The organism is Lacipirellulaceae bacterium (genome assembly GCA_040218535.1).
Classification (GTDB): Bacteria; Planctomycetota; Planctomycetia; order Pirellulales; family Lacipirellulaceae; genus Adhaeretor.
In genome coordinates, this window is sequence record JAVJRG010000005.1 from 1,903,156 (window position 1) to 1,960,826 (window position 57,671).

The window sequence follows — 57,671 nt, forward strand, 5'->3', positions numbered from 1 at the left end:
CTAATAAAACGATATTGGTTTGTTGTAGGACATCGTGTGCTCGATCGCGATCCAAGAGGAGTGATAATATGTAGGCGTATAGTCTTCCTTGGGCGGCGATGATTTCCAGGACAAATCGATCGTGCTCAGCAGGAGGAACATTCTCAGAGTCGCCCGGGGAAGCTTTATCGTCGGGCATCTGTTCGGACATCTGGTTCTTGACCGAAGCTGCACGGCCCTTTGTGGTTACACTTTGGTAATGACACTTCTCCGGACACCGTTTTACTCCTCGCTGAACGCGAATCTTACTATAAAAGTGCGCTGTTCTTGAAACTATCGCGGGTGCGTTAAAGGGCAGCCGATAATTAGCTGTCTTTCTAGTGTGAAATCGGTGTATTAAGAATAGGGATGGAAATTTACGTAAGAACCCGAAACTGAGTGGCGTATTTCTATTGAGCGGAAATAGTTCGTTTCCGCATCTCATCACTATTACACTTGCTTTTCCAGTGTTTACTCGACAACGACCATGTGTCCGCAGGAGCTTACTCTTGGCTAGACCATACGCAAAATCCGCATGGACGAAACCTGCAAGTAGCCTTCAATCGCGTATCGGCTTTACTCTCGTGGAGCTATTGGTAGTGATCGCGATTATCGGTGTGCTCGTCGGTTTACTGCTGCCAGCGGTGCAGGCGGCTAGAGAGGCTGCTCGGCGGGCTCAGTGTCTCAACAACTTGAAGAATGTTGCTCTTGCTCATTTGAATTATGAGTCGGCGCGTGGTGAGCTTCCGCCAGGAAGCCTGGGTTGGAATCCTGATACCAGTAATCATGGGCTGATAGGTCCTTCCCAACCGAGGACGCCCAACATCGTTTTCTTGCTTCCTTATCTCGAGCAATCGTCACTGGCTGATCTCTACGACATGAAAACACCATGGTGGCAGCAACAGGCGCAAGTTCGCCAGGCCATGGAGATTCCAATGCCGATGTATCAGTGCCCTAGTGACGAAAGTCTCCGGATGGAGGGTGCGACAGGCGCTACCATTCGAGACGCGAAAGGCAATTACGGTCTTAATTGGGGCTCCTTTTTCTATTACGACCAAGAAAACGAAGAGCTCTTCGACTTGCCGCTCGAGAATCAGCTAATTGAGGATGGTCGGAAGGCTCCTTTCTGGCTGGGGTTTGGTGCGAAAATGGGTCAGATCACCGATGGGACATCCAACACACTTCTCTTGCTAGAAATGATTCAAGCTCCTTCAGGCACGACCGCCGCTGACAGAGATCGACGAGCTCGCATCTGGAATGAGGCAGCGAGTTGCCACCTGATTACTACCTATCTATCTCCCAACAGTGGCGAAGCCGACTTCGGCGAGTGTAAGAACCAACCCGAAATTGGACTGCCTTGTATCGACTTGAATGATGCCAACTATGGCAGCCACACGCTCGGTTCGCGAAGCCGCCACGCCGGTGGTGTGAATGCCGCGTTGTGTGATGGAGCGGTTCGCTTCATATCGAATGAAGTCGACATAAGGACCTGGGGACTGCTGTCTCTTATTGATGATGGGCAAGTCGCGACACTGGAATAACTTTAGCTTCTGTTGTTTGTTGCCCGGTAACGAAATTTTGAACCACTACTGAATCGAAATGCAAAAACGCAAGATCAGAACATCTAGAAGCATGTCGTGTCATCTCGCACGAGCACTCGATTTTTTCGTTCGACTATCAGCCGTCGTCGTATTGATAACTATAGTTGGGTGTGGTGATTCTACTGGCAGACGAGAAGTAAGCGGCACCGTCACCTATGCTGGGCAGCCTCTCGAAGAAGGGCGGCTATCGCTACGTCCCTTAGGTCAGGGACCTTCATCAGGTTGCGAGATTCGAGACGGGGAGTTTTACATTCCCAGCCAGAAAGGGCCGAAGCCTGGAGAATACAAAGTCTCGATTCAGGCTTATCAAGAAACGGGACGGATGATTGCCTCTGCTACCAACCCACGTGAAAAAGTCGCGGAGGTTGCTAACAAATTACCCAATAAATACGCGTTCAACTCGGAGCTACGAATGAACGTGGCCAGCGATGGCGAGAATGTGTTCGAATTCAAACTCGATTAGTTGTCGTGCGTCAAAAAAACGACGTCGATTCAATGGCCAGTGAGCCACTTAAGAGGGGAAAACCATGAGACTTATCAGTTTAGGCCGCTTAACCATCGCTTTGGCGGCGATTCACGTAGTTGGACTCTGTGCATCGGCTGATGCCCAGGTCCTCTTCTCCGATAGCTTTGGGCGTACCACCGGTGCGTTTGGCGACCTTGGCCCGCCGCCGATTCCTGCGGTCTCAGACTTTGGTTCTTTCGATAACGCCCTTGGCGGAACGGTTTTGCCGACGGCTTATCTGACAACCGACCCGGCCGGGAATAACAACATCCAATCGGTCGGGTTGGACAATCGTGCAGACTATAACAACTCAGGCACGATCGGCGGTCTCGACCTTCTGCAATGGCAGCGCGAAAACGGAACCATGCCCGCTGAGCCGGGCGATGGAGCTGACGGCACGGGCAACGGCCGCGTAGGGCAGGCTGACTTGGTCTTGTGGCAAGAAAATTACAGCGGCCCCCTCGGGCAGGGTGAATTGCGGAATGGTCGTGTGATTGCTAACGTCAACCTGGCATCACTTCCAGCCGTCCAATCGGCTGGTGGCTTCGTTGTGCAGGCGGACTATTATCCCTCGAACTCTGGAGGCCAAGGTGCCAACGGTCGCGATTGGCCGGCAATCATGCTGACCGACTCGTCCGACACCACGATCATTGGCGGGCCACAGGCGATTGCCAACTTGGGGAACGACAATATCCGCGCAGGTTTCGCGCCTCGGAACTCCGGAAGTTTGCTACGTCGCTTAAACAACGAGGCTCCCGGTGGAAGTAATGCGAACGATAATCTCAACGCCGCCGGCAACCCGTTCAACGCGGGGATCAATGAGCCGGTCATCGACCAGGGCACGTTTACGAACTACAGCATCAACTACTTGGGTAGTAGCAGCCCCAGCCCCCCCGACGCTTTCGTTAATCCCACTTCCTATTCGGTCCGCGTCGATGTCGATGCTCCGAACGGTTTTGGAAGCGGGGCTCAAGCCTTCGCAACGGTCACCGTGGGCGGCAACACCGTTTTCACAAACGAGGCGTTCACTTGGGGAAGCGATCCTGAGGATAACAACAATGTCTACCTCGGGTTCGTAGGCTTCGGTCCGGAGAATGGCTCAGTTGGCTCGGTCGCAGGCCACGAGTTCGACAATCTGGTGCTTTCCTCCAACGGAACGACCATCCTTTCCGACAATTTCAACGGAAGGACAACTGGCAACGCTACCGAGCCGGGAGGAATCTCTGACTGGGGTTCACCCAACAACGGCTTGGGGGGAAGCGTTTCGACAAGCTATCTCACAACGACTTCAGGCAATGCCCAACAACAAACGGTCGAAGGTGGTGTCGGCGTGCTTCGCACGGGTCGGACGATTGTCGACTACAACCTGGCAACGGACTCAACCATCACAAGCAATGGTGAGTTTACCATCGAGTTCGAGGTCGATCCCACTGATGACGGTGCCGGCGGTAGCCTAGGACGCTCTTGGGGTGGCTTTGCACTCGGCAACACGAATGATCTGATCAATTGGGGCGGCGCCCTGTTTCTGCCCAATAATCCCAACGCACGTTTGGGCTTCGCGCCGCGCAACAGCGGTTCAATGCTCAGCGTTGCCCGCGGTGGCTTCGGAACCTTGACCGACGGCAATCCGAGCAACACCTTCAATGAGTTGGTCTTCGATCAGGCTGTCTTTGATGATTACGCGGCCAACTATAACAACGGTTCTGGCGACGATTTTCTCAACGCCAAAGGTTACACGATGCGAATCGAAGTTGCCTCGGACTTCTCTGCCAATTCCGCCTCGACGGCGACCGTCTTCATTGGCGAGGTTGGCGGAATGTTGACGAACATCGGCACTTTCGATTTCCAATGGGGTGACAACGCCGGAGAGGCTTACATCGCTCTCGCTGGAAACACGGACTTACACAAGATTGATAACTTGATTGTCGAAGTCTTGCCCGCGAGCTCACTAGCGGGCGTACCTGAACCAGCCGCTTTCATGCTGGGGCTTATCAGTTTCGGGGCGTTCCTCGCACGTCGGGGGCGCAGCCGAGTTTAGTTTCTTTGTTGGCGACCTGTCGGAGGGGCAGTCGATGGGTCGCCTAATTCTTATTCTGGAGGGAGAGACTCATGAGACGTAACATCCTAGTTTTCGCTTCCGTGGTGGCCACGCTCTGCTTGGCTTGCACGGGTGCAAACGCAGCAATTGTCACGGATACTTTCAGCCGTACGCTTGATCCGGGCTGGGGTTCGGTTGACAACGGTGTCGTTAATGGCGATACGGGAACCGTGGCGGCATCTTACACGCTTGATGGCGGGGTGACCGTCGATGGTGCCAACGGCATCGTGAACAACAACCGTGTGGTGCTTGATTACAACTTGGCTGCTGATGCTAGTGTGATCGCCGCAGGTGGTTTCGTCGTGGAGTGGCGGGTCAACCCCACCGATGGCGACGTTAATGGTACGGGTCGCGAATTCGCTGGCATTGGCATCGGCGATAGCAACATGAACCCTCCTTTTGGCGGTGCTGGTGCAATCACCAACACAAACAACAGCACGCTCCGCTACGCATTGTTCCCACGAAATAGCGGTAGCGTTGGTTTCTTAAGCCGTGACCCCGGGCCGAGCCCAGGCGTCTACAATCTGCAAGCAGGTGGTAATCCAAACTCGGGTTTCAACGAAACCGTGTTCGATCAACCCGTCTTCGATGATTATGTCAACCAAGGCACGCCCGATCCTTTCGTGAACGACAAGTTCTACGATGTCAAAATCGTTGTCGAGGGCGACTTCTCCACCGATAGCTTGGTGACAGTCACCTCGACCGTCAACGGCCTGACTCTGCCTGCAAAGACGATTCAGTGGGGTACAGGTGGGCAAGCTTACTTGTCAGCCGTCTCCTTCAATGGGCCGCATCAGTACGACAATCTGCGTATCAGTGCGATCCCTGAGCCTGCAAGCCTTGCCTTGTTCGGGCTCGGAATGTTCGGTTTCGTCACCTGCACTCGACGACGCTAAACGCGTCCTTTTGTTCGACATGACAGAGCGCACTGACCGACTGCTGAGTCGGTCAGTGCAGCTTTGTTCTTTCTATATTTCTCTCATTGCTCTTAGAAGCAAAGTAGGTTCGCTATGCGCCGTCACCTTCGTTTATTACCGATCAGCTCGCTGCTGGTTCTTCCGCTGCTATTGATATCAACGTCGTCGACGAGTGCTGTCGAGGTCGATCTCCTGATTCTTGCTGGTCAATCCAACATGGTCGGCCAAGCGAACACGACCGCCACTCAGCCAGGTACCGATCCGGTCGATGCTCAAATCGAGTTCTACTATGACGTAACGAATACTGCGGGGAGCTTTAATGATGACAGCGGTCAGACGTTCGGGCCTTTGCAACCGTGGCAATTCAATCCGAGTGTCACCCGACTTGGTCCAGAAATGAGCCTTGGACGAGATCTCGTTAACGACGCGGGCTTAGACTTAGCAATGATTAAGGTGGCTATTGGTGGTTCGAATATCGCTCGCTGGCAACCGCCGGCGGGCATCGACTACCTCTCGCTCGTGGCTGCCGTCAACGATGGCATTCTCGAAATCCAAGCACGAGGTGACACCGTCAATCTGTTAGGGATGGCTTGGCTCCAAGGTGAGAGCGACTCCATTAGTACTGCCCGAGCGGACGCATATGCTTCGAATCTCGACAACTTTATGAACGGTTTCCGCCAACAAATGGACCTGGCCAACCCGGGACTCGGATTCGCAGATTTGAATCTCTTCCTGGTGGAACCGGCCGATTGGAAGAACGGGTCAAATCCAGGCATTGCCACCACGGCGAATATCGCGAAGGTCGATCAAGCACTCATCGACTTTGCGGATAACGATCCGAATGCGTGGCATATTCCGACCGACGATTTCACCCAGTTTGGCGACAACCTGATTCATTTTAGTGCGACTGACCAACTGACTTTGGGCTCACGGATCGCCGATGCCGTCCTGGCTACCATTCCTGAACCCTCCGCGCTCTGCTTACTAGGGGTTGGCCTTTTGCTGTCATGCCAACGGCGCTGTCGCGAGTCTCGTTCGTCCGCATGATAGCTCCTACGGCCTCTTGCAATCCTTGCAGTTGAAGAATGGCGGAGGTTAGGATAACGCTGTGCGCGAACTACTTGTTCACTTCTGGTGTCGACGCTTTCTAGTCGCTCTGATTGTTGCGTCTTCTAGCCTGAGAGTTGCTGGCGCGGAAGATACGCCGAACTTTAACCGCGACGTGAGACCGATTCTCTCAGCGCACTGCTTCTTTTGTCACGGACCCGACGAAGCCCATCGGCAGGCAGATCTGCGTTTGGATGTGGCGGAGAATGCTCTGGAAGATCGTGGGGGATACGCGGCCCTCGTGCCAGGAGACCCCGAGGCGAGCGAGCTGTTCCAGCGCATCACGACGGACGATGCCGACCTGAAGATGCCTCCCGAGGACATTCACAAACCCCTTAACAACGATCAAATTGAAACTCTACGTCGCTGGATCGAAGCAGGAGGCGAGTATCAAACACACTGGGCGTTTATCCCTCCTGCTAAACCCAAACCTCCCGCGGACCCTACCGGATGGTCGCACAATCCCATCGATAATTTCGTGAGGTCAGAACTAGCCCAACGGAAAGTATCGCCGACTCAAGAGGCGGAACGACGTGTCTTGGCGAGACGCGTTGCACTCGATCTAACGGGTCTGCTACCAACGGCTGAAGACCTCAGCCAGTTTCTTGCAGATTCAGAGGAGTCGTCTTACGAAAAATTCGTTGACCGTTTGCTTGCAAGCCCGCATTTCGGTGAGCGGATGGCGCTTGATTGGCTCGACGCGGCACGCTATGCCGATACAAACGGATACTCGATTGATGGTGGACGTCACATGTGGTTGTGGCGCGATTGGGTGATTGACGCTTTCAATCGAAACCTGCCCTACAACGATTTTCTTCGACACCAAATTGCCGGTGATTTGCTACCCGATGCCAATGATGCCACATTGATCGCTTCGGGATTTCAACGCAACAATATGGTAACTCACGAAGGGGGGACGATCCCTGAGGAGAATCTGGTCAACTACAACGCTGATCGAGTGAAAACGCTCGGCGAGGCGGTCCTGGGGCTGACGCTGGCATGTGCACAGTGCCACGATCACAAGTACGATCCAATTTCGCAGCGCGAGTACTACCAGCTGTTTGCTTACTTCAACACGATCGAAGACAAAGGGCTGGATGGGAACTGGGGAGTGAATCCGGCTCCTTACCGTCAATTGCGTACCGTGTTGCGAACCGCTGAAGAAGCTGAGTTAGAGCAGCAGATCGAAGCGTTGAAGAAGAAGCTTAGCCAGCCGGAGGAATCGGCGGTCACTCGGTGGGCGAAACAACAAGCTGAGAAGCTTCAAGAGCGTGGCAAGGACCTGCAGCTCCATCCCGTTCGACTGACGCGCATCAGCACGCCTAACGCCGGAGCCGGGTTTGCCATTGAGAAAGAGAAGTTTGTGACGGTCACCAAGCCGGCCGGTTTTCTCGCCTACGATGTGGTCGCTGAGTTGAAAAGGCTGGAGAAGCCAATCACCGGGCTGCGTGTTGTTGTCCATCCGCATGCCTCAACATCGGCTGTTGGTTGGGGGCATGGTCCCCCGTCAAGCCGCGACGGACAGGCAGCAAGCGAGGATAAGAAGGAAAGAGTAGCCGAGAAAAACACGTTTGTGCTGACGGCACTGTCCGTGAGTGCCAGCGCTTCTCCAGCAGAGCAAGTCAACTTGCATGGCCTAAAACGTTTTGCTGCTGTATCCGCCAGTAGTTGGGCTGAAGGATTTCGCCCCGAGTTGGTCCGTGACCCCCGCCGCCTCAATGGTTGGTCGCCAGCAGACGAACAAACCGGCCCGGCTGAGTTGACCGTCACTTTTGATGAGCCAATTGACTCAGCAATCACGCCGCACCTGACACTCCAGTTCAATTTTGGTTTCGGGCATCGCCTCATCGCACGCCGTTTCGAGGTGCAAGCTCTCACTGGTTGTGACGACGGTTCCGACCTCCCTGAGGATATCATCACTGCTGTGCTAACTGACCCGTCAGAACGCTCGTCAGTGCAGCGGAAGCAGTTATTCGAGCATTACAGTACGTTCGCCAAAGATACGGCACCGCTCCGCATAGAATTGGAGAATCTGGAAGATCGACTTCGCAGTCTGACCGAGCTTCATTCAACGATGGTGATGCGTGAAGCGTCCGATCCACGGCCCACATTTGTGCTGACGCGCGGCGACTACCAACAGCCTGCGGAACAAGTAAAACCTGCGACCCCAGCAATTCTTCCGCCGGTCCCCAAGGGTGCGGCGGCTAATCGGCTTGGTTTAGCCCAATGGCTGACCTTGCCAGAGCATCCGCTCACAGCAAGAGTGGCGGTTAATCGGATTTGGAAGTTGTTTTTCGGTCGCGGGCTCGTCACCACGGAGGCCGACTTCGGTGCGCAGGGCGCGTACCCTAGCCATCCGGAACTGCTTGACTGGCTGACGGTTGACTTCATTGAGTCGGGATGGGACGTCAAGCGGTTAGTCAGACAAATGGTCCTCTCGGCGACCTACCGCCAGTCTTCGATTCCTACACCCGCGCTGTTAGAGGAAGATCCGGAGAATCGGTGGTTAGGGCGAGGACCGCGATTCCGTCTGCAGGCGGAGTTCATTCGCGATTCAGCTTTGCAGGCCAGTGGTCTACTCGTGCGGCGGATTGGCGGGCCGAGCGTGAACCCCTATGCACCGGGCGACTTGTGGAGGGAAGTCAGCCACTACGCCAGTACCCCCGCCACGGCGCAGGCGTTTGTCCAAGATCACGGTGAGAAGCTTTACAGGCGTTCGTTGTATACCTACTGGAAACGCACTTCGCCCCCTCCGAATCTCGCTACGTTCGATGCACCGAATCGAGAAACATGCGTGATCGCCCGCCAGAAAACAAACACCCCGCTCCAGGCGTTGGTGCTTCTCAACGATGTCCAATTTGTCGAAGCGGCTCTTAAACTGGCCGAGCGGATGTTGCATCATTCAAAGGACGAGGCCGTTCGGATTGAGTGGGCCTTTGAAGAAGTCCTCTCGCGTCCCCCTTCGCCCAATGAGATTGCCATTTTGATGAACTTAGTGCAACGGGAGACGAGCCGATTCCGAAAGGATCCACGCGCAGCCAAAAAGCTCTTGGCTAGGGGCGAAGCATCGCTTGATGAAGAACTCAAGCCAGTCGAGTTGGCTGCCTGGACTCAGGTAGCGGCAGTCATGCTTAACCTAAGCGAAACGATCACTCGTAATTGAATCAGAAGGTTTGCCATGCTGAGCAATCGCCAGTGCAACTATATCTTGTCGCGAAGGGCCTTCCTTGGCACCTCTGCCGGAGGAGTTGGACAACTCGCCTTCGGCTCGTTACTCGCAGGCGCCTCGGGTTCTCCCTCGCACGCTAGTGAGACGACGGGCGGGCTGTCTTCCTTACCCCACTTTCCACCAAGAGCGAAACGCGTTGTCTGCCTCTTTCAATCGGGCGGCTTTTCGCACGTTGACTTGTTCGATCATAAGCCAACACTCCGGTCACAGCATGGTCAAGAAATCCCAGCGTCGGTCAAAGGCGACCAACGGCTTACTGGCATGACCTCTGGCCAAACAGCCTATCCCGTCGTTGCCCCGCTCGCACCGGGAAAACGGTGTGGTGAGTCTGGAACTTGGATTAGCGATCTTCTGCCTCATACGCAGTCCATCGCGGATGAGATTTGTCTTGTGAAGTCGATGCACACCGAGGCGATCAATCATGACCCGGCAATTACTTTCTTGAATACAGGCAACCAGCAGCCGGGTTATGCCAGTCTGGGTGCTTGGGTCAATTACGGGCTGGGCAGCATCAACAAAAACCTCCCGACCTACGTTGCGATGTTGTCGCAGGGTTCAGGTAAAAACCCGGGGCAGCCGATTTTCTCGCGACTGTGGGGCAGTGGCTTCTTGCCCTCGTCCTTCCAGGGCGTGGGATTGCGGCCAGGAGCCAATCCGATTCTGTATTTGGAAAACCCTCAAGGCGTCACGCGCAAAGGTCGACGCGAACAACTTGATGCGTTGGCGAAGCTCAACCAGTTGAGCGCCGCCGAATTGCACGATCCGGAGATCGTCGCTCGCATCAACGCCTACGAGATGGCGTTTCGAATGCAAAGCTCCGTCCCTGAGCTAACCGATTTTCGCGACGAAACTGCTGAGGCGATGCAGCGTTATGGCCCGGACGTGCAGAATCCTGGTAGTTATGCGGCCAACTGTTTACTTGCACGGCGACTGCTTGAACGCGATGTGCGGTTCGTCCAATTGTTCCATCGTGGTTGGGACCAACATATCGACATCGCAGGTCAGTTGCCTCGTCAATGCCGTGATGTTGACCAACCGACCGCTGCCTTGGTGAAAGACCTGAAAGAGCGGGGAATGCTTGAAGATACGCTCGTCGTGTTTGCTACGGAGTTCGGCCGGACGGTTTTCAGCCAAGGGAAACTTGGGAGCCCCGGCATGGGACGCGATCATCATGGACGATGCTTTTCCGTATGGCTTGCCGGGGGCGGAATTCGCCCGGGGATCGAATACGGTCAGACGGACGACTACTGTTACAACATCGTCGACAAGCCTGTCCATTTGCGTGACTTGCACGCTACTATTTTGCATTGTCTGGGAATCGACCATCATCGATTGACGTATCGATTCCGCGGACTCGACGTAAGGATGACAGGCGTCGAACCAGCAGCAGTTCAGCAGGAACTCTTGCTATAAGGGCAGCAATCGCTACTAGTGGAATGGAGTAGTTAGGCTTACCTGACCAAACGCAAATTTTCGAAAATCGGCTGTTCGACTTATTAACACTCGGTGAGGTAGCTCTAGCCTCTCAATGGAGAAAGCCTTCGATGCTTGGCAGAAGGGTACTCTCCCAAAGTCAGTCGGAGTATCTGGATGTCCGTTGATGGATTTCTTTAAGAGAAAAGGTAAGCCTAGTTGTGCTCGTGAGCTAGGATCACATTGAGCAGCAACTAGTTCAATAACTTCCATGAAAAGTCCCCAGAAGTCTTTGCGGGGTTATCGAATCAAACTAAATGTTGTTTTGGACTGAGAAGCGACCTCCACCTCTTGAATCGATAGCAATCCTTATAGTGTGCGTCATGCTCAGCTTTCTCTCGTCGACGACTTTTCTGATCCCCTGCGACGTTTGAGAAAGATATTCTACTTCGCGGACATCAATTGCTGCAGCCTTGGTTCAAGTTTCTCGGCTAGAAGTTGGTATCCTTTGGATGAGAGATGCAAGAAGTCGGGCATGATCTCTTTGGAGATCATCCCTTCGGACTGAAGAAAGTGTTGTCCTAGGTCGAGGAAACGCACGGTTTCGCCGAAACTTTTTTGGCTTAACGACAAATTGACCGCGGCTGTATCTTGGCGTTGTTGTGAAGTAGGTGACTCGCCGCAGGGGAGGATGCCGAGGAGTAGGATTCGGGTCTTGGGTAGCTGTTTCGCAAGAACCTCAACGACCTTCTCGATTCCCTCCACAGTTTCGGGGGGAGTGTTCCGTTGCTCTTTGATGTTGTTTGTTCCAATCAGAACAACAACGACTTCCGGTTGATTCTCCAGGAAGTAGCCATCCTGGATACGATAGAGCAGGTGCTGAGTACGGTCGCCAGCGATGCCGAAGTTGGCGGCTGCAAGCGGATTATAGTAGTGGTTCCAGGTTTTCAGACCCTCTTTCGTCCAGCCTTGAGTAATGGAATCACCGAGAAAGATCAGTCGCGGACGCTCGGTACTAGATTGTTGCTTGAAGCGTCGATGCAGTTTCGTCCATTCGGACCAGTCCTTGCTCGCCGGTACGACTGCGGAGTGGCACGATGTAGGCAATTTAATGTTCTGACCTAGCGTATCGACAGTCGAGAGCGCGGCTGTCAGGACGATGAGAATGCGTAAACCTATCATCAGTCAGCGGTACAGTTCCCTTAAATGTACGCCAGAACTTAGTTTGGCGGGCATCGATCATTGCCAACTGCACATCAGCGACAAGAAGATTTTCTATGGCGGCCACAGAGACCACGGCGCACCTTGCCGCAGCAACATTGAGCGCAAGGTCGCGTGGCGTGCTTTACTCTTCGGCAGCGGTTAAAGCAGAGCAAAGTCGCTCCGCTGCAGTAAACGATGCCGAGGGTTGCTGGTTCGGGAATCGCGATGAAGCGAAGCCGATCGCCGTCAGCAAAGCCCTGGTAGACGTAAGGATTTGTCAAATCGACCTGATCGACAATCGTGCCGTTGAGTTCAACGGCGGCCAGCGGGCTCGATAAACGATTCTCGTAGATCGTTAGATCTCCGGTAATTGACTTGTTCAAACTCGCGATATTGAGTTCGAAAGTCATTTCCGAGTCGCTGAGGGAGTAATTCAAATCGCCAGCGGCGTTTTGGCCGTCTCCCAGCCAAACTTGAAAAGGTTTCGTACGCACATAGCCGGCAACGAACAGCTCGTCCTGGTCATTCAGCACTGGTTGCGGCAAGTTGCCAGCGAGAAGGTCGTCAAGAAACCAACGCTCGCCGCGGTCCTGGACGGCGATGGCACTGCTGTGCGGATAGTCTTGAAGTTCAATCGACTGCTGCATGCCGTCGTTATTCCAATCGACCCAATCCGTGGGATTTCCTGGCCCCTCGTACTCGACGCCCGACTGGCCGTTGATGAAAGTAATATTGTCGAATTCTCCAGGAAAGGATTCCGCAGCGACGGCGTTATCACGATAGGTGATGTCGTTGACGATCGGCGAGATCGTTTCAGCCTGATTCGAAAACAAATAGATCGTCGCGTAGGGATTGTTCTTTGAAGCCAGATTGGAAGCTCGCGCGTGGTATCGATCAATCACGTCAGGATCGTTGCTGGTGCGAACGCCGATGTCCTGATCAAGAATGCTGGTGCGTCCTCCCGCTCCGTTATAGTACCAGCCATCGGGGTTATCGTATCCGTAGTCCGACATGCCAACGAACGAGGCCCCAGCATTCCAGTAGTCGGGGAACTTGGTGAGAGCTGACATCGTATTGCCGCCGCCGCCGGAATAGCCTGTGACATACTTTATGTTGTCGTTGAAGCGGCCAGCATATTGCGGCATGGCTTTAATCGCTTCGACCGCGTCAAAAATGTCGTAAATCTCAAGGCCGCCGGAATCTCTTTTGCCATCGGAGCCGTCTCGTTCGCGCATTGCGACAAGTATCGAGAAGAACCCCTGATCACGGAGCCGATCTGCGTTCGGAAAGGTATTGCCAAAAGTCGTGAGCGACGAGAAGGGGTGCATCACTACGGCGATCGGCGCATTGTTGAGCGTATCGTCCCAAATAACCCCAGCTTGCAAATCAAGCGGACCATCATTGTCGGTGCTGATAGTCGACTGATATTCGACAACGTCGTTGATTTCAGCAGCTTGGACTGTAATTGCAGCACAGCCAACGAGAGCAGCAGTGAGGAATCGGATCATGAATGACTCACGAATCTTGAAGAGTTGATTACTACGCCGCATTCGACATTAAAAGTCGTAGCAAATGGTGTGAGAAGTTTCCCGCTCCTAGCAAACTCTTGTTTACTATATTCTTAGAGAAGCTCCCCTCATTCATTATGAAACTGCCTTTCGTCGCTCGTTCATCACAACGAAATCCAGAAATTGATACTTCCGGGGAAAATCTGCCCTAATTCCCCTCTATTCTCGTCCATGAATTCGTGATGGCGTCGTAAGGCGAAGCATTAAAGCAAGATAAACGTTTTTCAAGTTCTTTGAAGAAAGCTGTGATGAATCGCGTCTGCCAGGCAGTCTTATAGTAGGTGCAGAGGAATGAAGGCTTGTGCCGTCTATTTGATGGCAGAGAACGGGAAACACTTTCAGTTGCTGTGGCTTTTCCGTTAGGCAGAGACTCTTTTCAAAACCTTTTACTTTTCTCTTATGGGAGGTGCTCATGCATTGCAGAACCTTTGCCTGCCAGGCGTTAGGGGCCTTGGCTATCTGTTTGTTTGTCGGTCTTGCTGCCGATGCCCAGACGCTTATCTCGCACTACGAATTTGAAGGAAACACCGATAACTCCGTGGCGGGGCAGCCGACAGGAACGATTGTCGACTTCAATCCCGGCAATCCGGCCTCCGGGCTAGGCGCTGGTGCCGTCGGTTCTGGCGGGCTGAATCTGAATTTCGGCGACTACATGGGAATCACGACAGCAGGCGAGCCCAACGAGGCCGTCTTGCACGACATGACCATTGCCATGTGGATTAAGACGGCCCCCGGATTGACTGACGGAGAACTCGGCAATATCCAGATCTTGGGGACTTTGAACGACGTCGATTCAACAGCGCTGCTCTTGGGGACCAACGGTGTTGGCAATTTACAGTTGTTCCCGCGTGTCTCTACCGGCGGATTCAATCGACCTCGGCTCGAACCGGGTGGAGATGTCTTCGCGCTAGAGAGAAGCTGGGCAGACGGCGAGTGGCATCACATTGCCATCTCCATGACCAACGGGGCGACCAATGGCGATGCCGTGGGCCAGTGGTATATCAACGGGCAGCCGATTGATACCGGACTAAGCGGTGGAGGTGGAGGTATCGATACCAGCCTCACGTTTAGTCCTTGGGAATTCGAACTGATCATTGGCGGAAGAAACAACCGAGGCGCTCCCGACTCCTTCCTACCCGGCGGCATGATGCTCGATGATATCCGTGTTTACAGCGGGGCTCTTTCTGCCTCGCAAGTCGCGGCGTTGGTTCCCGAGCCCACAAGCCTCTTCATGCTGTTGACGAGCAGCGTTGGCTTACTTGGAGTTTATCGTCGCAAGAATTAGAGACCGGTCGCACTACGAGAGCGTCCGGTTCCAACTCGAACCGGACGCTCATCCTACCGCTCGGCAGTTGAGGGATTATTGAAATCGCTTCCAGACGTGCTAAGGCCAAATGATTGATGAGCCAACCCATGGACAATTCGACTTGTGACAGCGGAGTGAATGACGAATTCATTCGCAACCTCACGAGTTGCCAAAACAGACTGTATGTCTACATCCTGTCGCTCATGCCCGATCCCGAAGGAGCTCGTGACCTACTTCAAGAGACTAATCTCGTCTTGTGGCGTAAGGCGAAAGACTTTCAGCCGGGCACGAGCTTCGAAGCTTGGGCTTGCAAAATTGCCTACTACGAGGTTCTCACGGAGCGTCGTAAGCGAGGACGTGATCGACACATGTTCAGTGAGGCAGTGGTTTCGCTATTGGCCTCCGAGGCAGAGCCAAAATTAGCTCAGCTTGATGAACGATCGTTAGCCTTGGATGAATGCTTGGGGCAGCTTCATCCCAGGCAGCGACAGCAGTTGCTAGAGCGTTATAGCCCAGGCGGTTCTGTCAAAGCATTGGCAGAGGCGACGGGTACCACACAAGGAGCTGTAGCAACGACGCTTTATCGTATCCGTAATTTGTTGTCCGACTGTATCAAGTCGAAGCTTTCGAGAGGAACCGTCTGAGATGAGTGCTGGCAGCCCTGATCATAGAAGAATCCGTCGGATGATCGCCGATTTGCATGACGGATTGCTATCTGATGAGCAAGTTGCCGAACTCGAAAGCGTTCTGAGGCAGGATGCCTCGTTGCGATCAGAGTATTTCGATTTCGTAATGCTGCATGCACTCTTAGAAGTGAAGCACGAACCGGCACTCCGCGCGGCGACTGCCGCGGAAGTCGATGTGGAGATGTCTTATCTGGCGAACGCGACCTCAACGTCTGCTACAGCCGGAGGACACGCGGAATGCGAACTTGCCAGTCCACTGGCTTCAGTGAAAACTGCGGAAAGCGTATCATCACACACGCGGAGCAAGCGTCGTGTGCTGGGGTTTTTTGCAACTATCTGCTCGATGCTTCTTATCGGCATTGCTTACCTACTATGGTCGAACAACCAGTTCAGCGACCAGCGTGACGCGAATGAATACATCGCTGTGCTTTCCAAGACAACGCGCGCTCGTTGGCTCGCCAATCCGCCAGGAGCAGCACCGGCAAGACTGCGGTCGGGCCGTTCTCTACAACTCATGGAAGGACTGGCCGAAGTCACCTTGAGTAGTGGTGCCGTTGTTGTGGTGCGAGGACCTGCTGATTTGCAGCTTGTTTCACCGATGCGTGTTAAAGCCAATCGGGGTACGGTCCGCGCACGAGTCGGCGAAGAGGCGACGGGCTTTGTCATCGAAACCCCCAACGCCGATGTCGTCGATCTCGGGACCGAGTTCGGCGTCAATGTGAGTGAAGCAGGAACCACCGATGTCGTGGTGTTTGAAGGTGCCGTCGATCTGGCCTATCACGCTACCGATCGCTCTACCAACGAAATAAAAGGTAGTTCACCGACGCAAGCGGCAACGAAAGCTTCGCATCGTAAACGACTGAGTTCTGGCGAAGCACTGCACGTCAATACCGAGGGGACGCTGCAGCGGATCGTTTCGATTGACAGCAAGCTCTATCCGACGTCTGCGGTCATCGGCTCATTAGCCCAGCCCCGCCCGGCAATTATCACACGCGTCTCTGACAACATTCGCGATCCCGAGAACGCCCAGTACTACCAGGTGGTCCACGAAGGCTTATGGGAAGATTCACGAGCCTTCGTCGATCGGCATCACGAGTGGAACGGGGTCGACGAACAAGGCATTCCGCACTTCCTGCTTGGTGCCGACTACGTGATGACTTTTAACTCTGATAAGTGGCAATCGGATCTGGCAATCAACGTTGAACTGAGCCGCCCAGCAACGCTGTACGTGTTCTACGACAATCGTCGGACTGTGCCGGACTGGCTTTCTCGCGGATTCAAGGATACGGGCATCGATATCGGCGTGGACGAGGGCTTCCCCGATAATCCTCGACTACCTGAACTTAACGCCATTGGGCCGGGCAAGAGCGTGAATGTTCGCCATTCGATTTGGAAACTTGTGGTTGATCGTCCTGGTGTGGTCACGCTTGGCTCGCTCGCGACCCAAGAGATCGCCGTAAATATGTACGGAATCGCTGCAGTTCCGCTCCCAGACGTCGAATTGAAACGGGCGGAGTTTCCTCGAGAAGATTCGTCGTTTCGCATACCCGCTCAGGACAACGACACCCCGAATACTTTTCCCGAGCCTATAGCTCATTCAGACGAACTTTCAAACGCTAAGAGCGGCTTGAATCTCATCAAAGAAAGTTTTGCTTATCCGGGAGGTGGAGTACTATGAAAGTCTTCAATTTTCAGACGAACGCTGCTGTAGTAGCATTACTAGTTGTCAGCGTTGCTGGACCTGTTTTTGGTCAGACCTTGCTCTCGCAGTACAAGTTTGATGGGGATCTGACGAATAGCTCCACCTTCATGGACACCAATGGCACGTTGGCTCCTGATGGAACCTATCGCACGGGTACCGATTCGGCGACCGCCGCTGCGGGCACTCCTACCTTTACGACCGGAGTTGACGGCACGCCGAACGGAGCAATCGTGTTCGATGGAAATTCTGGAGAAGGCGGATCGAACGGTTGGGTCGATATCACGACAGCGGGCCATCCGGGTGCCCCGATCGGTCTGCAAGGGACGCCTACCGATGACGATCCGTTCGCCAGCAACGGCCCAGGTCTAGTCTCGGGGACGGCTATGGCCTGGGTCAAATCGACCAACACAGCCGGAGCACGTTGGATCATGGGTAACCTCAATGCAAATCCCTCACCCCCCTTCGTATTCGACACGCAGGCTTGGCTGATGGGTTGGAGTGGTTCCGCGCTACAGGTCTTTCCTCGCGCCTCAGGTCCCGGCTCCACGGGCGTTCAGCGATTCATCGTTTCCGATCCCACCGGGACGACTGACTGGGCGGACGACGAGTGGCACCATGTCGCCTTCCGTTGGAATGGTGGGGCAGAACAGGGCAATGGCACTCCCGAATATGCCTCTGTCTTTCTGGATGGTGTCAATCTTGGGGCCGCGGCTACCAACTTCTTTCTAGACCCGACGGACACACAGAATGCTTGGCAATTCCCCATGGCCATCGGGGCACGAAATAACCGCGGTACACTCGATGGTTTTTTTGATGGTGCGATTGATGATCTGCGAATCTACAGCGATTTTCTCTCGGACCAAGAGATCCTCGACATCTTCAACGAAGTTTCAGTCGGTAGTGACAATGCCGACTTCGACGGCGACACGGATATTGACGGTACGGATTTTCTCACCTGGCAAGAAGGATTCGGCGTAGGAGTGACTCTCGCTGAGGGTGACGCTAATGGCAGTGGCGGAGTTGACGGAGACGATCTGGCTATTTGGAACACTCAGTACGGAACCACTTCGAGTGCGATTGCAGCACAGTCCGTCCCGGAACCGGCAGCCCTGATGCTGGCTCTTTCGGGGGTGCTCTCTATGGTGCGTCGATATCGCTAGAGAGAAGCGACTCGCTCTTCCAGCGGCTTCTAGCGGAAAGGGACTATTCAAATGCAAGTTACAGGCCGAACTGTTAAACGCGGATTCACGCTCGTCGAGCTTCTCGTGGTGATTGCCATTATTGGAGTCCTCGTCGGCCTACTACTCCCCGCCGTGCAGTCGGCGCGTGAAGCAGCACGTCGTGCCCAGTGTCAGAACAACATGCGGCAGTCGGGCTTAGGGGTGCAGAACTACGTTTCCTCATCGGGCGGAGAACTTCCTACCGGCGGTATCACCAATGGTCCCTGTTGTAATTCCAAGAGTGAGGAAAGCTGGACGATCCTGCTACTTCCTCACATCGAGCAGCAACAACTATACGATCTCTATGACTTTACGGTCGAGAATGCGCACCCCAATAACGCACAAGTTCGCACCGCTCAAGTACCTGCTTACATTTGCCCTTCCGACTTAGGAACCGACGAGTTAGTCATGCCGGGCAGTGGTCCGGGGGCGAATGTCGATCCCGGTTGGGCACGCGGCTCTTATCGTGCGGTCACGGGACGCGGGGGAGAGGACCCGATCTCCGGGACGAGAATCTACTGGGACAGTCACGCGGGCACCAGCGCTCGCCCCGACTGGATGGGCCCCATGCCAACGACGGTGAATCTCCAATTCTTTCAATCGGTCACTGCTGGCGCCCCGCCCGACGCGCTCAAAGACTTTGTACTCCGGCCTGTAGAGTTGCGGCAGATCACTGATGGTACTTCGAACACGTTGCTCATTGGCGAGCGTCACAGTGTTGATACAAGTGGCTCAGAATGTTCGGCAATCCTCGATTCGACTCGGCGGCAAGGGCTTTGGGCATATACCTATACGTCCTATAACAAATCACAGGTGACTGCCCTTTCGGGCACTATTCTGCCGGATACATGTCGTTGTTTCATGACAACTGGAGCTGGCGAGGCATGCAAACGTGGATGGGGAGCTCTGCATCCTGGAGGGCTTCACTTTACCTTTTGCGACGGTAGCGTTCAGTTCATCTCTGAAAACGTGGATATGTTTTTGCTAGCTGAACTGGCAACGATTGCTGGTGACGAACTTGCTTCCTATCAGGAATAATCGTGTGGCACGCGTGTTGGTTGATTGACCCAAGTTTCGTCCGGTCTCTCGAGAATCTCATCAATACCAAACAATCTGGGCATTACGCATGGCAAGTCCGATAAACGGACCGTTCTGCAGCACAAAACGAACGAACTTCCACCGTGGAATGTTCTTCTTGTTGGCGGTTGACATGCTCACATGCTTGGGCTGTAAGGATCGACCCTATGAAGTTGCGCCTGTCTCAGGAGTCGTCACGCTCGACAACGAACCCTTAAGAGAGGCAATTGTTAATACTCAGCCCCTGGGATCATCCGAATCGAGTAACCCAGGGCCCGGGTCGTTTGCCAAGACGAATGAGAAAGGAGAATTCACTCTTGAGCTTGTCTCGCCGGCAGAGCCAGGAGCCGTCGTCGGTCAACATCGCGTCGTCATTCGGATCCCCGAGGAACTTTCGGCAAGCGACGACCTAAATCCTCGTGCACGCCCAAAAGTGCAACTCCCTGTAACCGCGCTCGATGGAACATTGCGGCTGGAAGTTCCTCCCGAAGGCCGCAAGGATGCCAACTTCGAACTGCAGTCGAGAAAGAGAAAACGACGTTAGAGCCACTCAAGTCCAGCTACTGTGAAGATGAGAGAACAAGAGCCTCGGAGTCAGTTCGTCACAATGAACTTTTATCAGCTCAAGCTATTTTGGTATCCGCAATGAGTCTTCCGATGAGAATTCCTTTAATAGCTCTTCTCGCGGCGACGCTTTGCCTGTATTCGGATGCGGTTGTTGCAAAGATAACGATGGAGAAGACCGGAGACACGGTGCGTGTTCTAAACGACGGCGAGCTATTTTGCGAGTATCGTACTTCCTCTCAGGGTCAGCCGGTGGTTTGGCCCATCGTTGGTCCCACCGGCGCTGAATATACTCGGTCCTACCCCATGGGAGTCCGGTTGGAAGCTGAGCAACCGGATCATCCCCATCATCAGTCCCTCTGGTTCGCTCACGGTGATGTTAACGGCCATGACTTTTGGCACGGCACGCTTTCGGATTCCAGAACAGTGATCAAGCATTGTGGATTCTCTCAGATTTCTGCCATCGGAAACCTCGGGACAATCATCGCTAACAATCTGTGGAGAGCCAAAGGCAAAACGCTGATAAGCGACTGCCGACTCATTCACTTTGGGGTTGAGGGCCAGCTTCGCTGGATTGATTTCACGATCAAGCTGACCGCCGTTGGCGGCGAGGTAAGATTCGGAGACACAAAAGAGGGAACTTTCGCCATGCGTGTGGCAGGCACGATGAAGGTCGACTCACCTGGCAAGGGCCACATCGTCAACAGCCTGGGACAACGCGACGACAAGGCTTGGGGAACTCCTGCCAACTGGGTTGACTACTGCGGTCCTGTGCAAGGGCAGACGGTGGGAGTCGCTATCATGTGTCACCCCGAAAACTTCCGCCACCCGACGCGTTGGCATGTCCGTCCCTACGGTCTGTTCGCTGCCAATCCGTTTGGAGAGGCAGATTTCCTCCCAACCGGCACGCAACAAGGCGATTTCACCCTAAGTGCAGGTGAAAGTCTACGGTTGCGTTACCGCGTCCTCTTGCATGAGGGCGATGCCAGCGAAGCCTGTGTTCAGGACGAATACGCTCGTTTCTCATCTCAACTTTTCGACGCCTGCTCGCATCCGCAATAAGCTTTTCGTTGCAATGGCAACTTCGAAATTACCAAATACAGTGGTTCGGCAAGCAAGCTGAACTGCTCTTTGTGCAACCTATGCGATACGATCAGGATCTGTGAGAGGCTTTCATCGTTAGATAAGGGCCAAGCTGGAGCCGAACACTCTTGAATTCTTGCCCAAAAAGAAGCGACGCCGACGGGACTCGAACCCGCAACCACTGGATCGACAGTCCAGTACTCTAACCAATTGAGCTACGGCGCCTTGGATGACTATATTCTACTGGCCACAGGTGGAATCTAGAAGGCTCTCAAGCCTCGAATTCCATGTTCTCCGGCGGGGCAAACGAAGGCGATATCAATTACGTATCGGCCCTCGTGAAGAAGAAATATAGCTAGAAGTCCGCTTCGCGAAAAGGGCCTCGCCTTACGAGGGCACAACTACTTATCCCCTCCTTTTCCTTCAGCAATTCGCTTGATGAGCTGCTGATAGTCCTCGCGGCCCTGTAAGGCCTTAAACGCTTGTCCCTCTTCAATATCCTCCAACGCGGGTTTGCTGGAGATTAGGGCACCAAAACGGCTTTTCTTACTCTTGATATAGCCCTGCTCCCAAAGCTCGCTCAGCCAAGTAACGGCTTGGGTTGCATGCTGTTCGACGAGCTGCGTCTGCTTGTCAGGAGCGAGTTTGTCGTCTGCCTTTAGCTTGGCGATGCCATTTGCCAAGACAGTCGCCAGTCGGTATTTGTTCGCTTCTCGCTTGTCGTAACCCGCATACTTGGTGAGCTGATCGAAAAACTCTTCGTAGCGATGCTTGAGAAGTAAGTTGTCGAAGGTCGTCCAAATCGCTCGGCTGGCCACTAAGCGGAGAGCCTTGGCGGCATTGGAAACGATTTGGTAGCCGTCGGACATCTCCTTGGAATCTGGCACCTTGCTGATCTCGACAGCATGTGCTGCAACGACATCTAGCTCGATCATCGCGTCTGCGTAGTGCAGTTGGTCAAGGTAACATTGGGCTCGTTCAATTCGGATTTGCCCAAGCTGGTGATACGCTACTCCCAGACCGGGAGCGCGCTGCAAAAGGTTTTCGAAGACTTCTTGCGATTGATCAAGCAATGCAAGGGCTTCTTCCGTTCGATGGATTTCCGTGTAGGCTTCGGCTACGGCATACAGCGCGTCTCCTTTGGCATAGAGCGAATCAATCGAGGGTTGCACTGACTGCTCGACGGACTGCTTCTCGTCGAACCGAGCAAGCGACTCCATCGCGCTGGTGTAGGATTGTTCTGCCTGCTCATGTTGCTCAAGAGCTGTGTGGAGTTGGCCTGCAGTCTTTTGCAACATCGCCATGCGTAGTAAGTCATCTGGCTGCGAGTCCATCTCATCGAGCAACGTTTGTGTGAGGTCGACGCCTTCCTCGATGGCTTCCAGTCCAAGATCGCGAGCCGCTCTCCTTGGGACTCCGATCTTCAGTTCGCCAAACTGGATTTGCAAATCGATATAGAGTCGGTAGTAATCAGGCACGTCCGGATAGTAACTGTCGACGTCCAGTATGATGTCGCGTCCCTCGATAATGCGATCAACGGCGTCGTTGCCCCGGCCTTGGTGGTAAAGGACTTCACCCTGTTGCAATTTGACCGTTGCTAGGTGATAACCGCCGCTGGCAAAGTAATCGTCAGATTCGTAGAGCGGCCTGAGTAATTGTTCCGCTTCGGCATACTTATCGAGTGAGGCATCGAATTTCCACTGTCCATTGCTTTGAATTGCCGCGTGCTGGAGCAAAACGCGTCCCAATCGGAGCTGGTTTTCTTGTGTCTCCTCCTCGGGTGCGACTTCTCGATAGCGGCGCAACACCTGCGTCGCTTGGGTGAGTTTCTCCGAGGCTTCCGCGAGCTTCCCAACCGTTCGCAATCGTTCTGATTCGCTTGCTAAGGCGTAGGCGTATCCGCGTTGATACTCACCATTTTTGGGTTGCTTCTCCGCTAAGGCAGAAACGCGTTTCAGGCCGTTCTTCAGCAACTGCTCAGCTTCTGGCCCCCGCTGACTGAAGACGAGCATGTCAGCGTAGTCAATCTCAGTAGCTGCATGATTGTATTGATAGTCGAGATTCTCCGGAAATTCTTCAGCCAACTCGCGATAACGCTTCCTCGCCGTGTCGTAAGCCTCTGCCGCTTTCTCGATATCCCCCATCTCGTAGTACGTTGCCGCCAACTGGAAGTAGGCTTCAGCTCGGTCGGCTCGCTCCGATTCACTCTCTGCCGCAACTTGGGAGAGCGCCTGGTAGTAGTTGATGGCAGACTCTTGCAACTCGCCACGAAAATCGCGCATGGGAAAACTTAGTAGCTCATCCGCTTGGCTAAGTTCCTGATAGTTTTTCAGCGAGTCCTTCGAGAGCGTCAACAGCTTTTCGACCCGCTTGCTTTGGCGATCCACTTCTTCCTTGGCGGCTACGGCGGATTCCTTGGCAGCACGTTCACGCTGATTAGCTTGGGAGAGAAAGTAAACGCCGCCAGCCGAAACCCCGAGCGCAACGACCAAAGTCGCCACCGCAGTGCTAACGAGTGTGCGATGTTTTTTTACCCAACGGCGTCCCCTGGAGAAAACAGACTCAGGTAGTGCAACCAGAGGTTCGTCTGCGAGCCAGGCTTCGATGTCTTCTCCCATTTGACGAGCTGCCGCATACCGATCCTCGGGACTCAGCTGCATGGCCTTCAAGCAAATGGCCTCGAGCCCGCGCGGGATTGCCGAATTCAACGCACGCGGTTTGGAGAACAATCCTCGCTGCACCCGCATCAGCACCTCTCCCACGTCTTTTCCGTCCTGCGGCGGTCTTCCGGTAAGCAACATGAAAAGAGTCGCCCCCAGACTGAATACGTCGCTCGCAGGGCCGAGCTCGTCGAGGCGGCCCGCAGCTTGTTCGGGGCTCATAAAGGCGGGCGTACCAATCGCCGAGCCCATCTGTGTGGGCGCAGAACCAGAACCTGACTGAGGTTGGATCACGGTTTCTGGCAAAGCTGGACCGATAAGATCGTCAGCCGTCGAATCCGTCGCAGAGGCACCAATCGCTTTGGCCAATCCCCAGTCGACCACCAGGGTTTCACCATACTGCCCCAGCATGATGTTGCTCGGTTTGATGTCACGATGCAAAACACCCCGGCTGTGGGCGTATTCGATGGCATTGCAGACGTCGATCAAGCGGGTTAGCAAGCGGCGTAATTGCAGATCGTCGGTGTCGCGAGTCCACACTTTGTCGGGGCTTTCGTGGAAACGCTCAATCCACTGACGCAAGCTATCGCCGCGGATGAATCGCATTGCGTAATACGGCCTACCGTCGGCATACTGCCCGAGCCCATAGATCGGCACGACGCCCGGGTGTTCGAGCCCACCCGTGATCTCTGCTTCTTGGAGAAAACGCGATCGACTATTCTTGTCGTCGGCATGGCGATCGAGCAACTCCTTGAGGGCGACTTCACGATTCAGCTCCGCATCACGTGCGACGGACACCTGCCCCAAACCGCCGGCGGCGTGTGGACGAAGCACGGCGTAACGAAGATCTTCACCCTCAGCTTGCTTTTTCGGAGCCGCCACCGTGGCGTGCGTGTCAGCCTTCTGAGGTGCTGGTGCCAAGTGGCCAAGACTGGCGTGGATGTCCCGGTCGTCGAGCGCGGCCAGATCGTACTGCAAGGAGGCAGTCGCGCGCATGGCGGCAAGGCTTTTGGCCGTGTCACCGGAATGCTGCTCGACGTGCTTGCTGACCAAAGCATCGATGACGGAGTGAGTCGCCGGGTCGAGGGCTCCGCTCTCAACAAGGTGCTCGTCCAACGGACGCTGCTTATCGAGCATCCATGAGTTCATTGCCGCGATGAGGTCGCTTTCAGAAATGAAATCCGTCTGAACGGCGAGAATGCCGAAGAGCAAGTTGCGGTCAGTGGAAACAGTGGCGGACATAAGTTAACCACAATACCTATTTGCCGGGCAACGTCCAGATACTGGTATTGCCATGCTGCCCAGGCCGGGCGGCTTCTCCAACGCGGCGTGCTAGAGACGCCACGGCACGATCCTCGGGATAGTCGAGCGCCAGGACGTTGACTCTCGCCATGGCTTCATCGATGTTCTCTTCTTCCAAAGCGGTGAGCGCCTGCTCGTGGCTATCGCAGCGCTTTTTCCAATCTTCCGGAGGATGAGAAACGAGCTGGTACAGGTCGATGGGCTCCTGGATGTTCACCACGCTCACTCGACCTAAGCGACGTGCCGAGAGGCTCTCAGGGAGTGATTCGAGCGTTGAAGCGGTCACTAAACAGTCAGCGCCGAGGTATTTCGTCGCCCCCTGAACTCGACTGGCGATATTCACCACGCCACCGAGCGGACCGTACTTCAATCTATGACGTGAGCCCGTATTGCCGACCCGGGCAATACCAGAGTTTAGCCCAATCCCAATCTCAACATCTTCTCCGAGGATTGTGCGCCACCTTTCACTCACCTCGCCTAGAGACTCTCCCATCTGACGCGCAGCTCGACAGGCAAGCGTGGCGTGATTGGGCTGTGAGACGGGAGCGCCCCACATGGCCATCAGTTCGTCGCCTATGTAGTCGACGAGTACGCCGTCGTGAGCTTTGACACATTCGCTAAGTGAACCCATAGCGTCCTGAATCAATGCCATTGTTTTTTCGGGACCTAGTCGCTCGCTGATACGACTGAAGCCGCGAATGTCCGCAAAGAGTACCGTCACATCAGCATCACGACCTTCAAGCAAATTAGGGTCTCGCTCGAGTTGTTCAGCCAGTTGCGGCGTGAAGAACTGCTCGAATTGCACGCGGGCGGCTAGAGCGGCTTGTTCCTCTTTTAGCCGAGCGAGTCCTGCTGCAATGCCTGTCGCCAGCAGTTCGACGAGCTTCGCTTCGAACGGATTGATATCAGGAACCCCGCCGCTCGATGAGGTGCCGCGACGGTCTCCGTACAGAGCGCCAATGACGTTACCATCTCCGTCGAGGATAGGAGCTGCGACCAACGCCGTTACGTCCTGCAAGCTGCGCGGAGTATCCGAACCCATGTTGGGGACATGACGAAATGTTCGTTTTTCCGTCCTCACCTTCGACAACAAGGTTTGACTTGGTGCCCAAGTGGAATCGGAAGCTTCGGAATCGGTCGAGTGCATCGCCTCAATGAACCAACGGTCCTCCGTGAAGCGAATCATCGCGGCTGTATCGAGCTGTACGATGCGGACAACTGCCTGTGCCGCTTGCTCAGGAAAGTCTCGCGAGTTGGCGGCACTCTGGAAGACGCCGAGGACAGTCTCCAACCAGCGAAGCAGCGACTCTTCATTGAGGGTCGCCCCTTCGGTGAGCAACGTGACTTCCGCAGTCGAAGCACGCTTACCGGGGGCGACGGTGCGTTCCGGCAAGCCTTCCAGGTCGAGTGCGTCCTCGTCCTCGGGCGGATCGACGCGCACCGCATACTCGCCAAATTGCACAAGCACCGGAATCGCAGCGGCGGCGGTTTCCCCCGGCTGCAGTGTCGTGTGGGGAGAGATACGAACAGGCAGGGAACCGCTGAGATTCTTCACGGTGACGGAGGTTTCGCCATCAGGGATGAGAGCGACGTGCGAGCGCGAGACCTCGACGTCGTCGATCGGGGTGACGATAACCCGTGCTCCGTCGGTATGGTCGACTCGAACAGCGGCGTCGGGTTCACCCTCGCGCTGGCGTCCGATATCCAGCGTGGTGTTAAGGACAGTGGCAAGGATGCGCTGTCGATGATGATAAACAAATACCGGCGGAGCAAGTTGCGATGCTGCGTCAGGCGGTTCAGAGTGTATCGACGACATGCGTTGTCAAGAAAAGAAATCGATCAAAGTAACAACTTACTCATACAACTATTGTAAACCACAAAGCACACGAAGGGCACAAAGGATCGACCGGATAACGGGATGAGCAGGATCAACAGGAATAGAAACTATGCATACACAGCTTTTCGCATTCATGAAAGCCATTATTTCTTGCCGAGAAAAATCCTGTGAATCCAGCCTATCCAGTTATCCTGTCCCGAAGTCTCTTTGTGTTCTTAGTGCTCTTTGTGGTGATCTTTCAAAGATGCTGATACTCGCTGTCGATAAGCCCCGCGTCCTTGGCTTCCGACCAGAAATCATTCGGAACCAAAGTTTCAACGAGCGCGATGTTGTCCGCGATTCTTGATGGGCTTGATGTGCTAACGGCCAGCGACGCGACGCCCGGTGGTGACATCGCGAACTGAACACAGGCAAGTGCCGGCTTGATACCGTGCTTGTCGCAGAGGGCGTTCAATCGCTTGCGGTAGTCCAACAGTTTGCGGTCACCCTCGGTTTCTTCAGTGACAAGACGATAGTCGAAATGCGTTCCGCCGACCAAGAAACCGCCATGGAAAACGGCCGAATTGATGATCCCCACGCCTTTCGCGGCAAGCGAATCGAGAAACGCAAGCAACTCTGGCGGGTGGCGCATGATCGTGAGACTGTTAGCGATCATGACCCAGTCGAGCTTCACAGCGGCGTCGATTTCTTGGATCACCCGCCAGTCCTTCGCCCCGATTCCCACGGCGGCGGCTTTGCCTTGATCCTTCAATTCGTTGAGGGCACGGTAGGCATCGACAACATCTTGAAATCGCTTTTCGCGGTCTTCAGCGGAAGTCGCGGCAGCGAAATACTCGTCCGGGTCGTGCACCGAGACCAACTGCGAAGTGTAGGGCTCGCCAAGCAGTTGGTTGCCTTGCTCCCAGCAATCAAGAATGCCTTGGTAGCTAATGTGCTGCTCGGCATCATGTTCCAAATCCACCCAAGCTCCAGGCTCGAAAGTCGGTTCGGGCGTGGTCAACGGCACACGCTTCCAAGCGAGCTTGTTGCTGATGACAACATCGTTCGGATCGACCTTTAATTCGCGAAGCGCGTTGCCGATGGATTCGAGCGCGAGGCCAGCACCGTATTTGCCAGCGGAATCAAGGACTGCAGGTGATTCGATTTGCTTGAGCAACTCACCAACGATGGCCGTCTTCTGCTCAACGGTCATCGCGGTGTAGAGGTTGCCCAGACCGCTGGTTCCGAAAACGAGCGCGGGGACTTCGAGGCCGGTGTTTCCGAGGGGTCGTTTTGCCATTGAGTACTACCTGCTGAGATTTGGAGTTTTTTTTAGAAGTGACGAGCAGCTAGTCGTCTACTTTGTGTAGGATCGCTAACCAATCTTCGCCAGGATCGGAAGGAGGCATACTAAGCCTGACCTTCTTGCCCCCAGTAAGTTCTCGTACTTCACCCCTTAGTTGCTTACCATTGCGTGGATCGAACCAATCCAATGTAAACTGGCCTTCATGCTTTGCCAGATCAAGTTCTGTCTCACCCCCATTAGGCAAATAAATGAGATAGAGTTTGCCAGGCTTCGCTAGGCAGTAGCGGCTGTTGTCGTGCTTAGTGTTAGCGACCAAATCATCGTGACAACGCATTTCTTCAATGATCACATCTCGGCTAAAGCTTTTGAAGAAATCGACAGCGATCTTCCCGTACTTCCACGACTGCTCACGGCTACGGAAGTCCTGGCAACCGAGATCGTTCTCAGGCAGCTTGTAGCCGAAGTAATACTCGACCCCCGCTCCACCCGCCATCAAAGTTCCCCAAAGGGTGTGCTTGCGGATGTCGTGCAGATCGTACTCGCGCTGCTTCTCTTTAGCTTTTCCCGAAAAGCCCTTATAGCCGGGATCAGGCGGCACGCCGCCATCGGCAGGACCTTGCTCATCGTTGCACACGACCCACATCTTACCCGCTTTCTTTGACGCTTCGATCCACTGAACGGTGCGGCGATGAGCTTGGTCCCAATGGTTTTGCAGCGAAGCGCCGGTTAACTCTGACTGATCGCCCAATAGCGGGGGATAAACCTTATCCTGTTGATCAGGGTAACTGTGAATGACTACGTGGTGATCGTACGGATCGAGTTCTTTGATGAACGCCGCCATTTCACGTTGCACTCTCGGAGTTTGAGTATTCTCCTCTCCGAGATTCCAATTCAAGGCGAGTTGATAGCCGAATCGAGCGATCAATTCCCGATAGTAGAGCTTTCGCTCGACGCCGAGTTCCCCGCCGTCAAGGGCTGCGGGCGCATGCCCTGGATTACCTGGGTGGCCAACTTTGTGGTCATCGTTCTCAGTCTCTTGCGTCTTGAAGTGCAAGAACAAGCCCTTCGCCTGGGCATGGTCGAAGACGATCTGCCACTGATCGAGCTTCGAACAGTCGTAGTGCAACTTCTCGTCGGGCGAGATCATCGGCCAGACGTTGTCGCCATCGCCGCCGGCGTTGTAAGGAATGAACGAGATGGAATTCACGCCTTGCTCAGCCAGATAATTCAGCGCCCCGATTAGTCCTTTCCCTTTGCCATTTTGCCAGGCTGGGTCGCCGGATTTCCAATCCTGGAGATGAGGCCCCCAGGTTTTTAGTGGCACTTTTTTCTTGCGTGCGATAGTACCGTCGAAATCCTTGTAGGCGAGTAACGTCTCCGGCGAGTCGGCTCCTACTTTGAAGAAATACTGCTTACTTCCCGTGAACTGGAGGCAGCGTTTGCCGACGTATTGAAGGCGGCCTTCTGTCAGAAAGCCTGTTGGGCTCTGCTTGGCTTGGGCAACCATGAAACTACCTCGCTTCCCATCAAAGGGGGAAACCGGGGTTCCGGCGAGCTGAAGCTCGACGGCCACTTGTTTTTCTTTGACGAAGGAAACTATGTAGTTCCATTTGCCTGGTTTGTCGGAGCGGAAGTCGGCTCGCCACTTGGTGCCGGACTCGGATGAAGTCTCCGCTGCGTTTCCATCTGCTGCGAAGTAGCCGGGCACTTCGTAGCTGGGGCTGCCGGATTCGTGGGTGAAGCGTACCGTCATTCGATAGTCGAGGAAGGGATTCGGTTGATGATCTTTTTCGTGGGCATATGGTCCGTCTAGCGTTAGCGAGAGTCGGTGCCATGGAAGGTGGGCGCCCTCAGTTAGTGTGATCTCACCCGTTCCGTCGGCCTTTCTTGGCAGCACGAGTGGCGGCTTGGGTTTGGCGGCTTGCTTTGCTTTCCAGGCGGCGTTGGCCTTCTTGTAGACTTCGTCATAACCCTTTGGCTTGAAGTCGCGGTCGGTGGTCATCAGCCACTTATCGAATTCGAAGCCGTCCTCGCGCATCGAGAAAGACACGGTGTGTTCGCCAGGTTTCTCGATGTTCAGAAAAATCTGGTGAGGCACTCCACAGTGCTGTTTGGCCGTCCGCTGACGGCTTTCCCAGAACCACTGATTCTTGCCGACACACCATTGCATCCGTCGCCCGCTCTCGGGCCACTTTCCATCTAGCCCGACGTGGATGCCGTTGTCTTCGCTCCCGGTCGAGTACGCCCGCACCCAGACGTAATACTTCCCGGGAGTTTTGATGCGGACTTTGTAGTTGAGAACACCTACCTTGCCGGGCTCATTAGAGAAGTTTTCCCCGGGGATCAGTTTCTCACCGTGATTGCGTCGGGTGTCGGGCAAGAGTTCCAGATAGGCTCCGCCGCTGGCTTTTTCCGCATGATTTGGATCACTATCAGAGACTGCCGTGGGGGTCATCTGCTTGTTGGTTAGCTCCCAACGGCGAACCTTGGCGTGCGTTTGCGACTCAAAATTTTCAGCCTCGACTTCGAGGCGACCGTCTTGCTCCTCATGAAGCTCCGCAGCAAGCGATTTATGCTCCAACGAAGCCAAAACCAAGAGAGTTAGGAAGGGACATAAAGATTTCGTGCTAAGAATCACCAACGAGTACCCCACCGGAACGATGAAATCATGAATAGAGCCACCAAGCTACTCAGACTGAGCCGAGTGCCCATGATAGCCAATCGTTTGCGGGTTGCCGACCCTTGGCTTGAAGTTGTCATTTCTTCATGTTTTAGCGCGGAGCAAGCTCAGCGGCGAAACAATGAATGCTGAGGTCCGTGTCATTCGTTGACCCCAAACCCCTCTCGTAAAAATCACCTCTGACTAGAGACCTTTCCCGTAGTGGTTCTCGGCGACTATGATGGTTGAGGTCTTTTTCATGCGCCCGTAGCTTAGCTGGATAGAGCAGCGGACTTCTAATCCGCAGGTCGCAGGTTCGAATCCTGCCGGGCGTGCTTTCCTCGTTTCAGCCGCTCTTCTGGCGGTTTTTGGCAAGTTTTGTACTTTCCGTTGCCGCAGGCGAGACCTGTCCGCGAGTTCTGTCTAAAATGCAGGATTGTCTCAATCTTGTTGGCCCTGGCTTTTTCATTCGAAACTTAGATGCGTCGCAGTCTATCCGTTCTATTAGTCATATGCGGTTCCCTGGGCTGGTTTGCGAGCCCGTCGGCAGCGCAATTCGATCCGCCTGGCAACTACTACAATAGTGCTACCGGCACGGGCTCGACGCTGAAGAATCAGCTCCGCTCAATCATGTCGAGCGGGCACATCGAGCGCTCTTACGGTGACTTTCGTTTCTCAGCCGCGATTACTGATCGTGACCCCAATAACTCTTCTCGGATATTGACCGTTTACGATCGTTCGTCGGTTACGAACCAGTGGAACCCCGGCGGCTCGCTGCCGTGGAATCGCGAGCATGTTTGGCCTCAGAGTCTGCAGCCGGGAAGTGCGAGTAACAGTTCGAGGGGCAACCTAGGGGATCCGCACTCACTTCGCCCGGCGATTCCCTCGATCAATTCCAATCGAGGCAACGACCCTTTCGGCCTCGACAATACAACAGGAAATCACCGCACCAATGGCAGCTATTACTTCCCAGGCGACACTGACAAGGGCGACATCGCTCGCTCTCTGTTCTACTCGGCAACCCGTTACACGGGCCTGACTCTCGTCGAAGGTCAACCTGGCAGTAACCAGATGGGCGATCTTTCATCATTGGTTGCCTACCACTTTCTTGATCCTCCCGATGAATTCGAGCGACGCCGCAACCATGCGATTTATAGTTCGTCATTGAACCCGAGTTACCACACAAATAATCGAAACGCTTACGTTGATCGACCCGAGTACGTCTGGAGTGTATTCGTTGATCAAAGTAATGATAGTCGGATCACGATTGATGCCTTCAACAACGCCAATGGTGCCAGCTCATCCAATGTCAGCTTGGGGCGCGTGCTCACAGGTGCCCCGGTCCCTTCGGATCAAATGGTAACAATCGACAAACTAGGAAACGACGGCACCTACTATGAGGTCACAACTGCGGGTGCCGCGACCAGTACACTTTCGGGCCGGTACAACGCGATGCGGACAGGCGGAACTGATTCAGAGGGTTTTAGTGTGGGGCTCAATACCTCGACCTCCACTGCTGGGCAGCGTAGCGGAACCGTAACGATCAACAATTTGGATGTCACCACGGGGGGCGGGGCAGGGCGGGGTGCAAACGATGGCAACGATGTATTCAACGTCACGCTGGATGTCTTGGACCATGCGACGCCTTCCTTCATGGGCTCAGGCGTTGAAAGCTCTTTGACACTCGACTTTGGTCAGGTTGAACAAGGTACTCCTGTCTCCGAACTTGGTTTCAGCCTCTTCAACTTAGAATCGACGCTCAGTTTTACTGCAGGGCTGGAGCTTGATTCGATTTCCAGCACAGGCGATACGGCTATCCTGACAACCGATCTGACAACCTTTGGCGAAGTTAACGCATTGGAAGCTGGGCAGTCGAGTGATTTTACCGCCTCGATTGATACGAGTTCAGAAGGACTCTTTGGGGCCACTTACACCTTGAACTTCTCTGACGAAGATCTGCCAGGGGGCATGTCCCTTGGGAGTCTGTCGCTTGAATTGGTTGGAGAAGTCGTCGCCGTCGCTGAAAATGCCGACTTCAACGAAAGTGGCTTGGTAGACGCCCTCGACTTGCTCACCTGGCAGGCGGGGTTTGGAAGTGGCGACTCGTTGGCTAATGGGGACGCCAACAGCGATCAATCCGTGAATGGAGATGACCTAGCGATCTGGCAAACACAATACGGCACGGACCCAAGTGCTCCTGCTAGTGTGCAGCAAGTCCCCGAGCCGAGTAGTCTCGGCGTCGCCTTAATCGCCTTGCTGTCCACAATGAGCCTTCGTCGCAAGTAAATAAGCCGCGACCACTGCTAGCTAACAACCGCAAGCAACGCATCGACAAACCATCCGCCTACAGTCGCTGCCGCCCCAGGTCGCCAGAGCAATCCGCCTGGAGGCAACAGAAATAGCGCTGCGGTTAATGAAGTGACAAATTTCGCGGCGATTTTGATCTCATCCCGCTCGATTCGATGAAGATCCTTGGGAGGCACATCCATGCTTCGAGGCTCCAAGTAGCAGAGAGAAAAGGGCAGTTGCTTCAAGAGGTACGCAAGCTCGTGCTGGGTGGTTCGCTCTCGTTGTTAATCGATAGAAAAGAGTTCCTTAATCGCGGTGCAAGCACCGCGGCGAAATGGGTTCCTATTCGCTCAGACTAGCCGCACATGCTTGCTAGCTCGCGGAGGTAATCGAGTGCCTCTTCTAGGGTACTCGTCTCTGCTCCTGGCAATCGTCCCAATCGATCGCATTTTTCCAGCAGCATGAGTTCTTCGAAATCTTCCGCATCTGTAAGTCGGCGACGAGCTCGTTTGCCAATAGTTCCGTCGTAGACTTTGTGAGCTAGCATGTGGTGTTCGACGAGCCAGAGCGTTCGATCGGTCACATGCTCAGAGATTACTTCCATTCCCGCAACGACGTGGTCTTGCGGGTCAATCGATTTGCCGACATCGTGCAGGAGAGCCGCAGTCAGGAACTCCTCATCGTAGGGAAGTTCCTTACAGGCAAGATCGAATACCTGCAGGCTGTGATAAAGCACGTCCCCTTCAGGATGCCATTGAACTGGCTGCTTGACGTTCTCGCAGGGGAGCAGCAAGGCTTCAAACACTTGGAAACGGTCGATGCCTTCCGCCATCTCGGAGACAACTTCCTCCAGGTTGCAGTCGGGATATTCTTGGGAAAGAAACATCCTGAGCTCTGGCAGCGTCGCTCGATCGATCGCCTTGCCCGTGATCGAACTCTTAAACCCGTAGCTAACTTTCTCCGGCGAGTAGACTGTCAATTCAAACGGAAACTGGTGGAACAGATGGACGTGAACGAAAATCTGAACCTCACCCTGCTTGCGGACCTGCTTTCGCTCTACGTCGTAGTGAAAGTTTTCAGCGTCTAGTGCATGAGTAACCGCTTCGACCGTGTGCGAAAAGACGTGCAGGTCGATATCTGACCCATGCCGGACATGCCCCGTTAGTACGCTACCGATCAGCTTGGGCCTGAACGCTTCGAGACGTCGCATCATCTCAAGTGCTGCTAGGCGCATGGCGAAGAGCTTCTCTTCGCGGCTCTCGCGCTCGTAGAGACGAGTGAGCAATTGCACCTGATCGCGAATCTCGGCATTGCTCGGCAAGTCAGCGGGCTTTACCCAGCCTTGGAAGATTCGCCGAGCGGCCTTCATCTTGGCCTGGTAGTACTCAGATTCCTGGCGATCGTAGAGTAACTGAGCTGCCTGCCAGGCAATCTGCCGGCGAAGCTTAGAATTCTGTCCTGAGGTGTTCTTCACTTGCTGGGAGCCGCTGGGGCAGGCGTCTTTCGACCGTCACTCAACTCTTGAAGGACGCTCGTTACGCATTGTTACGGCTACTAGACATGGTACCCGGTTCTGTGCGAACGCTCCAGCGTCTCGCGGTCGTTTTGTGATGATTCTATCGGTTGAACAGCGAACTCATCGAGAGAGAGCACATCCGTCATAATTGGTCTGCCCGCAGAGACAACGAGACAGTCCTTTGCGCCCTATTCTTGTTAAGGAGCGAAATTTGGCGGAGAGCCCAGAGTTTCGCTCTTTTCCGACCGATCGACCGCCATCCCGTTGCTGGACTGATCGGATCCCCGACATTAGGTAGCAGGAATGAGACAATGCAGTACTTTGACATGATCGGTCAATTCATAGGCGACGCCATCTCTGGCGGCTGGTCTTGGGTCACGACGCTCAACCTTGAAGAGTGGTTCATCTTGCTCGGCGTGACTTCCGGCTTTGGCTTTCTTTGCATGCGCGGCTTCAGTAACAAAGACCGCTGCTAAGCGAAGCTTGGTTTCTTGCAATTCTCTCTGCGACTTTGGCCGACGTGCCGCCTTGGGGTAGGACTATGTTTTCACTTCTACGAGACTTGAGTTTCTCTGATGCGTTGCTTGCCGAGGCCGCTGCTTTTGCGGCGATTGCTACGGTTGGCTATCTGTTCGGCAGCAGAACGCGTCGCCAGAAGAAGGCCCACCACGGTCAAGCGGAAGGCTCGCTACATATTGAAGTAAGTCGAGCGAAGCAAATCGCCACCGAACTACAGGATGTTACGCTCAATATTCGTAAGGAACTCGCCAGCCATCATTCCAACATCGCTGACTTTCAGCAGCGGATGAAGCAGTTGCAAAGCGAAGAGAATGAGGAGGCTTGGCAAACCTTGGGTCAGGAAGCAGAAGCCATCTTGGGCCCTACCTTGCGACTCACGACGAATCTCTCACTTGCCTACGATCAGCTACGAAAACAATCGGCCCAGTTGATGACCTTTGCCGGCTCGCGGACCGACGCGGAAACTGGAGTCCATAACCGGCGTGCTTTGCAAGAACAACTCGACGTGCTGTTCTCAATGTTCAACCCCACCGAAGAAAGCAACCAAGGACATTTCGCGCTGGCTTTGTTCAGCATTGAATCACACGACGAGGATTGCGCCGTCGTTCCGTTTGCAAAGATGCTTGCCGAAAGTGTCCGCGGCACGGATTTCGTCGCACGCTATAGTACTGACGAGTTCGCTGTCGTCATGCCGCAGACGACGTTAGCGGGAGGGCTAATCTTCTCGCAACGGTTCCTTGCGAAAGCAGTCGATACACTAGGATCCGATGTCTGGGGTGGCGTTGTCGAGACGATCTCAGTTGACGATTCCGAACGCCTTCTCTCGCGTGCAGATTCCGCGCTATACAGCGCCCGTGCCACCGGTGAATCGTGCTTGTACCAGCACGCCAACGGGATGCTAAGGCGAGCGAACGCTCCTGGGACCGAGTCAACTCTTGACAATGCTCAAAGGAATGAAACTGCTGCGGAAGAGCCATCTGAGGCTGCCACCAGTTGAGCAAGATCGCTTCGGTTTGTTCCGTTTTACGGCTTATCTCGCACCTAATTGACGCAGTTGGCGATAATCGCTTAGGATGCGGGGTGTCAGGCGTTACTTAGCAGCTGGATGGATTCGCTGTCGCTGTACTGACGGTCGGCCGTTGGTAACGCACGATCTTTTCGATAATTCCCGAATCACGTGTCAGGGAGATTTGCCATGCCGTTATTTGAGGTAGAAACAGACAGTCATATTATCATCACGTGGGCCAAGGATAGCGATGATGCTTCGGCAGTTGTCGTCGATGCCTATCCGACTGACACGGTGCTTCGACTCACGAAGCGCCCGCGTGATACCTGGGTGATCTCCAAAGGTGCATTAGGCATCAGCGGCGAACTCGATCCGTGTCATACAGCCCGCGATTGTTTATCGAAGGCAGGCGGCGACAAAATCCACGCCGTTCGTCTTTACATGCACGAAACAGGCGTCGATCTTGAGCAAGCGCGCAAAGTTGTCGAATCCAACATGGTGATGGGCTGGTAACGCTCAAGGGCATTTGCCAGACCGTTATTAACAAACTCACAGAAAAAGGCCTCGCAGATAAGCCATCTGCGAGGCCTTTCCGTTGGATACACTTAAATCGTCTCTCTAGTACCTACTAGTCGAGGGCGTGCTGCTCGTTCCGCCCGCATCATAGGTCGCTTCTGCAGAAGTCCCTGCCCCTGTGGTACTCGTCGACTGAGCCGAAGGACGAGTTGCCACCTGGACGTTCGTGGGGTAACTGCTGGTGCCTCCAGGGCGGTACTCAGCAGTCGCACTTGAAGCAGTGGTCGCTGCGATATTCGTAGGGGTAGTCGCAGCGGGTGTTACTGCAGTTGGTGTTGTCACCGCAGGACTCGTGCTCGCCGCGACAGTTCCACCATAGCGAGGAGCCTCAGAAGGCGCGGCTGTCGTTACCGTATGAGGCGTGGTCGGTGCTTGTGAAGCGACCGTCTGTGCAGGAGCTGTTGTCGTAGCGTAACGACCGCTTGGCTGATAGGCAGGTGGTTCAGCAGCCGTCGTAGCACCAATCACGGCAGTTGCCTTTTCGCCAACCGCTGCGACGGTTGCTGAGGCAGAGTCATGTTTCGTCTGCATCGTGTCTTGGACACTTGTTGTGGCGTTCTGGACAGCATTGGATGCTGCAGTGGCATAGCGATCGTAAGCCGTTGTCGGAGAGGTGCTCGCAGGAGTCGCGGGGCTGCTTGCCGCCACAGATGCTGGCATTACGTTTGGATTGTAAGGACTGCTCACGGTGCCGAGACTGGAATTCTGCTGCTCAGCTGGAGCTGCAGGGGCCGTAGCCGCTGCAACTTGTGAAGCGCTGTAGCTAGGGGCACCCGTCGATGCGTAGGTTCGAGGTGCGGGTGTCACAGCCGGTGTGGTGGTGGCGTTGCTTGCCGGGGACTGAGTGACCATCTCTTGCATGGCGGCAGCCGTGGTAGGAGCTGTCGGCGTGAAAGGTGCGGGCCCGCCCACAAGATCGTCACTAGAAGCGGCTAGCTGACCAGCCTCCTTGGCAACGTCCGAGGGTAGGGTAGGTGCGGAGTGTGACACCACCGAGGTCTCTTCCGCCTTGCCTGACTTCCACCACGCCATCGAGGGCACTGACTTACAGCCGACGAGGCTTGATCCACTGAACAGTATAAGCAATGCAACAGATGTCTTCTTCATGGCTTCCATGCCTAGACTTAGATTGATGTGTTCTGCGCCGATTGCGACGGCTTCCTGCCATCTTGGAGCAACGGGCAATCGGAAATCCTTCTACTTATTTCGCTAGTTCGGCGCCAGCCGGCGTACACATTAGTAAAAGTATTCCGATAGTGCGGGAAATGCCTCCCAACTGATAGCGGCGGAAGAATAGTAAAGCCTGCCGCAAAGCGTCAACCGCACTGTGAAATCGCCTACGCCACAAACCGCTAGCACTACCAGCTGCCACAGCCGATGCTAGCATCCCGCGACAACCACTTTGCAAGACGCCGCGGAGCAAGCAGAAAGTCCCCAGCCAACGCATGTCGGCTGGGGACTCGTCGATTTACCTGATAGCACCAACGCTGTTTGCGACTACGACTTGGCAGCTTGATAGCGCTCGTTCACAGCTTTCCAATCAATGACATTGAAGAAGGCTTCGATGTAGTCAGGGCGCTTATTCTGATACTTGAGGTAGTAAGCGTGCTCCCACACATCGATGCCCAAGATGGGCGTATTCCCTGCCATCAGGGGATTATCCTGATTCGGGGTGCTTTCGACGACTAGCTTGCCTGCACCGTCCACGGAGAGCCAAGCCCAGCCGCTGCCAAATCGCGTTGCTGCGGCCTGGGAGAACTTCTCTTTGAAGTCATCGTAGCCGCCCAGCTCGTTATCGATCGCTTCACCAAGCTCGCCAACAGGCTTGCCACCGCCATCGGGGCTCATGACGCTCCAAAAGAGCGAGTGATTTGCGTGTCCGCCGCCATTGTTGCGGACGGCTCCACGCTTGTCCTCAGGAACCTTGTCGAGATTGCGGCAAAGGTCTTCGATTGAGTGATCCAGACCTGTTCCCTCTAATGCCGCGTTGACTTTCGTGACGTAGCCGGCATGATGCTTGTCATGGTGGATTTCCATGGTTTGGGCATCGATGTGCGGCTCAAGTGCGTCCTTCGCGTAAGGTAGATCGGGGAGTGTATAGGCCATCGCAGAAACTCCTTCAAGATATTGCGTGTGGTTGCATGAGAACGTGCTCCACGTGGGAAACACGCATTCTAGGCGGGCTCGAACGGATCTTACCGGAGCAGTCAAGAATGACCTTGTCCTTCGATTCCTTCCCCGCCGAGTTCATCCAACCTACCGCAATCAAGGAGTGGACGCAATCGGCTCACTCGTACTTCAGCGAGTTCGCTCTATGCCTTGCGAGAGGTGCGAAGCAACTCGCGGAGCCTTGCCTCTTGCTCCTTCAAAGCAGTGAGTTGCTTAGCGAAGTTGCCTAGCAGAGGGCTTGGATCACTGGCTTTCGCGCCAAGTGCCGACACGGATTGCGATTCGTCGATGGGAGCGATGAAGCTCTGGTCTTCAAACGCGGCGTCTACTGTGTTAGGTCCGAGAATAGGGCCATGAGAGGACGGGCGACCCTGCGAGACGCTCTCGCGGGTGCGTTGCGGGGATGGGGCATTCATGGTGGGGCAGGGTGAGTCTAATGACTCGATTAAAGGGTGGGAAGAAACTTAACGTCAACTACTTACTGTTTTCTAAATTCCGTCACGGGACTCGCCCCGCGATCACACAACCGTGGGCTCGAACCGTCGTGGCTCATCCTCTGGTGTGCCGTCATCTTCACGGGCCATCAGGTAAGCCTTCAGACTTTGCATAAGCAGTCGAGCACGCTCGGCAGTTTCCGCTTTCCGGCGGTTGCGTCCCCGCTTGGGGCTAACTTTTACATCGGCGCGAGTTCGCACTTGCTTGCCTTTTCCGAAGCCGGCTCCGTTGGCCTTCTCGAAGTGCTCTTCGGAGAACTCAATCTCGACGATAAACCGAATCTCACGATCACCGTTACGCCGATGGTGTGAGACGGACTCGCTGGTGATTTCCATCTCAACACGATTTTCTTTTGTCTTGAGAACTTTCGCTTGGTGGTCGGAGACGAAGCCGCGCAGCTTCTCGATGGCAATGTCGATGGGCACCATGCTAGTGAGCTTGGTGTCAATCACGGATTTGCCGCGCCTTCTGCCGAAGTTCCACCACCTTTTCTTTTTCTCTGGTTTCTCTTCCATACCATTTCCCAACTGGACGACTTGATTGCGTCCCTGTTCTTTGGCCATGAGTAGCGCTCGATCCGAACGTCGGAGCATGCTTTCGGGGTTATCACCTGCTTGCAATTCAGTAACACCAAAGCTGGCGGTGATTCGCTTGTTGCCTAGCGAAGTGTGCGGCATCTCGGCAAGCTTGCGACGTATCTGATCGGCACGAGCCGCGGCAGTTGCATTACCGCAATCAGCACATAGCACGGCAAACTCTTCACCGCCATAACGAGCAACGAGATCGCCAGAGCGACACATCGACTGCAACAGGTTGGCAACCGTGATGATTGCCTCGTCGCCCGCCTGGTGCCCGTAGGTATCGTTGATGCTCTTGAAGTGGTCGATATCCACCATGATCAGGCTACAAGGCATGCCGGCCTGCTCATGAGCTTCGATGAACAGGGCTTGCATCCGGTCGAACTCCGCCCGGTTCGCCACTTTGGTCATCGGGTCTTTGGTCACTTCAGCGTGGAGTGCTTCGCATTTCTCTTCGAGCGAAGCCTCAGGCTGAGCGTCGTGCAGCATGACCGTGGCACCTTGCAGGGCTCCACCATCGGTGAGAACCGGTACCGCGTGGAGGTCAACGGCCACGTGTTTCCCTTGACGACCGAGCAATTGCAAACGCTGCCTGATCTGAGAACTTGTCTTCACGGCTTGGGCAACAGGGCAAGCATCACCACCAACGCGGCGACCCTCGGCATTGCACATGTCGAGCAAGTCGGGCGTGAAGATTCGTCCTTGCGCGGCTCCGCTACTCACTCCGGTGAGCCGCTCGGCACCCTTGCTCCAAAGTTGAATCCGTAACTGTGCGTCGACGAACATGACGCCGTCGTGCATCGCTTCGATGAGTTTCTGCTCAAACAGCGAGCCCTTCGCAACCGCTTGTGGCTTAGCCGCCACAGGCTGAACAACCATGTCTGCCGGTACGGAAGCTGCCTGACGAAGCTGCCAAGGCATCTCTTGTGGGTGCGTGTTCAGCTCTCCTAGCCATCGAGAAGCGACTTTTTCTGTCAGCAGGTCCTGTCGCTGACCCAAAAGATCAACAAACTGTTTGACCAATACGGGGTCGAATTGCGATCCCGCATTTTCGAACAACTCAGCAATCGCCCGGTCTCGTGACATCGCTTGGCGATAGAGGTGATCGGTCGTCATCGCGTCAAAGGCGTCGACAATGGCAATCATCCGTGCTTCAACGGAAATTTGTTCTCCTGAAAGCGGTAAATCGCCCGATTTGCCATCGAAGGAAGCGGTTGAGTACTTCACCGCGTCGAGAACGCGTTGCGAACTGCAGCAAGCGGCAAGAATTTCGATGCCGCCGCGGCGATGCTCAAGTACAACTTCTGTTTCTTCAGGCGATATACGTGCAGGCTTCAACAGAATACTGTCGGGAACCCCAATCTTGCCAAGATCGTGCATCAATGCGGCAAGCTCGACCACGTCATGGGTTTCAGGATCGAGCTTCTTATAAAATGCCCAAGAACTGCATCCCAACGCCACGCGTAAGCAGTGCGATGCGCTTTGAGGATGCTTATGCCTCAAGGCAGCAAACAGACCACTCGCCATCCCAAGGCGCACCTGGACAAGCTTATTCTCATGGTCGTTTGCCTCGACAGGTTGCTGCGGCTTTGGGGGTGCCGCCAGGCCGCTTTCGGCGGCTGCGTTCTCTAAAGCACTTAGTAGGGAGCTAATCTCAGCAACGCGAGTCTCTGTCGCCTCTTTTCGCGAAGTAACCTCGGGATGAGGAGCGACCGTGGGCGCAGGAGTTTCTGCAGTTGCTGTCGAGTCTGTAGGAGCGGGGGATGAAAGCATGGGGACGTCACGCAGGCAGGGGTTGATCTGCAAAACCGTACGTCACGCGGTGCTAGACAGCAAATTGGCAAGCGAGCAGCGAGAATGAATGCCCACAGAAGTGCCTGAGAAAATCGGCAAGAACGCTCTAACCAGCACAATCCTAACTAGGCGGCCTGTGTGATCGCCCGCTGGATACGCGCCAAACAAGACTCGCGGCCGAGAATCTCCAGTGTCTCAAAAACGCCGAATCCGACGGCTTTGCCCGTCACGGCGACTCGTAAAGCGTGAATGATCTGGCCAATCTTGATCCCTTCGCTCTCGACGAAGTCCTTTAATGTCTTGTCGAGATTCTCAGCAGTGAAATCTTCGACGCCCTCGAGTACTCCTGCAAACTTCGTGAGCAGGCGGACCGCTTCCTCAGGTTTTACAATGCGTTTTTGGAAGGCTTTCTCTTCGTACTCAAGTTGGTCGTCCGGGGTAAAGAAATCACCATAGTCGAGAATATCACCACCAACTTTCACTCGGTCTCCTGCGGCGGAAAGGATGGCACTCACCTTGGGACCGGTCGAGCAGTCGGGCGGGGTTTCGACAAGCTTCGCTTGTTGGAGGAACCCAACGCACTGAGCGGTTTTCTTTTTCAAGTCGTATTGCTGCATGGCCCGATCTTGAAACGCCATGAGCTTCTGTGGATCGAAGCTCGCCGGTGCTTTGTTGACGCGGTCCAATGAGAAAAGTTCGACCATCTCCTCGACCGTGAACTCTTCCCGCTCACCATCGAGCGACCATCCCAAAAGCAGCAGATAGTTCAACACCGCCTCAGGCAAAAAGCCGATCTGCTCGTAGAAGTCGACAATCACAGGATTGAAAGTTTCCGCAGCAGTCGGCAGTCCCAGCCGTTCGGCAATCGCTTGGCCATGCTTGTTGAGCGCGGCAAAGTCACGGTTCTTGAGGTACTTGTCCAGCTTCCGCTTGCTGAGTTTATTCTTGCTGCCGGGTTCCGCGACGAACGGAAGATGCGCGAACTGCGGAAGCTCATAGCCCAAACTCTGTGCGATGAACACCTGGCGCGGCGTGTTCGACAGGTGCTCTTCGGCCCGGATTACGTGGCTGATTTGCATGAGTGAGTCATCGACGACGGTCGCCAAATGATACAAGCAAGAACCATCAGCGCGTTGGATAACATGGTCTTGCTCGCGGGACCAATCAAAGCGAACCTCGCCACGAATCAGATCGTCGATAACGAGTGTGCCCTCGCGGGGCATTTTGAGACGCACAACTCCCTGCCGGCCCTCAGCTTCGAACGCAGAGACCTGCTCTGGAGTCTCAGCCATCCATTTTCGACTGTAAGTAAAGGCTTCGCCAGATTGCTGAGCCGCTTCACGTTCGTCTTGTATTTCCTCAGTGGTCGCGAAATCACGATAGGCGTGTCCTGCGTCGAGCAGTTTCTGAGCAGCGTCTGAGTAGAGATCGCTTCGTTGCGATTGATAATAGGGGCCGTACTGGCCACCAACTTCGGGGCCTTCGTCCCAATCAAGTCCCAGCCAGCGAAAACCGTTCAAGATGGGCTCGAGCGCTTCCTCGACGTTGCGTTGCTGGTCCGTATCGTCGACCCGCAATAAAAACTGCCCGCCGTTTTGCCTGGCGAACAACCAATTGAACAGGGCTGTGCGAACCCCCCCGATGTGCAGAAAACCAGTAGGGCTAGGGGCAAAACGCGTACGTACACTCATCCAAGAACACCAATGAAAGTAGGCAGTCAAAACTACCAACTTAAGCTGCCGCCGTTCGCGCGGAAAGGGCTCGAGCTTGCTGGTCTTAAGCAGCCCGGCGGTTTGCCTTCTGCTTTCTCAGACGCTTTCGTTCCGCTTTTGAGAGTTTCCGCGGACGCTCGTCTTCGTAGGTTTCCGGCTCGCTGCCATCGACCCATTGGCTTGCGCTTGACTCTTCTTTCTTGGCGGCAGGCTTGGATTTCTCTTTCGCCTTGCGTCCTTGATTAGCGCTGGCTGCCTTGGTTTCGGAGAGCTTGATCGTCTCAGGTTCTACTTCGCTTGCCGCCTCAGCCGGCGCGGATTCCTTCGACTTTCTGATTGGTGCTTCGATCAAACCTTGAACATCCAGGACCACGTGCCTTGAGAAGAGTGCTGTTGCCCCAAAGGCGAAGATGTGACCCGTCGCGGCCAGAACTGCCGAGATAGCAACGCTCCACTCGGCTAACACGCTGGGCATCCAGCTGAGAGCAACAGCGAAGTTGGCAACGTAGCACGCGACCGCAGTGATGCCTGCCAGGAACGCTAAGCGTGATTCACGCATCTCTAGCAGTACGCGAACACCGATCCACGACCCGAAGAGTACCGTAGGAATGATCCACCATTCAGCACCACTCGCTGTGAAGGACCAGCCGGTCAAGCTCGCCAGCGAATCAGCCGCCATGCTGTTGATTCCCACTACGGCGTTGAAACTCATTAGCACCGTCGCCGCGGCAGCCCACCACCAAACACGGTAGCGGCCGCGATCGTCGTCTACCCGATGCCGTCGCAGCATGTAGACGATGCGAAGGTAGAACGTTGTTAGCAGGAGCAGCGCAGCTGAAAGCCAAGACACAACTCCGCCACTGACTTGCTGCGTGAGTTGGGTAGCGGAAATCGCCGGCAACTTGCTCGCTACGAGTTCCGACTTTTGAATCAGAAAGGCAGCCCCGACAGTAACGCCTACGAGCAACGTCAAAACTAGCATGACGCTTCGACGCTGCCGTGGAACGTAATCGGTGACTTGGGGGTGGTTCTCGATATTCGCCTGAGCGCCGTAGCGTGGCGTCTCTACAGCATCATCCGCGGAAGAACTAGAAGTAGCCAAGTTGCTACTTTGAGAACGCGTTTCGTCGGTGAGCACTCGGCGACGACGGTCGCCCCGTGATCTGCTGCTAGCCATTCGTTTCCATCCCTTGAAACTCGATTGCTCGTCGCCCGCCTGCGTTCGCAGGTAGCTAATAGGTACGAGCAGAGAAGTTGCCGCCTGTCGTCTTCCTGACGACTCTTCTTATCGATTCGGCATTTTTAGCGGTGCGGCGATACTAGCAGAATGAGGTAGGGGTTGTTCGGGTCTGGCAAAATAGGCAAGGAAAGCTCATGGGCAATAGCAATCGAGCATTGGCTTGGCAGCTAGTTGTTCTTCTTGCCCTTATCACCGTCCTGCTGACCATTTTTGTTGTCCTGCTTGTTCCCCTTGCCTTGGTCGCGGCTTCCCGGCGGCTTGTTGCCAGCCCAGGGTTGGCCAAGCGCGGCGGTCAGCGCCTTCTGCAGTTTCTCTGACGGGATGGCTCCGCGGACTTCGTGCACTTGCACAACAGTTGTCGGCTTGGCCTTTTCATCGAGTTGCTTGACAATCGTCACCACCGTGTCAAACATCTGCTCCTGCGCGGAAATGATCAGCGTGTTGGAGATTTCGTCGACGCCAATCGAAAGTGCTCCTTCAAAGGCCATTTTCACGGGGGCTGACTTTTTATTCTTGCTGTCACCATCACCGCCCCCGCCAAAAAAGCGATAATAGGTTTCGGTCCGCGTCTTCCCGCCACCTTCTTTGCCTTGGAACTCCTTGTCCTTGGAGCTGAGCAGATCACGAAAAACGTCTTTGATCGAGTTGGCAATGTCCGTCGCGTTAGAATACTTGATTGGAATCGCCTCCGTCCGACGGGCAGAGACCGAGTCCTCGCCAACTGGTCGATCGTAGATCTTCATCAACTCGTCAATCGTTGCGAGCTGAGCTGGGCTGGCGTTCTGCACGACGATTGTGTTGGTATCAATATCCCAAATGAACCGCAATAAGCGTTTCTTACCGAGTGTCGCTGGGCCCATGTTCTTGTCGCGTGTCCCCGCGTAATCGCCCCAATAGTCGTAGCGAGTCTCTTTCTGGCCTTTCAGCTCCTCATCAAAGTACTCTTCCAAGTTGATGACGACGAGACTCGCCCTGGAGTTTTCCAGTTGATAAACCTTGAAATCCTGCGCAGGCGGTTCAAGTTGCTCCAAGAGGTCTTCAAGGCGATCAAGGGCTGCCAAGTCTTCAGAGGCGATGACAAGCCGCCCATCCGGGGTCACGGTAATGCGGACCGGCTCTGCTTCTTCGGAGGGCTGTATTTCCTGGAGCTGAACAAAGCTAGCCCGTACTCGTCGAGAATCGTCCGTGAGTTTGTCACGTTTTTGCTCTTTCGGCTTAGATTTCGATTCTTGCTTTGGAGCCTCCGATTCGGGTTTGGAGGGCAAGCCTTGAATCTGCAGAGGGTTCTTTCCGCTCCAGGCATTCTGGAGGCGTTCTAACATTCGCGCAGTTTCCTCGGGGGTACGAGACTCAAGCACACGCACTTTGTTCGGGTTGCCTGCCTCAGGATTGGTGAGGGCACCGATCTCTTCCAGGAGTGTTTTCACTTCGTCATGCTCATCCTGCGTCGCCCAGAGCAAAAGGCGATTGTTCTCGATGTCGGCCTGAATGCGCATCTCACCCTGATCTGCTTCCTCGTCATCGCCCCCGTAGCCGTAGTACCCGAAATAGCTGTAGCGACTGCGCCGGCTGTTGTTGCTTTTCTTCTCTTCACCGACCATTAACGCGCGAATGGTTCCCGCAACTTGATCAGCGGCGACCCGTCGATTGAGCCAAATCACATGGCCTGAGCGTCCGCTGCCATCGAGACGATCGATGAGTTTTCGTATTTTCGCGTGATCGCTGGCGGTTGCCGTCGCGAAGATGGTGCGCGTTTTCTTGTCACTCTGAAGTTGCGTCAACGGGTGCAAACCGCCGATTTCCTTCAGCGCCGTGATAATAGAATCCGTACTCGCCGTTGCGGTTTGGTACTTCTCAAACGTCAGATCGTTCCCGGACACCACCTCTCCGCCGTCATCGGGGACATCCACTTGATCAATCGTCCGTTGAATAACGTCCAACGTGGCCGGATCGGCATTCACAAGGATCGAATTCCGTCGCTGGTTGACAACCAAGTGAACCTCTGGGCCGTCTGATTTCAACATTTTTGAAACCTTATTGGGGTCCTTCTTCATCATCTGTGCGTAAAGCTGCATCCGTTGCTGTTCGATCTGCAATTCCTGTGGCGTCTTACGTGACGCCGGATCAAGCCCAAGGACAATCATCACCTGATCAGCGACATAATCCGCCCGGCGGTGCTTGATCATGAACTGCACCGGGCGGATGTCTTCCTTAATGGCCGCTTGCTGGGCATAGATCAGATCGCGGACATTACGTAGGTTCGCTACAGTGTCGATAACATGCAGCCTCTTCGTGGCCAGCAACGGCTGAATCTTGGCATTCGTGCTAGTGAGAATTTTCACATCGTTGGCAGCCTGCTCAGGCTCCATATTCTTGGGTAGCTCGAACCGTACACGGACAATATCGTGCGGAAGATGATCTTCGAGATCGTCGGCTTCAACACGAGGAATCAAGCTCGGGTCGAGCTTCGCCACTTCGACAGCGGTCATCGTGTCGCCAGAAACAACGATTGTGTAGCCGTGGAGCAGCAGATGCTTATTTAGCAGATCACGCGTTTCATTGAGCTTATACTTACGCTGCGTCGTGAGGTTGAGAAAGCCTTCGGGGAGCTTTGTCCAGTTGAAGCTCAGACCTGAGACGTCTGCGTACCACTGCAACACGTCCGGCCAAGGTTGACCTTTGAAGCTGAATTGCACGTAACCATCCTTGTCCGGGGTGACTTTTAGCTCATCGCGATCTGCATCCTTCGATGGCTTGTTAGGTCGAGAGACGGTCCCAGAAGACTCTTCCTCTTTTTTGCCCTCATCCTTTTTCTCTTTGCTTTTGTCATCAGGTTTTTTCTCTTCATCCTTGGGCTTGTTCTGCTCTTGTGCGTTCGCTTGTGCCTTAGCCGCCTGTTGAGCCGCATACTTGGCTTTCATCTCTTCGATTTGTTCAGGCGAAGGTCGCCCACCCCGTCTTCCAACAGGCTGGGCCACGCTCACACTGCTTGAGAGCAAGCTTACGGCGAGTACGCAAAACGCAAAGCGAACAGAAAACACCGAACCAAGGCGTGTCTGAGAGGATTGAGATTTCGGCATCGAAGAACTCGATTTACGTGTCAGAACCAAAGACTGGTAAGCAACTTATGACCAGCAATCTATTATAGACAGCAAACTGGTTCTGGCACAAAACGATTGACCAAAGGAGGGTCTTCCGAGGAGGTCGTAGCGCCTCGTGCTTCGGCTGATATTCACGCGAAAAAAGAGAGACTTTTCTTATAACTACAGTTGTTCAATCACCGCAGCCACATATTCAGCCGTATTCGCCTTCCCGCCCAAATCGCCGGTGATTGCTTTTCCTTCTAGAATAACAGCAGCGACGGCCTTCTCGATTCGCTCGGCAGCTTCTTTTTCCCCGAGATAACGCAGCATGAGAACTCCGCTCAGCACCAAAGCCGTAGGATTAGCAATACCTTTCCCCGCGATATCTGGGGCTGTGCCGTGAACGGCCTCGAACACCGCGACCCCGTCCCCGATGTTGGCACTCGGCGTGACACCTAGCCCTCCGACGAGGCCGCTGGAAAGGTCGGAGAGAATATCTCCGAACAAGTTCTCCATCACCAGTACGTCGAACGCCTGAGGGTTTCGCACCATCTGCATTGCCGCGGCGTCGACGATCCAGTCGTCGAATTCGATCTCCGGAAACTCTTTGGACACCACTTGGCAAGACTCCAAAAACAAGCCATCGCTCAGTTTGAGAATGTTCGCCTTGTGCACGCAGGTCACACGCTTGCGATCTTGCCGTTGGGCCGTCTCGAAAGCGAATCGGGCAATCCGCTCGGATGCCTTTCGCGTAATGATGCGGAGACTCTCGACCACTCCGTCGACGACTTCATGCTCAAGCCCGCTGTAAAGTCCTTCAGTGTTTTCGCGGATGACGATTAGATCGACATCTTCGTAACGACTCGGGATGCCAGGCATTGTCTTGGCAGGACGATAGTTGGCGAACAATTCTAACTGCTGCCGGAGCGCAACGTTGACGCTACGGAAGCCCTTTCCCTTGGCCGTTGCCGTGGGGCCTTTCAAAGTCGCTTCGGCTTGTCGAACTCCTTCAAGCGTCGCCTCGGGTAACGGGTCGCCCAATTCCTCGTGCGCGGTACGCCCCGCCGCAAGTTCAGTCCACTCGGCCTGCACGCCAGCCGCTTCGATGATTTCGATAGCCGCGGCAACCACTTCGGGGCCGATACCATCACCGGGGATTTTTGCGAGCTGTCGTGTCATGCGTGAGCTTCCGATTCGATTTATTGCGCTTAGTCGTTTCGAGATGTGGCCCTACTAGCCGGCGAGCTACGCCTCGCCCGGTCGAGCATCGAACGGCACGGTCAAAGCACAGGCCCCGCCGGCGGTGACGGAAACGGCCAAGAACCCGTCCTCGATCGAGACGAACTCGAAGACCGCTGACAGATAGGGGAACAGCTCGGGAATCCTCCGGGATGCGTCCGCCCAAGAGACGGCCGTCCCAAAGACGGTTGTCATCGGCTGGTCATCTGATTGCTGAGCTTTCTCCGTAGCGATCGCATCCTCGACAACGGACTCGCCCAGCCAACCACCGACGATTTGCTTGCCGATCTCATCTTCACAATCGATCAGGATGAAAACAGGGCGGACAATTCCCTGCTCCAAGGCGGCATCGTACTCCGCAAATGCGAGGGCGAGGCTGTCTTCAAGCAAATCTTGCTGGGCATCCGTGGCGGCCTGGTCAGCAGCTTGGTCCGTCGGGGGTTGATCGCTCATGCGCATCAACGTAGCAGAAGCGCGAGATCGCACAACCGACGTTCGTAGTTCCGCCTTCAGGCGGCTAGGAATTACCTGATCTCGTAACCTTAGAGCCGCCTAGAGGCGGAACTACGAACTAAAAAAGAAGCAGCCCGATCACTCAAGTTGAGCAATCGGGCTGCTGTCGTAGGGTTGCTTTGAGTGCAGGCGTCGGAAGCTGAAGCGTCCTCAGCGGGCGCTCGAAAGCAGGTGGTGGCTGTCACCGTGGACAACCCGCCGGAGGTCAACGGTTTGCACCACCTCTTTGGCTATGATTGATAGAATTCAATTGACCACCTCCTTCCGTAAAACATTGTTGCGGCGGCCTGTGACGCAGCCAAGCGTCTCAAGCGGCCCGATAGCCCGTCGTGTTGCGTTCACACGACCCGTAGCAGCATTATAGTCACCGGCGAGCCGAAAACGGCAAGAGCGATCTGGCGATTTTCTGGGAAAATTGCTGCAGCACACTGAATAGACCGTGGACCAGAGGACTAGGTTCACAGTTCGTCTTGAAATATCCAATCCTCAGGCCGAAAACGCACCCATGCAACCCGAAGCCTCCTACACCTGCGACAGTTGCGGCGAGGAAATCGTCGTCCCCATCGACATTACCGCTGGGACGGAGCAGGAATACGTTGAAGACTGCCCCGTCTGTTGTTGCCCGAATGTGATTCGCGTTTCATTGGACGAAGAGGGTAGGGCGGAGGCATCTGGGGAGCTGGAATGATTCTCTTTCAGCACCGAGCATCGGGCGTATTCGCCGGGTTGTCCTTTGCAAACTTCCGCAACACCACGTAAAAGATCGGCGTAAAGAATAGCCCGAAGATCGTCACGCCGAGCATTCCTGAGAAAACGGCGGTGCCCAGCGCGCGGCGCATTTCTGAGCCCGCCCCCGTGGCAATCAACAGGGGAATCACGCCTAGCACGAACGAGAGCGCGGTCATCAGAATGGGCCGTAGTCTCAGACGGCACGCTTCGATGGCGGCCTCGAAGCGGTTCTTTCCTTTTTCTTCCTCCGCCTTGGCGAACTCAACGATCAGAATCGCGTTCTTGCAGGCGAGGCCCACTAGAACAACGAAGCCGATCTGCGTAAGGATGTTGTTATCCATGCCGCGGAACCAAACGCCCGCGATCGCGCAGAGCAAACACATGGGGACGATCAGAATCACAGCCAGCGGCAACAGCCAGCTTTCGTACTGAGCGCTAAGAGCTAGAAAAACGAACAGCACGCAAAGCGGGAAGATGAAAATCGCCGTGTTGCCGGCGGCTTTTTGTTGATAAGCCAAGTCGGTCCATTCGAAGTCGTATCCAGGCGGGAGGATCTCTTCGGCGAGGCGTTCCATGCGGGCAATTGCGTCGCCGCTACTTGTGCCGGGGAGGGTATCGCCGTTGATATCGGCCGCAGGGTAAAGGTTGTAGCGAACAACGCGGTCGGGGGCCGTCGTGGTGCGGATATTCACGAGCGATCCTAGGGGAACCACCGCGCCTGAGTTGCTTCGGGTGCGGAGCTTGGCGATGTCACCCGGATCGTCACGGAACTCGGGCTCCGCCTGGGCAGTAACACGATAAGTCCTTCCGAGATAGTTAAAATCGTTCACGTAGGTCGAACCGAGATACACTTGCAGCGCGTCGAAGACGTTACCAATCGGCACGTCCATCATGCGGACCTTCGTGCGGTCGACATCGGCGTAGATCTGCGGGGTGTCCGCGCGGAAGGTTGAAAACACCTGCACGAGACCGGGCTCTTGGTTGGCGGCCATAAACAAGTTGAAAGCTGCCTGCTGCAGTTCCCGCGGCGTGCCGCCAGCGCGGTCCTCAACCTGCATTTTGAAACCGCCCCCGGTACCAATGCCGCGCACCGGCGGGGGAGCGATCACAAAGATCTGCGCTTCTTGCAACTTGCTGAGGCGTCCACGCAGGTCGTTGAGAATTGTATCGATCGTCATCCCCGACTCGCGATCTTCATAATCAGCCAACGGCGTGAAGACGGCGGCGGCGTTGGAGTTGTTCGTTCGCGTCGCACCCGAGAAGCCTGCAAAGGCAACCGCGTGCGTGATGCCTGGCGTTTCGAGAGCGATTTCCTTCACCTTCTGCGTGACTTCGTCAGTTCGGCTGAGCGAAGCACCATCGGGCAACTGAATCGCCACGATGAGGTACCCCTGATCCTGTGGCGGAATGAAGCCGGTAGGGACGCGTGTAAAGCCGAACCAAGTCAGCACGAGCAGCCCGCCGTAAACCAGCAGCGCGATGAAACTCACACGCAAGAGCTTGCAAATGAATTCGCCATAAATCTTGTTGATGACATCGAAGACCTTGTTGAAGGTCTTGAAGAACCAACCGAGCAGCTTGTCGCTGAGTTTATCGAGCAAATTCTTCTTCGCCCCCGGCGGCTTGAGCAGCAATGCGCACAACGCCGGACTGAGCGTGAGGGAAACGAGCGTGGAGATTGCGGTCGAGATGGCAATCGTCACGGCGAATTGCCGATAGAATTGTCCACTAATCCCGGAGATGAATGCCGTCGGCACGAACACAGCGATCAACACGAGCGTCGTAGCGATCAGCGCTGAAGAAACCTCGTCCATCGCTTGGTGAGTCGCTTTGCGCGGATCGAGCCCTTCGTCCTCCATCAGACGCTCAACATTCTCGACCACGACAATCGCGTCATCCACCACGATGCCAATTGCCAGAACGAGCCCGAATAGGGACAGCATGTTCAGAGAAAAGCCCATCACCAGCAGAAGCGCAAACGTACCAATCAACGAGACGGGAATCGCCACCACAGGGATGATTGTCGAGCGCCAATTCTGCAAGAAGATGAACACCGTCAGCACAACCAGTGCGCCCGCTTGCAGCAACGTGACGAACACTTCGTCGATCGAGTCGCTGACGAACTGCGTGGGGTTATAGACGATTTCGTGCCCAAGCCCGGCGGGGAAGTCCTCGCTGAGTTCTTCCATCGCCTCGATCACGTTATTGGCCGTTTCGAGACCGTTGGACCCGGGGCGTTGAAAAACCACCATCGCGACGGCTGGTTGACCGTCGAGGTAGCTATTTACGCTGTAATCACGAGCACCCAGTTCAACACGGGCGACATCCGACACACGGACCAGCCGTCCGTTTTCACCCGACTTGACGACGATCTGCTCAAATTCTTTCGGTGTGCGCAGTCGTCCCTTGGTGCTGACCATCAATTGGGAAGCACCGTCATTCTCAAGTGGAGGTTGCCCAATCACGCCCGCGGCAACTTGAATGTTCTGACTCCGCAGTGCGGCAACAACATCCCCGGCGGTCAGATTCAGCGAGGCGATCCGCTCCATGTCGAGCCAAATTCGCATGCTGTATTCACGCCCCCCAAAAATCTGCAAGTCGCCCACGCCATCTAGGCGTGCTAAGCGATCACGAATCTGCAGATAGGCGTAGTTGCTAATATAGAGTTGATCGCGGCTATCGTCGGGTGAGAGCAAATGCACCACCAACAGCAAGTCCGGCGAGCTCTTGGTGGTCGTCACGCCGATCCGACGCACTTCTTCCGGCAGACGTGGTTCCGCCACTGCCACGCGGTTCTGCACAAGCACCTGAGCCTTGTCGAGGTCGGACCCAAGCTTAAATGTAATCGTCAGCTGCATCGAGCCATCGCCGGTACTCTGCGATTCCATGTAGAGCATGTCTTCGACGCCGTTGATCTCTTGCTCTAGCGGCGTTGCGACCGTGCGAGCAATCGTCTCCGGGGTCGCACCAGGATAAGCCGTTCGCACCACAACCGTGGGAAGGGCAACTTCCGGATACTGAGCGACCGGCAACTGGAAGTAGGCGAGCGAACCGACCAGCACAATGACGATCGACACCACCGTGGCGAAGATTGGTCGGTCAATGAAGAAGTGTGGAAGTTTCATGAGTTCGTAGTTCCGCTCTTAGGCGGCGGTGTAGTTCATTTCTGCTAATAGTCACTTTCCTAGCGAAAGCCGCCTGAAGGCGGAACTACGAACCAACTATTTTGCGTCGCTTTTGAAGTCGGACGAGACTTCCGGCGACGTGGTGTTTTCTCGCGTGATCCACTCTTCGCGTGGAACCGGCTTGTACTCGTCAGGCAGGCCATCGGCCTCGGGGAGGATTTCGAGCGTTTCCTCGGTCGCTTTCACATTCACGCCCGGACGGAGGCTCTGGCTGCCGCGAATCACGACAAGTTCTTCGCCGGTGAGTCCTTCACGGATAATGCGTAGACCGTGGCTCTTGGGGCCAACTTTCACGGGTTGTCGCGTCACTTTGCCGCCGTCGCTGACGACGTTCACAAACTGTTCAGACAGGTCTGTTCCAATCGCTTCCTCGGGAACCAAGATCGCTTCATAGGATGCGCTGCCCGGCAATCGAACTCGGGCGAAAAGCCCCGGGGTGAGCGTGCCGTCGTCGTTGCGGAAAATCGCCCGGCCGCGCATCGTTCCCGTGTTTGGGTCGATGCGATTATCCACGAAGTCCATATGTCCGAGATGCGGAAAGCCCTCCTCGTCAATCAGAGCCATGTAGACAGGGTTTTTCGCTTCGCGAGAACTCTCTCGTTTGCCGGAATTACTAAGGCGAACGTACTTGAGGAACTCCTGTTCATTGGCGTCGAAGTAACAGTGCACCGGATTTTGCGCGATGATGGTTGTCAGTAAGGTCGAGTTCCCGCCACCTCCAACGACGAGGTTTCCCTCGGTGACAATCTTCGCGCCGACTCGACCGGAAATCGGTGCCTCCACATCGGCATAACCAAGCTGCAACTCGGCCGTGTGCACATTAGCTTTGGCGGTTGTGATTGCCGCTTCGGCAACCCCAACGAGAGCGATGGCAGCCGAAGTGTTTGACTGAGCCGCATCGAAGTCGGCCCGGGCTTGGGTGAGTGTGCTTTCGCGGGTGTCATACTCCGACTCGGAGATCGCATTCTGACGGACGAGCGTCTCGGCGCGTCTCATTTCTGTCTCGGCCAATCCAACGGCAGCCGCAGCCTGCACTTCGCGCGCTTTGGATTGCTTGACTTGAGCCTGGGCTTGCAGCAGCGCTGCCTCTGCTTCGGCAACCTGGGCGTTAGCACGGCGGAGCTCGGTTTCGAAGGGACGGCGATCAATCACAAACAGCGGATCGCCCTTTTCAACCATTTCTCCTTCGCTGAAGTTTGCCTCTCGCAGGTAGCCACTCACCCGAGGTCGCACCTCAACAGCATCAACAGCAGCGAGGCGACCTGTGTATTCGTCCCATTCGATGAGAACCTGCTTGGCAGGTTGGGCGACCGTCACTTCCGGCGGAGGCATTTCGCCGCCTTGGGGACCGGAAGCACCACGGCACCCAACAAGGGCAATCAAACAAAAGAAGACAGACTGTATGCGGAATGAGGTAGAGCGTTTTCGAAGGCGCATGACTCAAAAACTCTATTGAGGGTACATTTCAGAGTAAAACCGCCACCATAGTATAGGCTCTTGGAAGCCCTGCTGCTGGCAAATCCTATGGTCTAATTCATACCGGGATCAAACGGCACTTGGCTGGGATCAATCTCCGGGGCGATGATGCTCACACCGATCTTACTGAGCGTTCTCTGCCACAGTGTTTCATAGTCAGAGAATACGGAGTCCCTGTCAGCGGGGGTCTTCAGCCAGCCACCCGCTTGGAGTTCGCCCTCAAGCTGCCCTCCGCCCCAGCCGGCGTGACCGCCATAAAGGCGAAACTCGGCCGCACTCCGCACGACTTCGTCAATCGCATCGCGTTGCATCGACATATGCAACCCAGGCAACACTTCCTGCTCACTGTGGCGAGGCGAATCATGCAATGCAATCATGGGACCAGGAACGGGGCCACCGTTGAAGACATCGTCATCGCAATCCACCGGCGGGGCTTCGATCATCTCCCAGACTTCGGTCACCGTTTTGTTGCCTGGGCGAGTGAGTACAACCCCAAGTGCGCCGCTCTCCTCATGACGCAGCATCAGCGTCACAGTCCGCGCAAAGTTGGGGTCCTTCATCTTCGGCGAAGCAACTAGTAAATGACCAACGAGTGATTTCATTTTGGCGCTTTACTGGCATCTCTCACGGGTGATTTCGACGGCTTTGAGCAACCCGCCCGCTTTGTTGAGCGTTTCTTGATACTCGGCAGCCGGGTCGCTGTCGGCAACGATGCCCGCACCGGCTTGGACGTAGGCCTTTCCGTCGGCAATGACGAATGTCCTGAGTGCGATGCACGTATCCATGTTCCCTGCGAAATCGAGATAGCCGACCGCTCCTGCGTAAGGGCCACGTCGGTGGGGTTCGATCTCGTCGATTATCTCCATTGCACGCACCTTCGGTGCTCCCGACACCGTCCCTGCTGGCAGGCACGCGGCCAAGGCATCGAAGGAGTCCTTATCCTCGGTAAGCTGTCCGTTCACGTTGCTGGTGATGTGCATGACGTGGCTGTAGCGTTCGATTACCATGACGTCGGAAATCTCAACCGTGCCGAACTGGGCAACGCGGCCCACGTCGTTGCGGCCCAGATCAACGAGCATCACGTGCTCCGCGCGTTCTTTCGGATCGGCGAGGAGTTCCTCAGCGAGGCGTTGGTCCTCCGCTTCGTCAGCGCCGCGTTTCCTTGTCCCTGCCAACGGTCGAACTGTCACACGCCCATCAACGACACGCACCATAATCTCCGGCGAACTTCCAACGAGCGTCGCCCCCGGCATCCGCAAATAAAACATGAACGGGCTCGGGTTCACAACCCGAAGCGTGCGGTACAACTCGAACGGAGGCAACTCGAAGGGAACTTCCAACCGCTGACTGATAACCACCTGAAAGATGTCACCCGCACGAATGTATTCAACACATTTTTCAACCGCGGACTTGAATTGTTCTTCGGTGAAGTTGGATTGATAGTCGAGCGTGATCTCGCCGCCAGTTTGAATGTCGGCCAACTGAACGGAATCCTCTACGGCATTCAGTTGCTCGACGTAACCATCAACGCGGTGCTCTCCGGCTTCATAGGCGGATTGTAGTTCGTCAGACTCAAGTCCTTTCGTCTCGACCAGCACCAAGACGTAAACCACTTTCCGTACATGATCGAAAACGACCATGTGGTCGAACAGACCAAACGCTAAGTCTGGCAGCCCGCGGTCGTTTTCGGGCGCATTGGGAAGCTTCTCGACGTACCGCACCGTGTCATAACCGGCATAGCCCACGGCCCCGCCGATGAACGGCGGGAGCTCGTCCAAGTGCGCTACATTGACGGCATCAATCTCGGAGCGAAGCACCTCCAAGGGATCTGCGGCCTCGGATGATTCCTTCGACCAATCCGACCCGTCTTCTCCCCGCCTTTGAATTTCGACCTGATTGCCATAAGCCGTCAGCAGCACGAAGGGGTCGCTCGCGATGAAGCTGTAGCGACCAACTTTTTCGCCCCCAATCACACTCTCGAAAAGCCCCGCTGCGACGCCTTGGTCAAGCCGCTTGAACGCCTGCACGGGAGTTAGCGCATCGCTGACCAACTCACGGTAAACGGGAACGTAATCATGACGAGCCGCCAACTCTTGAAAACGCTCGAAATGAGGCTGGTGTGCCATCGTTACTTCTTGGTGGGTGGAAGGTGGAGAATTGGCCGGACCGTGCATTCAGCACGATTCACGTTCAGCAGCGGTGCTTTGACGACAGCCTGCCAAGAACCGAGGTTCGCAAGCCCGGCTTCGACTCCGCACTGAGGTTCTCCACTGAGGGCCCCAATCTAGCATCGCATCGGACGACGAACAACTGTCGAACAGCAGCCGGAAAGGCGAGTTATCTCGTTTCAGATTCTCAGCTTACGGACGAAACGAATTGCCTTGACACTCGATAGGCCCTAGATAGAATCCCCTTGCAAATGCAAGATAGCGAAACAGTAGACATGTTTTTGACGGCAGCAAGGCGAACAGATGAAGTGCCAGCGGTGCGAACGACCTGCAACCTTCCACAT

42 protein-coding genes and 2 tRNA genes (2 of these 44 only partly in view) are annotated in these 57,671 nt (G+C 55.0%); 21 read left to right on the forward strand and 23 right to left on the reverse strand.

What is annotated here, in order from left to right; translation table 11 throughout:
- Positions 1–178, reverse strand: the 5' portion of a protein-coding gene (locus RIB44_07785) for a sigma-70 family RNA polymerase sigma factor (protein ID MEQ8616480.1). The gene continues 386 nt to the left of window position 1, outside the view; only the first 178 of its 564 coding nucleotides appear in the window; it begins with the start codon at positions 176–178; its stop codon lies beyond the left edge, outside the window.
- A 349-nt stretch (positions 179–527) separates the two neighbouring features.
- Between RIB44_07785 and RIB44_07790 the strand changes: the two genes are divergently transcribed.
- The 7 genes from RIB44_07790 (at position 528) to RIB44_07820 (ending at position 10,888) form a co-directional block, all read left to right on the forward strand.
- Positions 528–1,559, forward strand: a complete 1,032-nt coding sequence (locus RIB44_07790; GenBank protein ID MEQ8616481.1) for a DUF1559 domain-containing protein — start codon at positions 528–530, stop codon at positions 1,557–1,559.
- A 91-nt stretch (positions 1,560–1,650) separates the two neighbouring features.
- Positions 1,651–2,082: a hypothetical protein gene (locus RIB44_07795; GenBank protein ID MEQ8616482.1), complete on the forward strand. Its 432-nt coding sequence runs from the start codon at positions 1,651–1,653 to the stop codon at positions 2,080–2,082.
- 64 nt (positions 2,083–2,146) lie between these two features.
- The gene (locus tag RIB44_07800; GenBank protein MEQ8616483.1) at positions 2,147–4,162 is read left to right on the forward strand and encodes a hypothetical protein; all 2,016 of its coding nucleotides are present in this window, start codon (positions 2,147–2,149) and stop codon (positions 4,160–4,162) included.
- Positions 4,163–4,233: 71 nt separating this feature from the next.
- On the forward strand, positions 4,234–5,118 hold the full coding sequence (locus RIB44_07805) for a PEP-CTERM sorting domain-containing protein (GenBank protein ID MEQ8616484.1): 885 nt from the start codon (positions 4,234–4,236) through the stop codon (positions 5,116–5,118).
- Between the two features lie 114 nt (positions 5,119–5,232).
- The gene (locus RIB44_07810; GenBank protein MEQ8616485.1) at positions 5,233–6,186 is read left to right on the forward strand and encodes a sialate O-acetylesterase; all 954 of its coding nucleotides are present in this window, start codon (positions 5,233–5,235) and stop codon (positions 6,184–6,186) included.
- A gap of 61 nt (positions 6,187–6,247) precedes the next feature.
- Positions 6,248–9,409: a PSD1 and planctomycete cytochrome C domain-containing protein gene (locus tag RIB44_07815; GenBank protein MEQ8616486.1), complete on the forward strand. Its 3,162-nt coding sequence runs from the start codon at positions 6,248–6,250 to the stop codon at positions 9,407–9,409.
- A 15-nt stretch (positions 9,410–9,424) separates the two neighbouring features.
- Positions 9,425–10,888: a DUF1501 domain-containing protein gene (locus tag RIB44_07820; protein MEQ8616487.1), complete on the forward strand. Its 1,464-nt coding sequence runs from the start codon at positions 9,425–9,427 to the stop codon at positions 10,886–10,888.
- Between the two features lie 444 nt (positions 10,889–11,332).
- Here RIB44_07820 and RIB44_07825 read toward each other — a convergent pair whose 3' ends face one another.
- Together RIB44_07825 and RIB44_07830 are read right to left on the reverse strand one after the other, a co-directional pair.
- The gene (locus tag RIB44_07825; GenBank protein ID MEQ8616488.1) at positions 11,333–12,070 is read right to left on the reverse strand and encodes a GDSL-type esterase/lipase family protein; all 738 of its coding nucleotides are present in this window, start codon (positions 12,068–12,070) and stop codon (positions 11,333–11,335) included.
- 74 nt (positions 12,071–12,144) lie between these two features.
- The gene (locus RIB44_07830) at positions 12,145–13,599 is read right to left on the reverse strand and encodes a hypothetical protein (protein ID MEQ8616489.1); all 1,455 of its coding nucleotides are present in this window, start codon (positions 13,597–13,599) and stop codon (positions 12,145–12,147) included.
- Between the two features lie 472 nt (positions 13,600–14,071).
- Here RIB44_07830 and RIB44_07835 point away from each other — a divergent pair, with 472 nt between their 5' ends.
- The 7 genes from RIB44_07835 (at position 14,072) to RIB44_07865 (ending at position 21,276) form a co-directional block, all read left to right on the forward strand.
- Entirely contained in the window at positions 14,072–14,944 is an 873-nt protein-coding gene (locus tag RIB44_07835; GenBank protein MEQ8616490.1) for a LamG-like jellyroll fold domain-containing protein, read from the forward strand.
- A 128-nt stretch (positions 14,945–15,072) separates the two neighbouring features.
- Positions 15,073–15,609: a sigma-70 family RNA polymerase sigma factor gene (locus RIB44_07840; protein MEQ8616491.1), complete on the forward strand. Its 537-nt coding sequence runs from the start codon at positions 15,073–15,075 to the stop codon at positions 15,607–15,609.
- A gap of 1 nt (position 15,610) precedes the next feature.
- A complete protein-coding gene (locus RIB44_07845) occupies positions 15,611–17,329 on the forward strand; it encodes a FecR family protein (GenBank protein MEQ8616492.1) in 1,719 nt (572 codons plus the stop codon).
- Positions 17,326–18,513, forward strand: a complete 1,188-nt coding sequence (locus RIB44_07850) for a LamG-like jellyroll fold domain-containing protein (protein MEQ8616493.1) — start codon at positions 17,326–17,328, stop codon at positions 18,511–18,513. The genes RIB44_07845 and RIB44_07850 overlap by 4 nt, the downstream gene beginning before the upstream one ends.
- 51 nt (positions 18,514–18,564) lie before the next feature.
- Positions 18,565–19,611: a DUF1559 domain-containing protein gene (locus RIB44_07855; protein ID MEQ8616494.1), complete on the forward strand. Its 1,047-nt coding sequence runs from the start codon at positions 18,565–18,567 to the stop codon at positions 19,609–19,611.
- A gap of 88 nt (positions 19,612–19,699) precedes the next feature.
- Entirely contained in the window at positions 19,700–20,194 is a 495-nt protein-coding gene (locus RIB44_07860) for a hypothetical protein (protein MEQ8616495.1), read from the forward strand.
- Positions 20,195–20,307: 113 nt separating this feature from the next.
- Positions 20,308–21,276 carry a PmoA family protein gene (locus RIB44_07865; GenBank protein MEQ8616496.1) on the forward strand — a complete coding sequence of 323 codons (969 nt, stop codon included), beginning with the start codon at positions 20,308–20,310 and terminating at the stop codon, positions 21,274–21,276.
- A gap of 172 nt (positions 21,277–21,448) precedes the next feature.
- Here RIB44_07865 and RIB44_07870 read toward each other — a convergent pair.
- The 5 genes from RIB44_07870 to RIB44_07890 form a co-directional block, all read right to left on the reverse strand.
- Positions 21,449–21,522, reverse strand: a tRNA-Asp gene (locus RIB44_07870).
- 176 nt (positions 21,523–21,698) lie between these two features.
- Positions 21,699–25,199 (reverse strand): serine/threonine-protein kinase, encoded by a 3,501-nt coding sequence (locus tag RIB44_07875; GenBank protein MEQ8616497.1) that lies wholly within the window; start codon positions 25,197–25,199, stop codon positions 21,699–21,701.
- Between the two features lie 16 nt (positions 25,200–25,215).
- Positions 25,216–27,075 carry an adenylate/guanylate cyclase domain-containing protein gene (locus RIB44_07880; GenBank protein MEQ8616498.1) on the reverse strand — a complete coding sequence of 620 codons (1,860 nt, stop codon included), beginning with the start codon at positions 27,073–27,075 and terminating at the stop codon, positions 25,216–25,218.
- Between the two features lie 259 nt (positions 27,076–27,334).
- Positions 27,335–28,375 (reverse strand): aldo/keto reductase, encoded by a 1,041-nt coding sequence (locus RIB44_07885; protein ID MEQ8616499.1) that lies wholly within the window; start codon positions 28,373–28,375, stop codon positions 27,335–27,337.
- Positions 28,376–28,424: 49 nt separating this feature from the next.
- On the reverse strand, positions 28,425–30,971 hold the full coding sequence (locus tag RIB44_07890) for a DUF5060 domain-containing protein (protein MEQ8616500.1): 2,547 nt from the start codon (positions 30,969–30,971) through the stop codon (positions 28,425–28,427).
- Positions 30,972–31,301: 330 nt separating this feature from the next.
- Here RIB44_07890 and RIB44_07895 point away from each other — a divergent pair.
- Both RIB44_07895 and RIB44_07900 read left to right on the forward strand, forming a co-directional pair.
- Positions 31,302–31,375: transfer RNA gene (locus RIB44_07895), tRNA-Arg, on the forward strand.
- Between the two features lie 145 nt (positions 31,376–31,520).
- Positions 31,521–33,326: an endonuclease gene (locus RIB44_07900; protein MEQ8616501.1), complete on the forward strand. Its 1,806-nt coding sequence runs from the start codon at positions 31,521–31,523 to the stop codon at positions 33,324–33,326.
- A gap of 17 nt (positions 33,327–33,343) precedes the next feature.
- On the opposite strand, the gene RIB44_07905 is transcribed toward RIB44_07900, so the two are convergent.
- Positions 33,344–33,529: a hypothetical protein gene (locus tag RIB44_07905; GenBank protein MEQ8616502.1), complete on the reverse strand. Its 186-nt coding sequence runs from the start codon at positions 33,527–33,529 to the stop codon at positions 33,344–33,346.
- Positions 33,530–33,684: 155 nt separating this feature from the next.
- Positions 33,685–34,803 (reverse strand): HD domain-containing protein, encoded by a 1,119-nt coding sequence (locus RIB44_07910; protein MEQ8616503.1) that lies wholly within the window; start codon positions 34,801–34,803, stop codon positions 33,685–33,687.
- 353 nt (positions 34,804–35,156) lie between these two features.
- On the opposite strand from RIB44_07910, the gene RIB44_07915 reads away from it, so the two are divergent.
- The 3 genes from RIB44_07915 (at position 35,157) to RIB44_07925 (ending at position 36,883) form a co-directional block, all read left to right on the forward strand.
- Complete coding sequence (locus RIB44_07915; GenBank protein MEQ8616504.1) at positions 35,157–35,321, forward strand: hypothetical protein; 165 nt, start codon at positions 35,157–35,159, stop codon at positions 35,319–35,321.
- Between the two features lie 65 nt (positions 35,322–35,386).
- Positions 35,387–36,361, forward strand: coding sequence for a GGDEF domain-containing protein (locus RIB44_07920; GenBank protein MEQ8616505.1), 975 nt, complete (start codon positions 35,387–35,389; stop codon positions 36,359–36,361).
- A gap of 198 nt (positions 36,362–36,559) precedes the next feature.
- On the forward strand, positions 36,560–36,883 hold the full coding sequence (locus RIB44_07925; GenBank protein ID MEQ8616506.1) for a hypothetical protein: 324 nt from the start codon (positions 36,560–36,562) through the stop codon (positions 36,881–36,883).
- A gap of 105 nt (positions 36,884–36,988) precedes the next feature.
- On the opposite strand, the gene RIB44_07930 is transcribed toward RIB44_07925, so the two are convergent.
- From RIB44_07930 to RIB44_07970, 9 genes are all read right to left on the reverse strand, one after another.
- Entirely contained in the window at positions 36,989–38,053 is a 1,065-nt protein-coding gene (locus RIB44_07930; protein MEQ8616507.1) for a hypothetical protein, read from the reverse strand.
- A gap of 390 nt (positions 38,054–38,443) precedes the next feature.
- Positions 38,444–39,052, reverse strand: coding sequence for a superoxide dismutase (locus RIB44_07935; protein ID MEQ8616508.1), 609 nt, complete (start codon positions 39,050–39,052; stop codon positions 38,444–38,446).
- A gap of 206 nt (positions 39,053–39,258) precedes the next feature.
- On the reverse strand, positions 39,259–39,531 hold the full coding sequence (locus RIB44_07940; protein ID MEQ8616509.1) for a hypothetical protein: 273 nt from the start codon (positions 39,529–39,531) through the stop codon (positions 39,259–39,261).
- A gap of 102 nt (positions 39,532–39,633) precedes the next feature.
- Complete coding sequence (locus tag RIB44_07945; protein ID MEQ8616510.1) at positions 39,634–41,961, reverse strand: diguanylate cyclase; 2,328 nt, start codon at positions 41,959–41,961, stop codon at positions 39,634–39,636.
- A gap of 146 nt (positions 41,962–42,107) precedes the next feature.
- Positions 42,108–43,673 (reverse strand): glutamate--tRNA ligase, encoded by a 1,566-nt coding sequence (gltX, locus tag RIB44_07950; GenBank protein ID MEQ8616511.1) that lies wholly within the window; start codon positions 43,671–43,673, stop codon positions 42,108–42,110.
- A gap of 85 nt (positions 43,674–43,758) precedes the next feature.
- Entirely contained in the window at positions 43,759–44,871 is a 1,113-nt protein-coding gene (locus tag RIB44_07955; protein MEQ8616512.1) for a hypothetical protein, read from the reverse strand.
- Between the two features lie 230 nt (positions 44,872–45,101).
- Complete coding sequence (locus RIB44_07960) at positions 45,102–48,014, reverse strand: secretin N-terminal domain-containing protein (GenBank protein ID MEQ8616513.1); 2,913 nt, start codon at positions 48,012–48,014, stop codon at positions 45,102–45,104.
- A gap of 183 nt (positions 48,015–48,197) precedes the next feature.
- Positions 48,198–49,196 (reverse strand): isocitrate/isopropylmalate dehydrogenase family protein, encoded by a 999-nt coding sequence (locus tag RIB44_07965; protein ID MEQ8616514.1) that lies wholly within the window; start codon positions 49,194–49,196, stop codon positions 48,198–48,200.
- A 66-nt stretch (positions 49,197–49,262) separates the two neighbouring features.
- On the reverse strand, positions 49,263–49,709 hold the full coding sequence (locus RIB44_07970) for a hypothetical protein (protein ID MEQ8616515.1): 447 nt from the start codon (positions 49,707–49,709) through the stop codon (positions 49,263–49,265).
- A gap of 565 nt (positions 49,710–50,274) precedes the next feature.
- Here RIB44_07970 and RIB44_07975 point away from each other — a divergent pair.
- Complete coding sequence (locus RIB44_07975) at positions 50,275–50,457, forward strand: CPXCG motif-containing cysteine-rich protein (protein MEQ8616516.1); 183 nt, start codon at positions 50,275–50,277, stop codon at positions 50,455–50,457.
- Positions 50,458–50,464: 7 nt separating this feature from the next.
- Here RIB44_07975 and RIB44_07980 read toward each other — a convergent pair whose 3' ends face one another.
- The 4 genes from RIB44_07980 to trpE all read right to left on the reverse strand — a co-directional run bounded on the left by RIB44_07980 (position 50,465) and on the right by trpE (position 57,285).
- Positions 50,465–53,623: a multidrug efflux RND transporter permease subunit gene (locus RIB44_07980; GenBank protein ID MEQ8616517.1), complete on the reverse strand. Its 3,159-nt coding sequence runs from the start codon at positions 53,621–53,623 to the stop codon at positions 50,465–50,467.
- A gap of 96 nt (positions 53,624–53,719) precedes the next feature.
- The gene (locus RIB44_07985; GenBank protein ID MEQ8616518.1) at positions 53,720–55,120 is read right to left on the reverse strand and encodes an efflux RND transporter periplasmic adaptor subunit; all 1,401 of its coding nucleotides are present in this window, start codon (positions 55,118–55,120) and stop codon (positions 53,720–53,722) included.
- Positions 55,121–55,212: 92 nt separating this feature from the next.
- A complete protein-coding gene (locus tag RIB44_07990) occupies positions 55,213–55,761 on the reverse strand; it encodes a YqgE/AlgH family protein (GenBank protein ID MEQ8616519.1) in 549 nt (182 codons plus the stop codon).
- Between the two features lie 9 nt (positions 55,762–55,770).
- On the reverse strand, positions 55,771–57,285 hold the full coding sequence (gene trpE / locus RIB44_07995) for an anthranilate synthase component I (protein MEQ8616520.1): 1,515 nt from the start codon (positions 57,283–57,285) through the stop codon (positions 55,771–55,773).
- A 345-nt stretch (positions 57,286–57,630) separates the two neighbouring features.
- Here trpE and RIB44_08000 point away from each other — a divergent pair, with 345 nt between their 5' ends.
- Positions 57,631–57,671 carry the start of a UvrB/UvrC motif-containing protein gene (locus tag RIB44_08000; protein MEQ8616521.1) on the forward strand. The gene runs 481 nt beyond the window's last position, so 41 of the gene's 522 nt are visible here — the first part of the coding sequence; its start codon is at positions 57,631–57,633; the stop codon falls past the right edge of the window.

Bases quoted from the DNA above. Each gene is read 5' to 3' on its own strand.
- RIB44_07795 (MEQ8616482.1), top strand. From the start codon at position 1,651: ATGTCGTGTCATCTCGCACGAGCACTCGATTTTTTCGTTCGACTATCA.
- RIB44_07800 (MEQ8616483.1), top strand. From the start codon at position 2,147: ATGAGACTTATCAGTTTAGGCCGCTTAACCATCGCTTTGGCGGCGATT.
- RIB44_07805 (MEQ8616484.1), top strand. From the start codon at position 4,234: ATGAGACGTAACATCCTAGTTTTCGCTTCCGTGGTGGCCACGCTCTGC.
- RIB44_07810 (MEQ8616485.1), top strand. From the start codon at position 5,233: ATGCGCCGTCACCTTCGTTTATTACCGATCAGCTCGCTGCTGGTTCTT.
- RIB44_07820 (MEQ8616487.1), top strand. From the start codon at position 9,425: ATGCTGAGCAATCGCCAGTGCAACTATATCTTGTCGCGAAGGGCCTTC.
- RIB44_07825 (MEQ8616488.1), bottom strand. From the start codon at position 12,070: ATGATAGGTTTACGCATTCTCATCGTCCTGACAGCCGCGCTCTCGACT.
- RIB44_07830 (MEQ8616489.1), bottom strand. From the start codon at position 13,599: ATGATCCGATTCCTCACTGCTGCTCTCGTTGGCTGTGCTGCAATTACA.
- RIB44_07835 (MEQ8616490.1), top strand. From the start codon at position 14,072: ATGCATTGCAGAACCTTTGCCTGCCAGGCGTTAGGGGCCTTGGCTATC.
- RIB44_07840 (MEQ8616491.1), top strand. From the start codon at position 15,073: ATGGACAATTCGACTTGTGACAGCGGAGTGAATGACGAATTCATTCGC.
- RIB44_07845 (MEQ8616492.1), top strand. From the start codon at position 15,611: ATGAGTGCTGGCAGCCCTGATCATAGAAGAATCCGTCGGATGATCGCC.
- RIB44_07850 (MEQ8616493.1), top strand. From the start codon at position 17,326: ATGAAAGTCTTCAATTTTCAGACGAACGCTGCTGTAGTAGCATTACTA.
- RIB44_07855 (MEQ8616494.1), top strand. From the start codon at position 18,565: ATGCAAGTTACAGGCCGAACTGTTAAACGCGGATTCACGCTCGTCGAG.
- RIB44_07860 (MEQ8616495.1), top strand. From the start codon at position 19,700: ATGGCAAGTCCGATAAACGGACCGTTCTGCAGCACAAAACGAACGAAC.
- RIB44_07865 (MEQ8616496.1), top strand. From the start codon at position 20,308: ATGAGAATTCCTTTAATAGCTCTTCTCGCGGCGACGCTTTGCCTGTAT.
- RIB44_07875 (MEQ8616497.1), bottom strand. From the start codon at position 25,199: ATGTCCGCCACTGTTTCCACTGACCGCAACTTGCTCTTCGGCATTCTC.
- RIB44_07880 (MEQ8616498.1), bottom strand. From the start codon at position 27,075: ATGTCGTCGATACACTCTGAACCGCCTGACGCAGCATCGCAACTTGCT.
- RIB44_07885 (MEQ8616499.1), bottom strand. From the start codon at position 28,375: ATGGCAAAACGACCCCTCGGAAACACCGGCCTCGAAGTCCCCGCGCTC.
- RIB44_07900 (MEQ8616501.1), top strand. From the start codon at position 31,521: ATGCGTCGCAGTCTATCCGTTCTATTAGTCATATGCGGTTCCCTGGGC.
- RIB44_07905 (MEQ8616502.1), bottom strand. From the start codon at position 33,529: ATGGATGTGCCTCCCAAGGATCTTCATCGAATCGAGCGGGATGAGATC.
- RIB44_07915 (MEQ8616504.1), top strand. From the start codon at position 35,157: ATGCAGTACTTTGACATGATCGGTCAATTCATAGGCGACGCCATCTCT.
- RIB44_07920 (MEQ8616505.1), top strand. From the start codon at position 35,387: ATGTTTTCACTTCTACGAGACTTGAGTTTCTCTGATGCGTTGCTTGCC.
- RIB44_07925 (MEQ8616506.1), top strand. From the start codon at position 36,560: ATGCCGTTATTTGAGGTAGAAACAGACAGTCATATTATCATCACGTGG.
- RIB44_07930 (MEQ8616507.1), bottom strand. From the start codon at position 38,053: ATGAAGAAGACATCTGTTGCATTGCTTATACTGTTCAGTGGATCAAGC.
- RIB44_07935 (MEQ8616508.1), bottom strand. From the start codon at position 39,052: ATGGCCTATACACTCCCCGATCTACCTTACGCGAAGGACGCACTTGAG.
- RIB44_07940 (MEQ8616509.1), bottom strand. From the start codon at position 39,531: ATGAATGCCCCATCCCCGCAACGCACCCGCGAGAGCGTCTCGCAGGGT.
- RIB44_07945 (MEQ8616510.1), bottom strand. From the start codon at position 41,961: ATGCTTTCATCCCCCGCTCCTACAGACTCGACAGCAACTGCAGAAACT.
- gltX (MEQ8616511.1), bottom strand. From the start codon at position 43,673: ATGAGTGTACGTACGCGTTTTGCCCCTAGCCCTACTGGTTTTCTGCAC.
- RIB44_07955 (MEQ8616512.1), bottom strand. From the start codon at position 44,871: ATGGCTAGCAGCAGATCACGGGGCGACCGTCGTCGCCGAGTGCTCACC.
- RIB44_07960 (MEQ8616513.1), bottom strand. From the start codon at position 48,014: ATGCCGAAATCTCAATCCTCTCAGACACGCCTTGGTTCGGTGTTTTCT.
- RIB44_07965 (MEQ8616514.1), bottom strand. From the start codon at position 49,196: ATGACACGACAGCTCGCAAAAATCCCCGGTGATGGTATCGGCCCCGAA.
- RIB44_07970 (MEQ8616515.1), bottom strand. From the start codon at position 49,709: ATGAGCGATCAACCCCCGACGGACCAAGCTGCTGACCAGGCCGCCACG.
- RIB44_07975 (MEQ8616516.1), top strand. From the start codon at position 50,275: ATGCAACCCGAAGCCTCCTACACCTGCGACAGTTGCGGCGAGGAAATC.
- RIB44_07980 (MEQ8616517.1), bottom strand. From the start codon at position 53,623: ATGAAACTTCCACACTTCTTCATTGACCGACCAATCTTCGCCACGGTG.
- RIB44_07985 (MEQ8616518.1), bottom strand. From the start codon at position 55,120: ATGCGCCTTCGAAAACGCTCTACCTCATTCCGCATACAGTCTGTCTTC.
- RIB44_07990 (MEQ8616519.1), bottom strand. From the start codon at position 55,761: ATGAAATCACTCGTTGGTCATTTACTAGTTGCTTCGCCGAAGATGAAG.
- trpE (MEQ8616520.1), bottom strand. From the start codon at position 57,285: ATGGCACACCAGCCTCATTTCGAGCGTTTTCAAGAGTTGGCGGCTCGT.